Origin of the sequence: Vibrio sp. Isolate32 (genome assembly GCF_022397955.1) — a bacterium.
In the GTDB taxonomy this organism is placed as follows: domain Bacteria; phylum Pseudomonadota; class Gammaproteobacteria; order Enterobacterales; family Vibrionaceae; genus Vibrio.
In genome coordinates this window covers 1-57671 of the sequence record NZ_JAKEUQ010000024.1, presented here as the reverse complement: position 1 = coordinate 57671, position 57671 = coordinate 1, and the positions used below count along the sequence as shown (strand labels likewise).

General features: G+C 43.7%; 49 protein-coding genes and 9 pseudogenes (1 of these 58 running past the window's edge). 24 read left to right on the top strand and 34 right to left on the bottom strand.

The window, feature by feature from the left end; translation table 11 throughout:
- Window positions 1–197, bottom strand: the 5' portion of a protein-coding gene (locus L1D11_RS17100) for an NUDIX hydrolase (protein WP_239833646.1). 190 nt of this gene lie to the left of the window's left edge; the window shows 197 of its 387 coding nt (coding positions 1–197); its start codon is at window positions 195–197; its stop codon lies off the left edge, out of view.
- A 386-nt stretch (window positions 198–583) separates the two neighbouring features.
- Window positions 584–799, bottom strand: coding sequence for a hypothetical protein (locus L1D11_RS17095; RefSeq protein WP_239833647.1), 216 nt, complete (start codon window positions 797–799; stop codon window positions 584–586).
- A 985-nt stretch (window positions 800–1784) separates the two neighbouring features.
- Between L1D11_RS17095 and L1D11_RS17090 the strand changes: the two genes are divergently transcribed.
- The gene (locus tag L1D11_RS17090) at window positions 1785–3608 is read left to right on the top strand and encodes a M4 family metallopeptidase (RefSeq protein ID WP_239832318.1); all 1824 of its coding nucleotides are present in this window, start codon (window positions 1785–1787) and stop codon (window positions 3606–3608) included.
- Between the two features lie 181 nt (window positions 3609–3789).
- A pseudogene (locus L1D11_RS17085) lies at window positions 3790–4390 on the top strand (IS30 family transposase); the annotation flags it as partial.
- 19 nt (window positions 4391–4409) lie between these two features.
- On the opposite strand, the gene L1D11_RS17080 reads toward L1D11_RS17085, so the two are convergent.
- From L1D11_RS17080 to L1D11_RS17035, 10 genes and pseudogenes are all read right to left on the bottom strand, one after another.
- Window positions 4410–4808 carry a MaoC family dehydratase gene (locus L1D11_RS17080; protein ID WP_239832317.1) on the bottom strand — a complete coding sequence of 133 codons (399 nt, stop codon included), beginning with the start codon at window positions 4806–4808 and terminating at the stop codon, window positions 4410–4412.
- Window positions 4808–6565, bottom strand: coding sequence for a class I poly(R)-hydroxyalkanoic acid synthase (phaC, locus tag L1D11_RS17075; RefSeq protein ID WP_239832316.1), 1758 nt, complete (start codon window positions 6563–6565; stop codon window positions 4808–4810). Before phaC ends, L1D11_RS17080 begins: the two co-directional genes overlap by 1 nt.
- Window positions 6566–6645: 80 nt before the next feature.
- Window positions 6646–6996 carry a phasin family protein gene (locus tag L1D11_RS17070; protein ID WP_004738385.1) on the bottom strand — a complete coding sequence of 117 codons (351 nt, stop codon included), beginning with the start codon at window positions 6994–6996 and terminating at the stop codon, window positions 6646–6648.
- Window positions 6997–7458: 462 nt separating this feature from the next.
- Complete coding sequence (folM, locus tag L1D11_RS17065; protein ID WP_239832315.1) at window positions 7459–8175, bottom strand: dihydromonapterin reductase; 717 nt, start codon at window positions 8173–8175, stop codon at window positions 7459–7461.
- Window positions 8172–8810 carry a GTP cyclohydrolase I FolE gene (gene folE / locus L1D11_RS17060; protein WP_239832314.1) on the bottom strand — a complete coding sequence of 213 codons (639 nt, stop codon included), beginning with the start codon at window positions 8808–8810 and terminating at the stop codon, window positions 8172–8174. Before folE ends, folM begins: the two co-directional genes overlap by 4 nt.
- Before the next feature lie 11 nt (window positions 8811–8821).
- On the bottom strand, window positions 8822–9199 hold the full coding sequence (gene folX, locus L1D11_RS17055) for a dihydroneopterin triphosphate 2'-epimerase (protein ID WP_063522227.1): 378 nt from the start codon (window positions 9197–9199) through the stop codon (window positions 8822–8824).
- A 109-nt stretch (window positions 9200–9308) separates the two neighbouring features.
- On the bottom strand, window positions 9309–9806 hold the full coding sequence (gene folK, locus L1D11_RS17050) for a 2-amino-4-hydroxy-6-hydroxymethyldihydropteridine diphosphokinase (RefSeq protein ID WP_239832313.1): 498 nt from the start codon (window positions 9804–9806) through the stop codon (window positions 9309–9311).
- Between the two features lie 180 nt (window positions 9807–9986).
- Window positions 9987–10234 (bottom strand): annotated as a pseudogene (locus L1D11_RS17045) (hypothetical protein).
- A gap of 145 nt (window positions 10235–10379) precedes the next feature.
- Entirely contained in the window at window positions 10380–10916 is a 537-nt protein-coding gene (locus tag L1D11_RS17040) for a LysR substrate-binding domain-containing protein (protein ID WP_239832312.1), read from the bottom strand.
- Between the two features lie 61 nt (window positions 10917–10977).
- Window positions 10978–11241 (bottom strand): LysR family transcriptional regulator, encoded by a 264-nt coding sequence (locus L1D11_RS17035; protein WP_239832321.1) that lies wholly within the window; start codon window positions 11239–11241, stop codon window positions 10978–10980.
- A gap of 175 nt (window positions 11242–11416) precedes the next feature.
- Between L1D11_RS17035 and L1D11_RS17030 the strand changes: the two are divergent.
- Window positions 11417–12366: pseudogene (locus tag L1D11_RS17030) on the top strand (IS630 family transposase).
- A gap of 20 nt (window positions 12367–12386) precedes the next feature.
- Here L1D11_RS17030 and speB read toward each other — a convergent pair.
- A complete protein-coding gene (gene speB, locus L1D11_RS17025) occupies window positions 12387–13316 on the bottom strand; it encodes an agmatinase (RefSeq protein WP_239832311.1) in 930 nt (309 codons plus the stop codon).
- On the bottom strand, window positions 13316–15223 hold the full coding sequence (gene speA / locus L1D11_RS17020; protein ID WP_275665893.1) for an arginine decarboxylase: 1908 nt from the start codon (window positions 15221–15223) through the stop codon (window positions 13316–13318). The genes speB and speA overlap by 1 nt, the downstream gene beginning before the upstream one ends.
- A gap of 561 nt (window positions 15224–15784) precedes the next feature.
- Between speA and L1D11_RS17015 the strand changes: the two genes are divergently transcribed.
- The 4 genes from L1D11_RS17015 (at window position 15785) to L1D11_RS17000 (ending at window position 21227) form a co-directional block, all read left to right on the top strand.
- Entirely contained in the window at window positions 15785–17221 is a 1437-nt protein-coding gene (locus L1D11_RS17015; RefSeq protein WP_239832310.1) for a coniferyl aldehyde dehydrogenase, read from the top strand.
- On the top strand, window positions 17218–17805 hold the full coding sequence (locus L1D11_RS17010; protein WP_239832309.1) for a TetR/AcrR family transcriptional regulator: 588 nt from the start codon (window positions 17218–17220) through the stop codon (window positions 17803–17805). Before L1D11_RS17015 ends, L1D11_RS17010 begins: the two co-directional genes overlap by 4 nt.
- A gap of 493 nt (window positions 17806–18298) precedes the next feature.
- Window positions 18299–19873 carry an ATP-binding cassette domain-containing protein gene (locus L1D11_RS17005; RefSeq protein ID WP_239832308.1) on the top strand — a complete coding sequence of 525 codons (1575 nt, stop codon included), beginning with the start codon at window positions 18299–18301 and terminating at the stop codon, window positions 19871–19873.
- 115 nt (window positions 19874–19988) lie between these two features.
- Window positions 19989–21227, top strand: a complete 1239-nt coding sequence (locus tag L1D11_RS17000; RefSeq protein ID WP_239832307.1) for a leucine-rich repeat-containing protein kinase family protein — start codon at window positions 19989–19991, stop codon at window positions 21225–21227.
- A gap of 131 nt (window positions 21228–21358) precedes the next feature.
- Here L1D11_RS17000 and L1D11_RS16995 read toward each other — a convergent pair.
- From L1D11_RS16995 to thrS, 6 genes and pseudogenes are all read right to left on the bottom strand, one after another.
- Window positions 21359–21807 (bottom strand): annotated as a pseudogene (locus L1D11_RS16995) (hypothetical protein).
- A gap of 50 nt (window positions 21808–21857) precedes the next feature.
- Complete coding sequence (gene yqfB / locus L1D11_RS16990) at window positions 21858–22172, bottom strand: N(4)-acetylcytidine aminohydrolase (RefSeq protein WP_239832306.1); 315 nt, start codon at window positions 22170–22172, stop codon at window positions 21858–21860.
- 208 nt (window positions 22173–22380) lie between these two features.
- A complete protein-coding gene (gene rplT, locus L1D11_RS16985; RefSeq protein ID WP_004733517.1) occupies window positions 22381–22734 on the bottom strand; it encodes a 50S ribosomal protein L20 in 354 nt (117 codons plus the stop codon).
- Window positions 22735–22776: 42 nt separating this feature from the next.
- The gene (gene rpmI / locus L1D11_RS16980) at window positions 22777–22971 is read right to left on the bottom strand and encodes a 50S ribosomal protein L35 (RefSeq protein ID WP_004738430.1); all 195 of its coding nucleotides are present in this window, start codon (window positions 22969–22971) and stop codon (window positions 22777–22779) included.
- 104 nt (window positions 22972–23075) lie between these two features.
- Entirely contained in the window at window positions 23076–23627 is a 552-nt protein-coding gene (infC, locus tag L1D11_RS16975) for a translation initiation factor IF-3 (protein ID WP_132763308.1), read from the bottom strand.
- Window positions 23628–23629: 2 nt separating this feature from the next.
- Window positions 23630–25558, bottom strand: coding sequence for a threonine--tRNA ligase (gene thrS, locus L1D11_RS16970; RefSeq protein ID WP_239832305.1), 1929 nt, complete (start codon window positions 25556–25558; stop codon window positions 23630–23632).
- Window positions 25559–25977: 419 nt separating this feature from the next.
- Between thrS and L1D11_RS16965 the strand changes: the two are divergent.
- Both L1D11_RS16965 and L1D11_RS16960 read left to right on the top strand, forming a co-directional pair.
- Window positions 25978–26127 (top strand): annotated as a pseudogene (locus tag L1D11_RS16965) (DUF3187 family protein); the annotation flags it as partial.
- Window positions 26128–26401: 274 nt separating this feature from the next.
- Window positions 26402–26896, top strand: coding sequence for a peptide-methionine (S)-S-oxide reductase (locus tag L1D11_RS16960; protein ID WP_239832304.1), 495 nt, complete (start codon window positions 26402–26404; stop codon window positions 26894–26896).
- 115 nt (window positions 26897–27011) lie between these two features.
- Here L1D11_RS16960 and L1D11_RS16955 read toward each other — a convergent pair.
- Window positions 27012–27785: pseudogene (locus L1D11_RS16955) on the bottom strand (chondroitinase-B domain-containing protein); the annotation flags it as partial.
- 363 nt (window positions 27786–28148) lie between these two features.
- On the opposite strand from L1D11_RS16955, the gene L1D11_RS16950 reads away from it, so the two are divergent.
- On the top strand, window positions 28149–28760 hold the full coding sequence (locus L1D11_RS16950; protein WP_239832303.1) for a toxin-antitoxin system YwqK family antitoxin: 612 nt from the start codon (window positions 28149–28151) through the stop codon (window positions 28758–28760).
- Window positions 28761–29088: 328 nt separating this feature from the next.
- On the opposite strand, the pseudogene L1D11_RS16945 reads toward L1D11_RS16950, so the two are convergent.
- Window positions 29089–29661: pseudogene (locus tag L1D11_RS16945) on the bottom strand (IS5 family transposase).
- A gap of 222 nt (window positions 29662–29883) precedes the next feature.
- Between L1D11_RS16945 and L1D11_RS22770 the strand changes: the two are divergent.
- Entirely contained in the window at window positions 29884–30114 is a 231-nt protein-coding gene (locus L1D11_RS22770; RefSeq protein WP_239832302.1) for an oligogalacturonate-specific porin KdgM family protein, read from the top strand.
- A gap of 292 nt (window positions 30115–30406) precedes the next feature.
- Here L1D11_RS22770 and L1D11_RS16935 read toward each other — a convergent pair whose 3' ends face one another.
- From L1D11_RS16935 to L1D11_RS16905, 7 genes are all read right to left on the bottom strand, one after another.
- Window positions 30407–30880 (bottom strand): DUF2947 domain-containing protein, encoded by a 474-nt coding sequence (locus L1D11_RS16935; RefSeq protein WP_239832301.1) that lies wholly within the window; start codon window positions 30878–30880, stop codon window positions 30407–30409.
- Window positions 30881–31021: 141 nt separating this feature from the next.
- On the bottom strand, window positions 31022–31609 hold the full coding sequence (gene rimJ / locus L1D11_RS16930; protein ID WP_239832300.1) for a ribosomal protein S5-alanine N-acetyltransferase: 588 nt from the start codon (window positions 31607–31609) through the stop codon (window positions 31022–31024).
- Window positions 31610–31628: 19 nt separating this feature from the next.
- Entirely contained in the window at window positions 31629–33173 is a 1545-nt protein-coding gene (gene tyrR, locus L1D11_RS16925; RefSeq protein ID WP_239832299.1) for a transcriptional regulator TyrR, read from the bottom strand.
- A 144-nt stretch (window positions 33174–33317) separates the two neighbouring features.
- Window positions 33318–34391, bottom strand: coding sequence for a TIGR01620 family protein (locus L1D11_RS16920; RefSeq protein WP_239832298.1), 1074 nt, complete (start codon window positions 34389–34391; stop codon window positions 33318–33320).
- Between the two features lie 15 nt (window positions 34392–34406).
- A complete protein-coding gene (locus tag L1D11_RS16915; RefSeq protein ID WP_239832297.1) occupies window positions 34407–35780 on the bottom strand; it encodes a YcjX family protein in 1374 nt (457 codons plus the stop codon).
- A gap of 208 nt (window positions 35781–35988) precedes the next feature.
- A complete protein-coding gene (locus L1D11_RS16910; RefSeq protein WP_239832296.1) occupies window positions 35989–36174 on the bottom strand; it encodes a hypothetical protein in 186 nt (61 codons plus the stop codon).
- Window positions 36175–36338: 164 nt separating this feature from the next.
- Window positions 36339–37856, bottom strand: a complete 1518-nt coding sequence (locus L1D11_RS16905; RefSeq protein ID WP_004741550.1) for a fumarate hydratase — start codon at window positions 37854–37856, stop codon at window positions 36339–36341.
- Window positions 37857–38376: 520 nt separating this feature from the next.
- On the opposite strand from L1D11_RS16905, the gene pabB reads away from it, so the two are divergent.
- Window positions 38377–39756, top strand: coding sequence for an aminodeoxychorismate synthase component I (gene pabB / locus L1D11_RS16900; protein ID WP_239832295.1), 1380 nt, complete (start codon window positions 38377–38379; stop codon window positions 39754–39756).
- 135 nt (window positions 39757–39891) lie between these two features.
- On the opposite strand, the gene L1D11_RS16895 is transcribed toward pabB, so the two are convergent.
- Both L1D11_RS16895 and L1D11_RS16890 read right to left on the bottom strand, forming a co-directional pair.
- Entirely contained in the window at window positions 39892–41610 is a 1719-nt protein-coding gene (locus L1D11_RS16895) for an ATP-binding protein (protein WP_239862640.1), read from the bottom strand.
- A gap of 1 nt (window position 41611) precedes the next feature.
- Entirely contained in the window at window positions 41612–42154 is a 543-nt protein-coding gene (locus L1D11_RS16890) for a heme NO-binding domain-containing protein (RefSeq protein ID WP_239862639.1), read from the bottom strand.
- A gap of 267 nt (window positions 42155–42421) precedes the next feature.
- On the opposite strand from L1D11_RS16890, the gene L1D11_RS16885 reads away from it, so the two are divergent.
- From L1D11_RS16885 to L1D11_RS16875, 3 genes are all read left to right on the top strand, one after another.
- Complete coding sequence (locus L1D11_RS16885; protein WP_239862636.1) at window positions 42422–43012, top strand: CoA pyrophosphatase; 591 nt, start codon at window positions 42422–42424, stop codon at window positions 43010–43012.
- 318 nt (window positions 43013–43330) lie between these two features.
- The gene (locus tag L1D11_RS16880; RefSeq protein WP_239862634.1) at window positions 43331–44584 is read left to right on the top strand and encodes an aromatic amino acid transport family protein; all 1254 of its coding nucleotides are present in this window, start codon (window positions 43331–43333) and stop codon (window positions 44582–44584) included.
- 121 nt (window positions 44585–44705) lie between these two features.
- Window positions 44706–46067, top strand: a complete 1362-nt coding sequence (locus L1D11_RS16875) for an L-serine ammonia-lyase (protein ID WP_239832290.1) — start codon at window positions 44706–44708, stop codon at window positions 46065–46067.
- A 102-nt stretch (window positions 46068–46169) separates the two neighbouring features.
- Here L1D11_RS16875 and L1D11_RS16870 read toward each other — a convergent pair whose 3' ends face one another.
- Complete coding sequence (locus L1D11_RS16870; RefSeq protein ID WP_239832319.1) at window positions 46170–47312, bottom strand: aromatic amino acid transport family protein; 1143 nt, start codon at window positions 47310–47312, stop codon at window positions 46170–46172.
- Between the two features lie 746 nt (window positions 47313–48058).
- Between L1D11_RS16870 and L1D11_RS16865 the strand changes: the two genes are divergently transcribed.
- Window positions 48059–49681 (top strand): methyl-accepting chemotaxis protein, encoded by a 1623-nt coding sequence (locus L1D11_RS16865; protein WP_239834332.1) that lies wholly within the window; start codon window positions 48059–48061, stop codon window positions 49679–49681.
- A gap of 444 nt (window positions 49682–50125) precedes the next feature.
- Window positions 50126–51526: an asparagine--tRNA ligase gene (asnS, locus tag L1D11_RS16860; RefSeq protein ID WP_086713119.1), complete on the top strand. Its 1401-nt coding sequence runs from the start codon at window positions 50126–50128 to the stop codon at window positions 51524–51526.
- A 134-nt stretch (window positions 51527–51660) separates the two neighbouring features.
- On the opposite strand, the gene L1D11_RS16855 is transcribed toward asnS, so the two are convergent.
- On the bottom strand, window positions 51661–51867 hold the full coding sequence (locus L1D11_RS16855; RefSeq protein WP_004734707.1) for a hypothetical protein: 207 nt from the start codon (window positions 51865–51867) through the stop codon (window positions 51661–51663).
- Between the two features lie 138 nt (window positions 51868–52005).
- Complete coding sequence (locus L1D11_RS16850) at window positions 52006–53406, bottom strand: PLP-dependent aminotransferase family protein (RefSeq protein ID WP_239834333.1); 1401 nt, start codon at window positions 53404–53406, stop codon at window positions 52006–52008.
- 219 nt (window positions 53407–53625) lie between these two features.
- Between L1D11_RS16850 and L1D11_RS16845 the strand changes: the two genes are divergently transcribed.
- The 7 genes and pseudogenes from L1D11_RS16845 to L1D11_RS16815 form a co-directional block, all read left to right on the top strand.
- The gene (locus L1D11_RS16845) at window positions 53626–53925 is read left to right on the top strand and encodes a hypothetical protein (RefSeq protein WP_004741582.1); all 300 of its coding nucleotides are present in this window, start codon (window positions 53626–53628) and stop codon (window positions 53923–53925) included.
- A 628-nt stretch (window positions 53926–54553) separates the two neighbouring features.
- Window positions 54554–54976 (top strand): VOC family protein, encoded by a 423-nt coding sequence (locus tag L1D11_RS16840; protein ID WP_239834334.1) that lies wholly within the window; start codon window positions 54554–54556, stop codon window positions 54974–54976.
- Between the two features lie 261 nt (window positions 54977–55237).
- A complete protein-coding gene (locus L1D11_RS16835; RefSeq protein ID WP_239834335.1) occupies window positions 55238–55486 on the top strand; it encodes a hypothetical protein in 249 nt (82 codons plus the stop codon).
- Between the two features lie 104 nt (window positions 55487–55590).
- Window positions 55591–55902 carry an IS66 family insertion sequence element accessory protein TnpB gene (locus L1D11_RS16830; protein WP_239834336.1) on the top strand — a complete coding sequence of 104 codons (312 nt, stop codon included), beginning with the start codon at window positions 55591–55593 and terminating at the stop codon, window positions 55900–55902.
- Between the two features lie 103 nt (window positions 55903–56005).
- Window positions 56006–56152: pseudogene (locus L1D11_RS16825) on the top strand (IS66 family insertion sequence element accessory protein TnpB); the annotation flags it as partial.
- Window positions 56149–56502: an IS66 family insertion sequence element accessory protein TnpB gene (gene tnpB, locus L1D11_RS16820; protein ID WP_239834681.1), complete on the top strand. Its 354-nt coding sequence runs from the start codon at window positions 56149–56151 to the stop codon at window positions 56500–56502. The pseudogene L1D11_RS16825 and the gene tnpB, both read left to right, overlap by 4 nt.
- 115 nt (window positions 56503–56617) lie before the next feature.
- Window positions 56618–57671: pseudogene (locus L1D11_RS16815) on the top strand (IS66 family transposase); the annotation flags it as partial.

Below are 57671 nucleotides of genomic sequence, written 5' to 3'. Positions count from 1 at the left end.
TGATGAATTCCGAGCAGTTGTAAATCTTTAAGACCTGTTTCTTCCCACAACTCTCTAATTGCGGCTTGGCTCCCCGACTCACCGGGATCAACTGAACCTCCAGGGAACTCAAAGACCATACCTTGACCATGTCTAAAGCGCTTTTGGACGAGGACTTTCCCATCTCTTACAACCACCGCCATAGCTATGTTTTTCATGTGAGTTTCCCTTGTTACTCCGTAAGCAAAAAATACTTAGTGTTGCGAATCTTTCTTACACGCATTCTTAAATAAATTTATGCGTCTATCTCAATTTGAGTTGCTCTTGGTATGTGAAGTTGTACTGCTTTGACTTCGTATTTAGAGTTTATGTAGATACCAGTATCCTCATGTCGAACTTGTGAGATTGTTAATATTGCATCTAGTGAGTCACCCGCCCCGCGCCACAGTTATCTTATGTGCAAAAAAATCATCGTAGTACTGTTGGTCGGATACTGGTGCCGATATTTTTATACCTCGCCAGATGAACTCCCATTTTCTTTTTGAACGTACAAGTATCGCCCTTTTATTTGAAGTTCCGCCACCTCATTAATTTCTCGCTGAGGTTATTCTATTTCTAAAGGCGTTGTTAATAATGAAAACTGCTTTCGAGAGATCTCAATATCAGGTGATTTGTCGTCAATATTTCGCGTAAAACCAAAGCTTGTTATGTGCTTGTCTTTATCAACCGACTGTATAGTTTTAGAGATACTTTGTCTAAATTTTTCAGATATTTCTACTTCCTTTTGAGCATCATAGATTGTTTTAGGCACAACGCTCATTTTATCGCCTTGTTCAATTATTACTTGGGTGTCATCTACTATTACCTTTACATCAGAACCTGTTGCTAATGTATGTTAATATAAAGGATGTAACGATACCAATAGCTACAGCTTCAACGCGGTTCACAGTGAAAATATTTTTCAAACCACCGTAAACTGTTTTAACTTTCGCTCTAAAGCTACCCTCACCAAAAGCTTCCACAAGTATCTCTACTTCATAGCCAAGGTTAATGATTGCATTAGCTTCTTTGATTGCGTCACTAATAAATACCAAAGAAGTAGCATGCGTGTAGGCATTAATCTTTTTGCGTTCCCCACCAAAGTGCAGGACGATCTCTTCGCTATATTCTGCAATATTTACAACTTCTACAGTTGCTCCTCATTTATTTGAAAGCTATCAGACAAATATTCTTTATTTAAATGCAGAGTTTTTCTGTCTAGTTTCTTATGACGACTATCTTAAACGACTGGCTCCTTTTATAACAACCACTTATCGTTTTCAACTTGTCACTGAGCAATAAAATGTAGATTTTTCCTTTCTGATTGGATCAAATGAAGAAAACTTGACAACTACTCTTTCTGATATTGTTAAAACAAGTCTACTATTGATCACAAAGACAATGTTTCCACTTCAAAAAAAACGTTTATTTACTCTTTTGTAATTGAGATGAAAACAGAAAAATATCGAAGTTAGCTTAGATAAACGTATTCTATCAATTCAAACAAAGCGGATTTAAATAACTCCAATCCCTTCATACCCTTACGACAAATAATAAAACTGAATTGTATAAAAACAATTTCATTAATAATAGCTCTTGTAAACTTTGAATTACATACTCTAAAATTTAATCTCTAATATAAACTTGTCATAAGCCGAAATACTCTTCCAATCTTGATTCACAACACATGGCATTAGTGTGTTACATATAGACTTCCTATAAAGTAGTTGGGAAGCAGGAGTTTATATTAAAATCAGGAACGAAAAATGAACCAACAACGTCAATTAAGCTGGAAAATAGCAGCCATTCTAGGTACATCTTTCGGCTTTACTGCACACGCTGCAGAAATGGTCAGAGTCGATAATGATACACTGCTACAACAAAGCCTCGTCGCTCAGTCGAAGAGTGTTGCACCACTAGAATTAGGTTTTTCTGAAATTAAACGGGTAGTACTTCCTAATGGAAAAACAAAAGTCCGCTACCAACAAACTCACCGAGGTTTACCCGTCTTTGATACTTCGGTTGTGGCCACCCTTTCCAAGAACCAACCCACTCAGGTGTTCGGCTCAATGGCACAAGGGATCAGTGGTGACCTATCTAGCATCGCGCCAAAACTAAATCAGCAACAAGCGATAGAAGCCGCACTGTCCGCTCATCGCACGTTTACCGTCGGCAAAAAGTCGATTGAAAATAAAAACGCGAAACTGATGGTGAGATTGGATGAGAATCAAGTCGCCCAAGTGGTGTATCTGGTTGATTTCTTTATCGCGTCCTCAATGCCAGAGCGCCCTTTCTACTTTATTGATGCCACGACTGGCGATGTGCTCCAAAAATGGAATGGGCTAAACCACGCTAAAGCATTAGGTACTGGCCCAGGTGGCAACCTCAAAACCACTCGATATGAATATGGCAGTGACTTCCCTAGCTTTCCCATCGACAAAACAGGGACGACTTGTACGTTAGAAAATGAATCTGTTAAGACAGTCGATTTGCGGAACGGAACGTCTGGCAGCGCGCCCTACAGCTACAACTGTGCCGACGGAACTAACTACACCGATCATAAATACATTAACGGGGCTTACTCGCCTCTTAACGATGCACACTACTTTGGTAATGTCGTATTCGATATGTACAAAGAGTGGATGAACACATCGCCTTTAACTTTCCAGCTGACGATGCGAGTTCATTACAGCACCGATTATGAAAATGCTTTCTGGAATGGTACATCAATGACTTTTGGTGATGGCAAAAATACCTTTTACCCATTGGTTGATATCAACGTGAGTGCTCACGAAGTCAGCCATGGATTCACAGAGCAGAACTCGGGACTTGTTTACAGAAACATGTCGGGCGGCATAAATGAGGCCTTCTCTGACATTGCAGGCGAAGCGGCTGAATACTATCTGCGCGGAAATGTGGATTGGATTGTAGGTAGTGATATCTTCAAATCAGAAGGTGGATTGCGCTACTTTGACCAACCTTCAAAAGATGGCCGTTCAATCGATCACGCCTCTGATTACTACGATGGTTTAAATGTTCACTTGTCGAGCGGTGTTTATAACCGAGCATTTTACCTTTTAGCCAACAAATCAGGATGGGATGTACGCAAAGGTTTTGAAATATTTACCGTAGCCAACCAACTGTATTGGACAGCCAACAGTACCTTTGATGCCGGTGCATGTGGCGTAGCTAAAGCGGCTGCAGATATGGGTTATACCGTTGCCGACGTAGAAGATGCGTTTAATAGTGTTGGCGTCAACGCAAGCTGCGGCACTACCATTCCGGGTGACAATGTACTCACTAAAGGGACGCCTATTGCGAACCTAAGTGGCAACAAATATTCTGAAAGCTTCTACACATTCTCCGTAGATTCTGCATCAAGCGTAACGGTGGCAATATCTGGCGGAACTGGCGATGCAGATCTGTATGTCAAAGCAGGCAGTAAACCAAGCACTTCAAGTTATGATTGCCGCCCTTATCGTACAGGTAATAGCGAGCAATGCAGTGTGAGCGCTCAGCCGGGCGTCACCTATCACGTATTGCTTCGTGGGTACACAAATTACTCCGGAGTGACTCTGCACTTAGATTAAACCTAGATATCGCTGCGAGCACATCTCGGTTGCTTATAGGCTAATACAAGAACCTCCGATTACGCTTAACGTGAACGGAGGTTTTTATTTAGGGTCTTGGATTCAACTGCGACACCTCTGAACATAAAAACAGTGGGATGCGATAATCATGAAGTTTGCTCCCGCCAAGAAGTAAAAAAACATGAACTACACGCACCTCAATAAGAATGAAAAGTACAGAATCTCTGCACTCAGAAAGCAAGGAATTAATATCGTTAAAGTATCTAAACAACTGGGACGCCACAAAGCCACTCTCTATCGAGAAATTGAACGCAATTACCGATACAACAGACACTTTAAAAGATACTCCTATCAGTTATGGAGATCCCAACAAATGGCTCGCAACCAGCTGAGCCGGCCGATTAGAAATAAGAGCTACAACTAAATCGACTTTAGCCTACCTGAAAACTTGCTACAACTGGATTGGAGTCCTGACCAAATCGTCGGATATCTATGATATCAGAGGTTACTCAACATTGAGCCACAAACTCATTTATCACCATATTTGGAACGACAAAGTTCTTGGTGAAACACTATAGAAACACCTACGCCAATCCAATAAAAAAATACGTAACAATTATAACTCAAAAGGCACGCGAGGACGGCTGGCAGCAAAGCGCCATATTACCGAAAGATGAGCAAATGCCGAGCATAGAAACGAGCCTGGCCACTGGGAAAGTGATACCGTCTTTGGCAACGGAATCAAGCACTGCATCGTGCCCATAAACGACTAATGTTGGCTGTAATTTTATAGCTTTGTGGCTAAACGGAGTACATCACTGTCGCTTCACCATCGACGGCGACTTCACCGTTCGCGTTCAATACTTGAGTAGATATCACAGCGATAGGTTTGTCTTCACGCACACTGGTCACTTCCACTTTGCCTGTGACAGTTTCGCCAACAAAAATAGGGCGAACAAACTTCAAGGATTGCCCCAAGTAAATGCTGCCTGAGCCCGGCACTTTAGAAGCCAGCAGGCCAGAGATAAGGCTCGATGCCAACATGCCATGTACAATTGGGCGCTCAAATTTCGTGGTTTTAGCGAAATCCTCATCTAAATGGATTGGGTTGTAGTCTTCCGAGACGCTAGCAAACGCTTCTACGGTTTGCTTATCTAACGTCTTTTCTATGGTGGCAGTCTGGCCGATTTCTGGCTTCATTATACGTACTCCTTTTCCATTTCGTTGTCTTGCACAATTACATCTTGAATACGCTGCTTCACGTATTCACCTGGTGCATCCAGTTCCCCTTCTAGCTCACGAGCTTCAATCATTTCGGAGAAATTGCGCTCATCAACCCAATTTTGCCAATGCGACCACCACGAACCATGGTGCTTGTCGGCACTGGCAAGCCACTGAGATGATGCTTGGTCGTTATTATCATTGGTCCAAAAACCATATTTATTGGAATCGGCGTGGTTCATCGGCCCTGCAATATGACCGCTCTCGGTAAGTACAAATTTGTTGTCTCCACCTAGCAGTTTTGTGCCTTCAAAGTTGCCGTCCCATAGCGCGATATGGTCATCAATAGCAGAGAGGAAATAAGCCGGCGATTTTACTTTACCCAAATCAATCACCACACCATCGATCACCAATTCACCTTTGGCTAGTCGATTCTCAAGATAGCACTGACGTAGTAACTGGTTATGGGTCGCAGCAGTCACGTTGGTGTTGTCACAGTTCCAATAAAGGAGGTCGAATGCCATTGGGCTCTCCCCTTTCAAATAATTGGAAATGTAATAATTCCAATACAGGCTGTTTTCACGAAGTAAGCTGAATGACACGGCCATTTGGCGGCCATCCATATAACCACGTTGGTTGTTTTGCGCTTCAATGCTGCTAATGATCGGATCATTGATGAATACACCTAACTCCCCTGGCTTTTGGAAGTCGAGGATTGTGGTCAGCAGAGTGACCGATTTAATTCTCTGTTTACGACGTTTGCCAGAAAGGTAAGCCATGGCTACGACTAAGGTGGTGCCACCGATGCAGTAACCAATACCGTTAACTTCTCGCTCGCCTGTGACACTTTCAATGGCATCAAGTGCAGGTAGAACGCCTTGAGTCACGTAGTTGCCAAAGTCGACGTCTCGCATTTGAGCGTTAGGGTTCACCCAAGAGATCATAAACACAGTGTGACCTTGGCTGACCAACCACTTCACATAGGAGGTCTCTGGATTGACGTCCATAATGTAATATTTGTTCACGAATGGCGGTACGATCAGCGTCGGACGTTTATAGACTTGCTCTGTGGTCGGCTTGTATTGAATCAGCTCGAACATCTCGTTTTGAAAGACAATTTTTCCGGGCGTTGAAGCAATATTCTCACCCAAGGTGAACTGGTTTTTGTCCGTCATTCGAATATTGAGTATGTCAGCACTTTGCTCTAAGTCCTGACGGAATTGCTTCATCCCTTGGATCAGGTTTTCACCCTTGCTCTCCATGGTCAGCTTGAGTATCTCTGGGTTGGTCGACACGAAGTTGCTTGGCGACATCGCATTCAGGTACTGTCGAGTGAAAAATGAAAGGCGAGCTTTGGTCTCGTCATCCAGTCCATCTGCGTTCTCAACTGATTGTTGAATATTGTCACAAGCAAGTTTGTAGCTCTCTTTGATGTAACGATACAGTGGTGTGTCATTCCACGAGGGGTCACGGAAGCGGCGATCCGTCTCTTTGGTTTGCTCTTGAGTGCCAAGGATACAACCGTTAAGTAGGTTAACTTGCTGCGCCCACCAATTCATCTGTTGCTCAACCATATTGGTTGGGTTCTGAGTCATTGAGCCCACCCACTTCGTAAAATCTTCCGATTGGGTTTTCATCAATGTCGATTGTGTTGGCTGCCCTAGATTGTCCATCCAGGCTTGTCCGTATTGGGACATGAGGTTCATCATGCCTTCAAAGGGCGATTTATTTTCCATTCTGACATCCTTGTTAGAAGTGATTCTGAGAGATGGCGATGCTAGACGTTACGCTCCGCCATCAACCGACAAGCAATAAACTAAGCACTTTTCGCAGTCTTTACCGCAGAAGCTGTAAGCTCGTCAGCGGCAGATTTAAAATCTTGGCCAAGTTGAGTCAGCTTTTGGCTATCTTCCATGAGTTGTTGTGAGATCTTACTCGCCACTTCCATCTGTTTTGAACCATAAGCCGGAATATCTTGTGGCTGCTTTAACGAAGCTAAGCTCTGCAAAGACTCATTACCTAGCGCGCTGTAAGCCTGTAAGCTATCAAGCTGTATCTTGGTCAGTGTCTCTATATTCTTAGTCACTAGCTGATTGAAGTTGTAGAACGGGTTAGTTACAGACTCTAGCTGAGATGTGAAAGCCTTAAATGTTTCCTGAGTAGACATAATTTCATTCCTTGTACTGAGCAGATCGAAGAAGTAAATGTGCGCTTCCAATACGAATTTGGTTTAGTATTGTTGCGCAACAGTTAACATATTGATCAAGTTCAAAGTGAAAGTCATCCCGTAAAATGCCCGAAAAGTCGTTCCAAAAACCGACTAATTTAAACATTTGTTTGAATTTTCAGCTCGGATGACCATCCCCCTAAATAGGTAAGTGGTTTCAAAGCGGTATCAATATGAGCTGCGTTTAATACAGCTAACTCGATTCAGGAGATGAATTAACAGAAATGTGAACTTGGTCACTTTAGTATGTAAGGATACTTACGGTTGTTTAGGACAAAACAAACCAAATAGGCTGCTAAACATGAACACTCAAGCTGGACCTTTGTAACTAGAGCGAGAGAGTTCATATTCAGATAAAATGGGGGCATTTGAGAAGGGGCTCACTGTTATCAGCACACGAATTCACTTTAGATGTCTGCCGCCATCAAGGTGCAGTGTTCTTCCCGTCATGTAATGACTGGCCAACACATACTTGATACCGTCGATTACTTCTTCATAACCAGCCTCTGCGGGAATTAAAGCTTTTTGCAGAGCTTTAGCTTTGTAAGCCTCGTCGTCACGATCATTAAACTTGATCATAGCTGGAGATAAAGTATTTACTTTCACTTTAGGAGCCAACATCGCCGAAAACGAAAGCGTTAGGTTGTTAAGTGCAGCTTTGCTGGCCGCGTAAGCGATGTGTTTTTTGCTGCCTTTCTCCGCAACATAGTCACTGATGTGAATGATATCGGACGTTTGATCGCCAGACATCAGCAGGTCTTTGAGCGACAAGTTGATGAGGTATGGTACACCGACGTGGACTGCCATCATCTGGTTCATAATTTCTGAAGCGTTCTCACTTGGGTCTTTCTTATTTTCCGGTTTCCAGTCAGAGGCATTATGCACGATGGCTCTAAGTGCTCTGTATTCTTTACCAACATAATGCAGAAAGCCCTCTACGCTACTTTGCTGATAAAAGTCGACTTGCTGTAAATCCGCTCCCTTATCACGTAACTGTTGCAACTGAGGGTATTCGCTGCGAAAGGTACCAATCATTTGGTACCCATCAGCCAGAAGTTGCTTAGCCAGTGCGAACCCTAATCGCTTCCCTACTCCCGTTATCAGAATCGTCTCACTCATCGTAAAAACTCAGCTCTAGTTTGAGGGTTGGTTTTGAAAATGCCACCGAGTGCAGTTGTTGTCGTTTCCGAGTTGGCATCCATAACGCCTCGAGACTTCACGCAGTAATGCGTTGCTTTAATGGTCACTGCTACATTTTCTGTTTCAACGAGAGTCTGTATGGCAATCAGGATCTGTTGGGTTAAGCGCTCTTGAACTTGAGGGCGTTGCGCGAAGAATCGGACGATTCTGTTTATTTTCGACAGGCCAAGTATTTTCGCCTCTGGAATGTATGCCACTTGCGCTAAACCGTCGATAGTGATGAAGTGATGCTCACACGTGGACGTCAAGTCAATGTCCGACACCTTTACCATTTCATCGACCGCCATTTTATTCTCTATTACGCTGATTTTTGGAAAATTGTTGTAATCAAGCCCCGAAAATATCTCATGTACATACATCTTTGCGATGCGGTGCGGCGTTTCTGCAAGACTGTCATCCGTCAGGTCCAACCCCAGCGTACTGACCACTTCCGTTAGCAGTCCCTTAATACGATTGTATTTCTGGTCGCTGTTCATTTCACTCGCGTTCATCGGGGTTTCAAGCCCTCTCGCCAGTAGAACCGCTCTTACTTGTTCTGCTTCTGTACTCAACATTGGCTCGCTCCTTAGAAGTTATTATCTTGATCCGCTTCATAGCTCAGCGTGAGTGAAACGGAGTCGGCAAAACGCAACGCATGTGGTTTATCAATTCTTACTTGAGCGTACCGAACCCATGAATGATCAATGCAAATGCCGAGTACGTCGCTGGTTAGCTTTTCTAGAAGCAGAAATCTTCCAGATTCGACATGATGGATAATCTTCTTGCAGATATTTTTATAATTAAGGGCATTGTCAACGTCATCAGAGAGGCAAAGGTTGTTAGCTGGATAGTGAATCTCTGCGTTTATAACAATGTCTTGCTGCTTGGTTTTCTCTTCTTCGTTGAATCCTATGAAGGTTCGTAGTCTGAGATTTGTGATAGTAATAATGGCGTTGTGGTTCATAACAGTTTCCATTCTGTACAAAGTAATATCAGGTACGTGCTTGTTTTAATAAAAGATCAAATAAAGATCTGATAATAAGAGTCTGTGGTTTTTGGCAGCTTTAACGGCATTAGGTGAAACTAAACTCAAAAGGGATTGGATCGGTTTTCTGACTCGACTGGTCAAAGTTATTCCAAAGCTGTTGGAACGAGGTATTTAGAATGGGGTGATGAGCAGTCGCGGCAAGGTCGACTAACGGACGAAGCACAAAAGCGTACTCGGTGATTTCACCTCTGGGTAACTCTACCCCGTCGATAATGCCCACTTGATCTCCGTAAAGAAGGATATCGATATCCATGGTTCTTGCAGCACACTCTTTAGTCTCACGTTGGCGACCGTTATCGAATTCAATTTGATGGAGAGTTTTAGATAACTCTGCGATAGGAAGCTCGCATTCAAACCCCACAACGAGATTGAGGAAGTTGTCTCCTTCAAAACCGACTGGCTCGCAATCGTAAAACTGAGAGATTTGCAGTGGAGCGAAGCGATGGTCCAACGCTTTGAGAGATTCTGTGATGTGATGTTCGCGATTAATGTTGCTTCCGATGCTGACGTAGACGATAGCCATAGTATTTCTTCCTTTTTAAGCAGCCTATACGTCCTATTCGCTATGAAGATCAGCTATATGTCCTTTTAATGTCAGCTCGATACTTAAAAAGGTTTTATCGAAAGTTGGCCTACATCCTTAACTGCAGTGCATCGTCGCCCGTTTAAAGCGACGGCACGCTAAACGACAAGTATTACCCACTTAATTGCTCGACTGATGCCCAGTCTTCTTGGCTAGCTTTTTCATCGCCTCTGCGAACGTTGTTGTCCCACCTTTAGCCTTAACTTGCACAACCTTGTAACCCATGTTTTTTTTAGCGCTTGGGGCTCTGCCAATGCTGCTTGGTTGTCTTATTGGCTACCTTGAGCTGGCTGATGAATGTAACACCCTTCTAGTTGACCATCTTCGACCAATTGGTGGTGTTTCAGTGCTTGGATATCAAAATTCATAAGTCAGTCTTTTCATTTAAATTCGAAGTCTATGTAGCAAAAGCCACCAGCATTTTTCATGCTGTCTTTTATACCATAAGGTACTTTGTACATGAAGATCGAGTCGAATGACCAAGACGCCTACTCACACAACTAAGCGTTTATCTTATATTTCGGAACTCAAGGTTAAAACTTCGCTGGTAAACAACTCTCTTAACCGTTGATTGACGATGTCATCATTCCGATTGCTGTGCCAATAAATACTGAGTAAAGGCTTGATGTACTTGAAAGGAAGCTTTAGAAGTTTAATTTTATCTTTATCAAAATAGGCTTTCGCGACACCTTTGGGGAAAGTGGCTACCCAATCACTGTTGTAGATGGTGTCTGAGAAGTCTGCGATTGAATTAAGCTTTCTTGCCACTTTACGATCCGCAAAGATCGGACTGTGAAATTCAGTTAACTGATTCACTCGATAGTTATCGTGTGTGAGCATGACATGCTTTGCTGAAAGGTACTGTTCAAGAGTCACTTGCTCGCTGATCTGAGAATGGTTTTGGCTGCAGACCATACACAGCTCGTCGCCCCAAATTTCCTGGCTCAACAAGGTTGGATGCGCGTTGGTTAAATCGACCACAAGATCGATCTTCTTTTCTTGAATGTCGGTGCCATATCTTCTTTGATATTCGCGACTTCGATAACGCACTCCAGAGCTTCTTCCTGAATCCTGTCTAGTATTTCAGGAAAGATCACACTACTTGAGATGCTCATCGCCGCAATTCTAAACGTGTAACTGCACTTTTTAGGTTCAAAATCATGCGTTTCAGGTAATGAGTGAGAGACAAGCTTTGCGCTTGCTTAAAGATAGGATACAAGTCATTAGCGACTAGCGTCGGCTCAAGTGTATACGACTTTCTTACGAACAACAGATCACGATATTCATCTCGAAGCTGCTTTAAATGAGCGCTGAGACTAGGCTGAGATATATTGAGCCTTTCTGCTGCGTACGTTAAATTTCCCTCTTCATATATCGCTATAAAGTAATAGATGAGGTTTAGGTTATAACAGAGCTTTGTTAAAACGTTCTAACGAATATGACTTAGCCCATCACCAATATGAACGGTAAATTACACAAATAACGGCGCTATACCCGTGATCATTGAAGGTGCTTGATTTTCCATAAAAACAGGATCATGCTACGCAACCATGAAAGTAACGCTATTTCCACAGAAGAAACAAGAACTCGAACAGATGCACGATTCCGCTCGTGACAGTCGAGTGTGCGACCGTATCAAAGCGGTTTTGCTTGCTTCCGAAGGTTGGAGCAATGCAATCATTTCTCAGGCGCTTCGTATTCATGAAACTACAGTTGCACGTCATATCAATGATTACCTCCAGTCTGAAAAGCTAAAGCCTGATAACGGTGGCAGCCAGAGCAGAATGTCAGCTATTCAAATCATGCAACTCATTGAGCATTTGGCTGAAAACACTTACTTTCACACTCACCAAATTGTTGCCTATGTAGAAGCAGAGTTTGGTATTCGCTACAGCGTAGCGGGTATGAATAAGCGGTTACATCACATTGGTTTCTCATACAAGAAGCCCAAAGGTGTGCCTCATAAGTTCAGCCCAGAGATGCAGCAAGCCTTTGTTGAGTATTACAATAACGTCCTCAAGCTGAGCAAAGCCCCTGTATTGTTTATGGATGCTGTCCACCCAACTCAATCGACAAAACTGAGCTATGGCTGGAAAACATTGGTGCAACGGTCACTGAGACGTATGAAACCATCAACAGTGAGAGCATTGTTCGCTTTCTTTGGAAACTGAAGAAAGAGCACTATCCACTAGAGCAGAAAGTACACCTTATCTTAGATGGCGCAGCCTATCATCGAACTGAATTGGTGAAAGATGCAGCGAAAGTGCTCAATATTGAGCTTCATTACTTACCGCCCTACAGTCCGAACTTAAATCCGATAGAGCAGCTCTGGAAAGTGATGAATGACCATGTTCGGAACAATGTTTACTTTTCATCCAAGAGAGAGTTTATCTCCGCTATAAAACAATTTTTCGATTTGACATTACCAGAAGTTGCAGGTTCGCTGGTATCCAGAATTACTGATAATTTTCAGTTACTAAAACCTGCACCTTCAAGTTGAACGGGTATAACAACGACATTTTATGATTTAGCTAGGCGATTCGCCGTCCAAACATAAAGCAACTCAAGCGCAATCGTAGCACCAGCTAATGCTGTGATGTCACTTTGGTCATACGCTGGAGACACTTCTACAACGTCCATACCAACCATATTGATACCCTGCAAACCACGGATGATTTTCAAAACTTTGTCTGAATTCAAACCACCACACACTGGCGTGCCAGTACCCGGTGCAAAAGCAGGATCGAGACAGTCGATATCAAACGTCAGATACACTGGCTTATCACCAACAATACCTTTCACTTGAGCAATGATCTCATCCACGCCCATGTCATTGGCTTGCATCGCATTAATAACGTTGAAGCCATGACCTTCTTGTTTGTACTCAGTACGAATGCCGATCTGCACCGAATGTTCTGGCGAGATAAGGCCTTCCTTTGGGGCATGATAGAACATGGTGCCGTGGTCGTAACGGCTGCCTTGGTTGTAGGTGTCGGTGTGCGCGTCGAAGTGAATCAACGCCATCTCCCCATACTTCTTACCATACGCTCGTAGTAGAGGCAGTGTAATGAAGTGATCACCACCTAAACCTAACAGAGTTTTACCACTATTTAGAATCGCATCAGCTGCTGCTTCCAAACGCTGAGTTAGGTCTTCTGCATCACCACAATCAAACACAAGGTCGCCAGCATCAATTACCGAGGTATGCTCAAATACATTGAAGTCCCACGGGAATTTCTTACCTTCCCACGCCAAGTTTACCGATGCACGACGAATCGCATCAGGTCCCATGCGAGCACCCGAGCGGCCCGATGTCGCCATATCTAGTGGCGCACCTAATACAACCACATCAGCATCGTTGTCGATTGGGTTTTGCACCAATGGACGACGCATAAACGTCATCGCATTGGAGTACAGCGAGTAATCTGGTTTTGTAAATAGATCGTTCATTAAAAATCCTCTAGATAGGTGTAACCCATCAAGCCTTGCTCTAACTCTTCAAGTACGCTCTGTTGCTCTTGCGCTGGTACTTTCGCCGTGACCAATTCTTTGTAGTTCTGACGAATTAGGTCCACATCAATGTGAACGTAACGCATCATATCTTCTACAGTGTCGCCTTCGTTGATGTAATCGATATTTGCTTCGCCGCTCTCATCAACATTCACCACGACACTGTGCGTGTCACCAAATAGGTTATGCATATCACCCAAGATCTCTTGGTACGCCCCTACTAAGAAGAAGCCCATTAGGTATGGTTCGTCTGGGTTCCATGCCGGCACTGGCAACGTAGTTTCAATGCCTTGACCGTCAACATACTGGTCAATCGTACCGTCGGAGTCACAAGTAATGTCCAATACAACAGCACGACGCTCATCCGCATTGTCTAAACCGCTCAATGGCAATACAGGGAATACCTGATCAATACCCCATGCGTCTGGCAATGACTGGAACAGTGAGAAGTTCACAAAGAACTTGTCCGCTAAACGCTCACTCAACTCATCCAAAATTGGACGGTGGTAACGGTTCTTTGTGCTCATACGAGTGCTTAGCTCGTAGTTGATGCGCAAAGACATCTGCTCAGCCCAAGCACGGTGCTGGAGGTTCAGCATACCGGTCGCAAATTGGTTGTGCGCTTCTGCAATATCACTCTGCGTATCGTTGTAGATCTCAATCAACGCACGGTCATCGTTACCAGCATCGAGTTCTAAGAAGTTCTTCCACATGTTGTTAAGCAACAATGGTGCGTCTGCCTCTGGCGCTACCATGTCTTCCGGCGAGTAGCTTTCAGTACCAATCACGTTGGTGACCAACACAGCATGGTGCGCTGTCAGTGAGCGACCAGACTCCGAAATGATCACAGGTTGTGGCTGGTTGTAGAGCTTACAAATATCCCCTACTGTCATCACGATGTTACGAGCATACTCGAGCAAGCAGTAGTTCATAGAGTTCGAAGATTGGCTGCGTGTGCCGTCGTAATCGACCGCCAAGCCGCCACCAACATCTAAGAAATTCAGTTGAGCACCAATATCACGCAGCTCACAGTAGAAACGAGCCGCTTCACTTACACCATTGCGCACATCACGAATGTTCGCCATTTGCGAACCTAGGTGGAAGTGCACGAGTTCAATAACATCAAGCTGGTCTTCTGCTTTCAAGCGTTCGATAACAGTAAGCACTTGTGATGCAGATAGGCCGAACTTGGACTTCTCACCACCACTTGCTTGCCATTTACCCGCACCTTGAGAAGCAAGACGGATACGTAAACCCAAACGAGGTTTCACGCCCAAAGCTTTCGCTTCAGAAAGAACAAGATCAAGCTCAGACAACTTCTCTAGAACAATAAAGACTTTGTGCCCTAGCTTCTCGCCAATCAGTGCAAGGCGGATATATTCTCTGTCTTTGTAACCGTTACACACGATCACAGAACTCGCTTTTTGAGCCAAAGCCAACACCGCTAATAGCTCAGGCTTGCTGCCCGCCTCTAGGCCTAGCTGCTTTTGCTCTAATTGAGCTTGGCTCGCTAAGATCTCATCAACCACTTCTTTTTGTTGGTTAACTTTAATCGGATAAACAAGTAGGTAACGGTTGTCGTACTGATATTCTTCGATCGCTTGGTTAAATGCGTTACAGATATTGTGCACGCGCTGATGCACGATTTGAGGAAAACGCACAAGAGCAGGTAAACCAATATTTCTTTGCTCTAACTGTTTTACGATCTTACTTAGTGGGACTTGATGATCCGTTTCGCTCGGTGATACATACACTTCACCGTTGTCATCAATGCCATAAAAACCTTGGCTCCAGTGCTTTACGTTATACTCAGCACGGATGCGTTCCAAATTAACCGAATTTTCCAATTCTAGAGACCTCACACTATAGGGCCATCGACAGAAGATACCTCTTTGGAATAGCGAGGTATAACCCAACAAAAAACGTTCGAATACGATTTGTTGGCTGCATTAACCGATATTATTAAGAGCGAGTCCAACCATTGATATTTGTGGTTACGATTACGTTTTTTTATCGACAGATCGACTTAAAGTGACAACTAAGAAATTACAAGGTTTTAGGGCAAAAAACAGGCTGCAGTGCATTAAAAATAAAGCACTTTCTAACAAAAAATTAGGGGAATAAAATAACAACGACGCTTAAAATTCTTAGCTAATTTGGTGATATTAGGTCAGGCTTGTGACAAATATCGGCACTTCCCTATCACAACCCTTGCTATCAACAGCACAGCTTGTATCCCTAGATTCGACGCCTACTAATACTTCATTCTTCCTACTGAAAATCGCCCAGTTTAATGTTGTAGGCGCTCAATTATTGAACTTTTCTTGTCCATATCTTGTATTCGCTCCGATCTTCTTGTAACTTTAACTGACCAATCAATCGGTCAGCCTTCGAATTTAGGGGATACTATGAGCCATAATCTAGACCTTGAACCAAACACGTCGAGCACCAACGACATGGATCAAATATTCAACCGACAACAAAATCACTACCGTAACAACGTTAATCCAACACTTGAGCAGAGACGAAATGATTTCTCAGTCTTGAAAAAACTATTAATGCGTTACCAAGAGCAGTTAATTGAAGCGGTATCAGAAGATTATGGCCATCGAGCAAAGCACGACAGCTTAATTGCTGACATCACCCCTTCCCTACACCAGATCAATTACAGCGATAAAAATCTTAAGAAGTGGTTGAAGCCTTCACGTCGTAAAGCCGGCTTAATGCTAACACCAGCCAAGATTACTGTGCATTATCAACCGGTAGGTGTGGTTGGCATCATCGTGCCTTGGAACTTCCCAGTTATGCTCTCTTTGGGCCCTCTCATCACAGCATTGGCAGCAGGTAACACAGCCATGCTCAAAATGTCTGAGTTTACTCCTGCAACCAACCGTGTTTTGAAAGCGATGTTGGCCGAAGGTTTCAGTGAAGAACAAGTGGCGATCATCGAAGGTGAAGCCGACGTTTCTGCTAAGTTTAGCCAGCTGCCGTTTAACCATATCCTATTCACAGGTTCAACCTCTGTTGGTAAGCTCGTAATGAAAGCCGCAGCCGCGAACCTAACGCCAGTGACACTTGAACTTGGCGGTAAGTCTCCAACCATCATCGCACCAGATTTCGATGTCGCCGACGCGGTTGAACGTATCCTGTTTGCCAAGAGCTTAAACGCAGGTCAAATCTGTGTCGCACCGGATTACATCTTGCTGCCACGAGAGAAAGTCGATGCATTTATCACAGCTTACAAGCGCTACTTCAAGAAGCTTTATAAAGCAGGAATTGAGAGCAAATACTTAACCTCAGTGGTTAACATGCGCCAGTACAATCGATTAAAAGGTGTGGTTGAAGATGCGAAGTCAAAAGGTGCTGTAATACATACCGTTACCGAGCAGGCACAAGACGACGTGAACCATAGAATGACACCGCACCTTCTCACTGAAGTGAATGATGACATGGTGGCAATGCAAGAAGAGTTGTTTGGCCCTGTGCTACCAATCGTGCCTTATGATTCAATTGAAGAAGCGATAAGCTACATCACCACCAGAGAGCGTCCACTTGCGTTGTACCTAATGAGTCACGACAAGAAAACCCATGATCGATTCCTATCGGATACACACTCAGGCGGCGTTTGTATCAATGACTCTTTGGTACATGTGGCAGCGGAAGACGCGCCATTTGGTGGTATTGGCCCTTCAGGCATGGGACACTACCACGGCATTGAAGGCTTCAAGACCTTTAGCCATGCAAAAACCGTGTTGACTCGAGGCAAGATCAACTTCACTAAGTTGATGCACCCTCCATACAACAACCCAATCAAAAAAATGATGTTCAAAGTACTGAATCGATGATTACAAAAAGGCAAAAAATCCTAGATGCTGCACTCCTACTCTTTTCCCAACAAGGGTTAGAGGGCACATCTACTGGGCAAATAGCGAAGACCGCCGGTGTAGCAAAAGCGACACTGTTTCATCACTTTGAGAACAAATCTCTACTGATTGATGAACTGTTTCGTGAATTGAAAGTAGAGCTATTTTCTACTCTGGATCAACACACAGAAATCGCTGAACAAAATCGCTATCAAGCCTTTAAATTCATGTGGATGACCGGAATTGAGTGGGCATTGGAAAACCCAGTCGCCATGAAGTTCTTCACCAATGTGCACTTTGACCCAACAACTCAAACTCGTGAAGTCATTGTCTCGCAGATGTTTGCGTCACTCGATGACATCATTTTGAAAGGACAACAAGCTGAAGAGTTGATGGTGTTAGACATTAATCTCGTTAGACACTTCATCCATAGCCACTTTTTGATTTGTGCGAACTGGCTCGTTGATCAACCAGAATCGCAACCAGGGCAGTCAGAAAAGTACATCAATGACAGTTTTGATATGTGCTGGCGTGCCATTGGTGGTCAAGCGCAGCCGTCCTGTTAGCTAGATTGTCTCTTGCTACAAGCTAAGTATCCTACCATTAAGCAACGTTAAGTTTCAGCAAATCAATAAAAGCGTCTCATCGGCGCTTTTATTATTTGGACAACTTTTAATCACTTCACCCTGTTGACTTTCTAAGCCCGCATTCAGTACCATTCCACCATCATTTCAAAAGAGAATAACGCCATAATGAAGTACTAACATCCTGACATCCGATTTATTTTTTAAAAATCATTTGGACACTCGGGGTTAGTGGGCGTTACTTCGTCATCTATTTTCGCGACAAATCAAGTTCTTAAAGATCTGTCTTTTGACAACATGAATCTTGCAGAACTGCACCTAAAAGACAGAAACCATCTCAATACCGCTTTCTCTCTTTTATTGGTCATCTACCTAAGTAACGCCTATGGCGATCTGTTGTTAGCATCCAGCTGGATCTTGCACAGAAAAGCGCCTCGCCCCTTTTACTCGTTTATACGTAAAGGGAGGTATTTTTATGCCTACTATTTTAGCCAATAATCTCTCATTCCAACTCGATACTGGTGAATGGCTATTTAAAGACATCACCTTCAATTTGAACTCGCGACTGACTGGCTTAGTTGGAAGAAACGGAGCCGGAAAATCGTTGCTACTTTCATTACTCACTGGGCAAACGCAGCCGACATCTGGGAGTGTGTCTAGACAAGGCTCGATTGGTTTCTACTCGCAGTTGCCTTCAGAACTTTTGGATAGCACGATCAGCATTGCTGATTTCTTAGGTATCACTGAGAAACTCAATGCCTTGCGAGCTATCGAACAAGGCAGCTGCGAGCTTCAACACTTTGACATCGTTGGTGATGATTGGGATTTGCAAAAAAACACTCAGAGGCTGTTGGCCAATCTGAAAATAACCAGCGAGTTGGCCACGCCATGCAACACATTAAGCGGTGGGCAGCTTGCCCTTTTACAGCTTCATCAACTGTTTACTTCAGACCACAACATACTGATTCTCGATGAGCCGTCGAATCATTTAGACAGTGACGGGCGCAGCTGGTTAATAGAACAGTGCCAACAATTTGAAGGCAAAATACTGATGGTTAGCCATGACCGAAGCCTGTTGAGGCACATGGAAGGGATCTACCACCTCAACAGTTTGGGGTTACGTTTCTACAAAGGAAACTACGATGACTACTTCAAACAAATGTCGAATCAGTCCGATGCACTAGATAAACAGATCGCTCATCATCAATCCGAAAAGAGACGACTTGAACGCCAAGCCCAAGCCAATAAAGAAAAAGCGCAACAGCGAGAGGCGCAAGGAAATCGACTGCGTAAATCAGGCAGTCAGCCGAAGATCTTACTAGATGCGATGAAAGACAAAGCAGGACGAACACAAGCAGCATCAGCCACTAGCCAAAATAACTTAAAGGAGCAAAATCAAGATAAGCTTCGATCTCTTAAAGAACAAAAAGAGCAACTCAAACCGCAGGCCTTGTATCTACAACAGAGTAATGGCAAGAAAAAGAACGCGCTGTTAACTGTTGAAGATTGCCGACTTGAGTATGGGTCTGGTACTGCTATCAATTTTTCTCTGTCACAAGGTGAACGCTGTTATCTAAGCGGCGCAAACGGCTGTGGTAAGTCGACACTGTTGAAAGCGATTCACAACGAACACTCGAACTACATTCGAACTATCAAGCGCTTAGGATCTACGGTGTACCTTGATCAACACTTTGGTTTATTGGATACCCAGAACACCATGTTCGATAGCCTTATGACACATAGTGATGGGCTCACAGAAAGTGATGCTCGGACATTGTTAGCAGGCATCGGCTTTAGGCGTGACTCCGTGTACCGCAAAGTCGCTCACCTAAGTGGTGGAGAGAAAATGAAGCTAGCGATGTTGATTGTCAGCCATAGGCAAGACTCCCCATTACTGCTGCTTGATGAGCCAGACAATCATTTAGATATCGACTCAAAGCAGATATTGGCGTCAGCTTTGCGTGAATACCAAGGGGCTTTTATCTTAGTCAGTCATGACGTGGATTTTGTTGAGGAGGTCGGCGTTAGCCAAAATCGTATTCTGCTTTAGCCTTGATATCAACGACCGGTGAGCTTAGATAGGCGAGTATTGTTGCGGATACTCGCCTTTCTCGATTGAGACAAGTACACTACGCGCCTCGAACATCTAATCATAAGGCTAAGGTTTGCATACTCTAGAACAATTAAAATCAGGGCAACTTAAAGGTATTAAGCGCTTAAAGCTATCAGAAGGTCTCACTGAGTTTCCATTAGAAATCTTGGATCTCGCCGGTTCACTAGAGATTCTCGATCTTTCGGGGAATCAGCTATCAGACTTACCTGAAGAGTTATCACAGCTTACTCACCTGCGCATTATCTTTGCGTCGAATAACCTGTTCACGCACCTTCCTGACGTTCTTGGGTCACTACCGAAGCTTGAAATGATCGGTTTCAAGACCAACCAAATCAAAACCGTGAGCGAAGCGTCTCTGCCACCTCAATTGCACTGGTTGATCCTGACCGACAACGCCATCGAAGTTCTACCAAACTCACTGGGTGAAAGACCACGACTGCAAAAGCTAGCACTCGCAGGTAACCAGCTTCGCGCTTTACCTGAGAGCATGGAAAACCTATTCAACCTCGAACTGGTTCGCTTGTCTGCAAACCAACTAACTGAATTCCCAGAGTTCCTTATCAAGCTACCAAAACTGGCTTGGCTAGCGTTTGCGGGCAACCCGTTTTGCAAACACCCTAGCAGCTTAGATAGCGTACCTGCGGTTAGCTCTCAAAGCTACTCGCTAAATCAAATTCTTGGTCAAGGCGCGTCTGGCGTGATCTCTCATGCAAGCTGGCTAAACAGCGACTTTGATTTCCCACAGGAAGTGGCGGTTAAAGTGTTTAAAGGCGAAGTCACCAGTGACGGCTACCCACATGATGAACTGGAAGCCTGCCTTCAAGCTGGTCACCATAACAACTTGGTAAAATCTATCGCCCAAGTAGAGGAACAAGATTACCTAGCTTTGGTGATGGAACTCATTCCAAACAGCTACTACAACCTAGGGCTACCACCAACGCTTGAGACTTGCACGCGTGATACTTTCCCAGAAGGTTTTGAACTTCCGCTCTCGCAAATCGACAACATCGTGACTCAGATGATCGATGTATTTAATCACCTCCATGACAACAAGGTTTGTCACGGTGATTTGTACGCGCATAACACCCTAGTCAATGAACAAGGACAAATGATCTTTGGTGATTTTGGAGCAGCGACCATCTATGGTTACCTAACTGAAGAGCAGCAACAAGGCATTCGACGCATCGAGGCTCGCGCTCTCAAGTACTTTATTGATGACCTACTAACGGTTTGTGCCAAGCAAGATGTTGAAAGTGAACTGCACTCACGCCTAACAAACTTTGAAGCATAAACGCAGGTGATAAACCGAATTGATAGAATGCTAACGCTCGGTTAGCTTGCCAAGAAACAACAAAGCCAACATCACTGTTGGCTTTTTGCTTTTTAGAGGCTCACCCGCTTAATCAAGCTCGGCGAAAAGAGTTAACGCTCAGCTTCCACCAACTTCAGATACGAATGCAGCTCGCCGTTCTTATATTCCACCGCAGAATGGATATTTAAGTCAGCCCTAGCCACGACCGCAAATTTATATCGGTTATCGCCTTTAGTAATCTCAGCGTGCAGTAAGCCGTCTTTTAACTGCCACCGCCCTACCGTCTTGAAGCGGTCAAACAAACGGTACTCGGTTAGAGTGCCATCCGCTTTAAAATGTACTTCAGTAATGTAGCCAGCCGGACAGCTTTTACCCAAACACGACTTTCAATATCACGGATAACAAAATTGCGCTTAGTTTCTTGCCAAGTTAAAAACGCTTCACTGTCGTAAAGTTCAATGTCGAGATCGGTACGAGGAATTAACGACTGATCCATTTGCTCGCGACAATAAAGCTGAAGCAAGATTTGCTGTTTAGTGTCGCTCGATAACTCAGTCATTAATCCATCCTATTTTTCCAAGAAAAGCACTACAGGTAATCTGTTAGCGATTAAACCAGCTCGTAAGAAACAACGTAAAGCTGAGAAATACCTGGGTAGATATCTTGAATTACATCTTTCAACACTTGCAGCGTCATGTTCTCTTGTTGTGCATGGAACTCGCCCAGATCATCGAACAGGATCGGTTCTACGCTGATGATCTTAAGATTACAGAATACGCGCCCTTCTTCTAACGTTGATACTTCAACAACGCTACCAGGTTGGTAATCACGCTCTGATTCATCGCGAATGGTAATGGTCTTTTTTCCAGAAAGGATGTCAGCTTCAAAACGTTCGAAGAACGTCATATTGGTTGGTGCGGTCATTTATTCAGTCGCTTAGCATTAAAGGTTAGGTAGATGTTTATATACCAGAATGCCTGCTCAAGCGAATAAAAATTAGATGCGGGAGTTTATCTCGTCATTCCCAAGACTGACGGAGGTAGGAGTTGGGAACCTCTAAAGGAGAAATTACAGGCAATAAAAAAGGAGAACCGAAGTTCTCCTTTTCTTAAACCTTAAAGCTAACTCTAAATTATAGAGATGCTTTCGCTTTTTCAACTAGAACAGCGAATGCTGCTTTGTCGAATACTGCGATGTCAGCAAGAATCTTACGATCGATCTCGATAGATGCTTTCTTAAGACCGTTAATGAAACGGCTGTAAGATAGACCATTTTGACGAGATGCCGCGTTGATACGTGCAATCCAAAGTTGACGGAATTGACGTTTCTTGTTACGACGGTCACGGTAAGCGTATTGACCAGCTTTGGTAACTGCTTGGAAAGCTACGCGGTAAACACGTGAACGTGCTCCGTAGTAACCTTTAGCTTGTTTTAGAACTTTCTTATGACGTGCACGAGCTTGTACACCACGTTTTACGCGAGGCATTATGCTTCTCCTAAACTAAACGAATTTATAAACTAAAAAGAATTAAGCGTATGGCATCATACGTAGAACTTGAGCAACTTCACATTTAGGAAGGATCGAGTTCGGACGTAGCTGACGCTTGTTCTTAGTAGTACGCTTAGTCAGGATGTGACGTTTACCAGCGTGCTTAAACTTAATACCACCAGCAGTTTTCTGGAAACGCTTAGCAGCACCTTTGTTGGTTTTCATCTTAGGCATGATGAATAACTCCGCATTGTTGAGTTGTTAATAACATAGTAATTAGGGCGAATAAAACCCCGCAACCATAGGCTGCAGGGTTCAATTACTTGCAAAGCCGTTAATTACTTCTTTTTAGGGGCCAATACCATGATCATCTGGCGACCTTCAATTCTCGTTGGGAAAGATTCGACTACTGCAAATTCTTCAGTATCCGCTTTCAAACGATTAAGAACGTCAACACCGATGTCTTGGTGAGCCATTTCGCGGCCACGGAAGCGAATTGTTACCTTCACTTTGTTGCCGTCTTCTAGGAAACCAGTCAGGTTGCGTAGTTTTACCTGATAGTCTCCAATATCAGTTCCAGGTCGGAATTTAATTTCCTTGATCTGAACCTGCTTTTGCTTCTTCTTCTGCTCTTTCGCAGCTTTGCTCTTCTCGAAGAGGAACTTACCGTAGTCCATCACACGACAAACTGGCGGCTCGGCGTTAGGGCTGATCTCTACAAGATCCATACCAGCTTCATTTGCAGCTTCCATCGCTTCAGCGATTGATACTACACCAACAGCTTCGCCGTCTGCGCCAGTTAGACGCACTTCACGAACGCCACGAATGTCACCGTTTAAACGGTGCTGGTTTTGTTTGGCCGGTTGTTGGCCACGTCTTCCGCCTTTAATAGCTATTCCTCCAGATTGAGCTTACGGCTTGAAACCTCGGCTTGGATGTATGAAATAAAGTCATCCACTTTAAATTTGCCAAGGTCCTTACCTTTACGTGTACGTACTGCAATTTCGCCGGCTTCCATTTCTTGGTCACCACACACAAGCATGAACGGTACACGTTTCAAAGTATGTTCGCGGATTTTAAAGCCAATCTTCTCATTTCTCAAGTCTGCTTTGACTCTAAATCCACTTTTTTGCAGTTTTTTCGTAATTTCTTGTACATATTCAGACTGTTTGTCTGTAATACCCATTACAACTGCTTGTTCTGGCGCCAACCACGTTGGGAAGAAGCCTGCGTATTCTTCAATAAGAATACCGATGAAGCGTTCAAGTGAACCTAAAATCGCGCGGTGGATCATAACTGGCGTGTGACGCTCGTTATCTTCCCCTACGTAAGTAGCACCTAAACGTTCTGGTAATGCAAAATCGAGCTGCACTGTACCACATTGCCAAGCGCGGTCCAAACAATCATGCAAAGTAAATTCAATCTTAGGTCCGTAGAACGCACCCTCGCCTTCTTGAATCTCGTATGCAATCTCTAATGCTTCTAGCGCTTGCTTAAGGTCAGCCTCTGCACGGTCCCACATTTCGTCTGAACCTACACGCTGTTCTGGACGAGTAGATAGCTTAACAACAATGTTTTCGAAACCGAAAGTTGTGTAAGTATCGTAAACCATATCAATACAAGCTTTAACTTCTTGTTGAACTTGGTCTTCAGTACAGAATACGTGAGCATCATCTTGAGTGAAGCCACGAACACGCATAATGCCGTGAAGTGCGCCAGACGGCTCGTTACGGTGACATGAGCCAAACTCAGCCATACGTAGCGGTAGATCACGGTAAGATTTCAAACCTTGGTTGAAGATTTGAACGTGGCCAGGACAGTTCATTGGCTTGATAGCGTATTCACGGTTCTCTGAAGAGGTAGTGAACATTGCTTCAGCGTACTTATCCCAGTGACCAGAGCGTTCCCAAAGAACACGGTCCATCATTAATGGGCCTTTAACTTCTTGGTAATCGTACTCTGTCAGCTTCTGACGAATAAATACTTCTAGCTCACGGAAGATAGTCCAACCGTTGTGGTGCCAGAACACCATACCTGGTGCTTCTTGCTGCATGTGGAATAGATCCAATGCTTTACCAATCTTACGGTGGTCACGCTTAGCCGCTTCTTCTAGACGAACTAGGTGAGCTTTAAGCGCTTTTTTATCATGGAATGCAGTGCCGTAGATACGTTGAAGCATCTTGTTGTCACTGTTACCACGCCAGTAAGCACCCGCTACGTTAAGTAGAGTGAAGTGCTGGCAGAAGCTCATGTTAGGTACGTGTGGACCACGACACATATCGATGTATTCTTCGTGATGGTACAGGCCTGGACGATCGTCTTTAGAAACGTTCTCGTCCAAGATTTCAATCTTGTAAGTCTCGCCCCGAGCTTCGAATGCGTCACGCGCTTCCTGCCAGTTAACTTTCTTCTTAACAACCTGGTACTTGGTCTTCGCTAGCTCTTTCATACGCTTTTCAATCTTTTCTAGATCTTCTTGCGTTAGAGAGTGCTCAAGGTCGATATCGTAGTAGAAGCCGTTATCGATAGTAGGACCGATCGCCATTTTCGCTTCTGGAAAAAGCTGCTTAACCGCGTGGCCTAAAAGGTGAGCACAAGAGTGACGAACGATCTCAAGGCCATCAACTTCATCTTTAGCTGTGATGATTTCTAGGCTTGCATCGTTTTCGATAAGTTCACAAGCATCAACACGCTCGCCATCTACACGACCAGCAATGGTTGCTTTCGCAAGACCAGGACCGATTGATAGGGCAACATCTAGAGTTGATACAGGGTTGTCAAATTGACGCTGACTACCGTCAGGAAGAGTAATAATTGGCATTATTTGTCCTTTACAGTGGTGTTGCACACCAAGCAACACATGAAAATGTTTAATATATGTCTTTCAATCAACTAGTACGCTGATTGGGGATATATGCATAATAAATATACCCACGGAGAAGCAAATACAGATGCCTCGCTCGTGGGTATCAAAGCATTGTAACGAAATAATATGAAATAACAATGACGGTGGGGATCTCCCGACACTTCTGTCGCCCTTTATCACCCATCTTAAACAGACTCGAATCGCTTCTTTTAAGCCTCCCCAACTTGAAGCAACTTTCACAACGAGCCAAAGCAACTTAGCTATTTCGGTTTAGTCATTTCGAACTAAGCTATATAGGTGTGCCGAAATAAGGGTGAGGTATGTATGGGAAAACGAGGGATTTTCTATCGCTCACATCGCCCCTACCCTTAATAATGCTCACAGCGGCTTACGCACCGAGCGCATGGTCCAATAAGGATTACGGGCCCTTAATCAGTTATACCCAAGCGCCGCTGCAATCCGTTCGCGTCAAACCAATGCTTCGCTCTGGTTTCCATCTCGAAGAGAATAAGCTCGAACTGTTTACCTTTTATTTGATCAAACATGTTTAGACTAGCTCTCACTTAATGTTGAAATTCGGATTGGTGACAGGTTGCGATGACTTATATAATCTCGTTATCGCATTCAACTTAAATTTGGTCAGCAACGCTGATTTACAATGCTTAGGCGATTGTTTTTATGAGCTTATTTTAGTACATACACTTCCATCGCGTATTGATGTAGGCTCCAATCTACTGCTATGGTTTAAGCTACAAGTCAAAACCAATCGACACAAACTCAGAGAGCTTGAAAAGAAGTATGGAACAAATTTATTTAGCGGGCGGTTGCTTGTGGGGCGTGCAAGAGTTCATTAAGTATGTACCCGGTGTGATCAGCACAGAAGCAGGCCGTGCCAATGGAAGCTCTCAGCCAAAAGATAACCTGAGCAAACAAAGCGATTACGATGGCTACGTAGAGTGTGTACAGATTGAGTTTGACCCAAACATCACCTCGGTAACAGCGCTAATGGACCACCTTTTTGAGATAATTGAACCATACAGCGTCAATAAACAGGGCGTTGATGTGGGCGAAAAATATCGCACTGGTGTTTACAGCACCGAAGCCAAACACTTAGCTGAAGCGGAGCGCTATATCGCATCACGTGAAGACGCCGAGCGCATCGCTGTTGAGGTATTGCCATTGACCAATTATGTTGCCAGCGACAACATCCACCAGCATCATTTAAGTCACTTCCCTGAAGATCATCACTTATGTCACATCCCTTGGGATCTTCTGCATAAATATAAATCATAGCGAATACCCAAGACCGATAAAGCCTCAACAAGCTTTATCCGTTGGGGCTTTTAGTTTTGATAGGCAAGGCAGCGATCGTGAGTCGATTCAATAGCTCATACCATTAAGCGAGAGTTTACTTAGTTGTGTTCTCAAGTAGGTAGTCTGGGGCTGCTGTTTCAGCTGTCACAACCGCAAGCTTAGACACACCTGTGCCCTCACCTTGACATGAATTGATACCACTCTCCACCGCTACTTTTGGTAGCCCAACCAAGTAGATTTAAATCAGCTCAGAGTCCTTTAATTGACCAACGTAAGTTTCATCGGTGTAAGTTGCGCCAACTAGCGCAAAGTCATGAGTCGCGCGAACACTTGCAAACACAGTTAATTGCGAGTTATCAACCACGTTGTGTTTAAATGCAATATCAATAAATACTCCCTACTTGTGCGTTGTTGCATAGGCTCACACGGTGGTTTTGGTTACCATAAGCAATGCCCCACTCCGTATCGACAAGAGAGTTGTTTTCGACAGTGATGTTTTTCGGAGTCTATTGCTTGTTAAGCTCTTTACCTTTCACCGATTGATCAAGCTGTTCACCATTTACTACGTCGATAATAACCGTGTTAATAACGATGCTGCCACGTAGGTCAGCGTTGCCTTCAATCACACCATCATGGACACAAGTGTTCGCAATGTAGTTGTTGCGAATCAAATGATCTTCATTGTAATACAAATGCCGCCCGTTAGGCGTTTCTCGTTACCCAGAATCATGTTTTTCTTAACCGTGTTGCCTTTACCGTGGCGCAGCGAAGTCAGTGCCACACCTCGGAAAATCGTATTGTCGCCCGACTTAATAGAGATAAGCTCACGCTCACCATCTATATTGATCATCTGGTTGTTGACGAACTTAAAGTTGCACTACCTAGATGCATCATTCCTAAAGTCAGTGTAGTCATCCGCATTAAATGTCGACAAAAAACCGAAAAACATCCCCCCAAGAATCGAAGAACTATCGTTAAAGACTGTTATTCGTCACGATCAAAAATCAAAGGCTAACAACAAAAACATCGTTAGATATAATTTATATAAATGAACCGAACCAACGAATTTGTAATACAAGCAACTTTGGTGGGGAGTGGAAAAGTTCCCTTAATTAGGAAGCCAATAATGAAAACTTGAAAACCACTATTAAGTACTGACAGGGCAGCACGGAAGTGAAATGCTTTTAAGACACCGGGTACACTTTCTCTCGTCCATTAAAAAGGTGTCATTATGAAGAAATACGTTCCAATCTTAATTGCTCTTAGTACGGTATCTTCTATGAGCTATGCATCAACAACACGTGAAGATGCTGTTGACTACTTACAGATGCGTAAAGGCGTGGCTTACCAAGTAAACCATTCAAAACCCTTTACTGGTCAATTTGAAGAAAAGTTCGATAACGGGCAAGTCGCGACCCAAGCTCAGTTTGCCGATGGCCTAGAACTTGGGTTAGAAACTAACTGGTATCCGAATGGCCAAATAGCTTCTAAAGTCAATTACGTTAAAGGTAAACTGCAAGGCAAAGCTGAAACCTGGTATCCAAACGGACAGAAAAAAGCAGAGCTCAATTATAAAGACAATGAACTATCAGGCACCGCTTCTCGCTGGTATCCCAATGGTGAGCAAAGCCTAACGGCTGAATACCGTGACGGACAAAAAAATGGATTGGTAACTGACTATTACCCAAACGGTAATAAGGCTAGCCAAGCGAAGTTTGATGAAGGTGAAGTCGGTAACGGAAAACTTACTCGCTGGAATACTAACGGTGACAAGGTTGAAGAGGTGACTTTTAAAGATCACAAAATCACCACTAAACAAGTTTGGATGCCTAGTCATAGTTAAGCGACTCTAAACTAATCATGGGCAGGCCTTCTAGCTTGTAATCGCAAATACGCTCATGTTGCTTGTATTAACATGAGCGTAAAGGCAGACCTTCATCACCATCTCCTACCTTTCTAAACAAAAACAGAAGTTATCATTAGAATAGTTGGGGGCAATAATCCAAATGTTATTTCAAGCACTTTACCGGTTTCTACTCAACATCAAAGCCTACGTCAGTTCAAGCCACTAACGAGATAGCTCGTCATCAGAACATATTTCCTATAAACCAATAGTCTTAATTCCATAGTAAGTCATTAGGGCGTGTTCATCTTTACTGTACATTTCATGTTCAACAATACATCGGTAGCCACATCAACATGAATGCCAGGGATAACATGCTGGCATAATTCCTTTCTAACTTGTCATATCCTTTATCACAAACGATGGTATTAACTTCATCGAGTTGTTCAACTAAGCTTTCGGCATGCACTATATCGTGGCGTTGGCCTTCTGATAAATCAAAGTAAATCGGCGGGCCACCACTATCCACAGCTAAGTGAGCTTTGGTTGAATTGCCCCCGCGACTTTTTCCTATTTGCTCTGAGCTTTCAGTAGCTGCACCTGTGCTATGCTGATGCGCTCGAACTATAGAGCCATCAACAAAGAGCCATTCAAATTCAGCCATGCTAGATAAGCCTCTGAAAAGCTTATCTAAACCCCTTTCTTTGACCAAATATTAAATCGTTTGTAAACGGTACTCCGAACTCAGAGGGTAGATCTCGCCAAGAAATACCAGCTCCATTCTATAAATTATTTATTCAAATGTCATTCGATGTTCAGCTTTATCGTAAATACGACCTGTACTTTTCATAACTTGGAGTAGCAGTTCCCAGCGAATATCAGTTAGCATTGTTCTTGGCATGGTTTTGGTTATGGTTTTGCTTTTGGCGAAGCAAATTATAACCCTTTACGATGCTGCTCAAAAAGCACTCACGAAAGTTCAACACGCCCTAGAAATTAGATTATTTTTGTTTCGTCATTGCGCCTAAGTGACGTCAAATAAAACCACAAAAATTGATAATATACGACAAATAAGAGTTATCAAAAGATTCTATTTTCTGCTGTAGTGCACATTTATTGATAGGTGTATATTTTTAAAGCCTACCTCATAAAAATAAAAACTACGTTACGATGGAAAAACGAATTCGAGTATGGCTACAAATTCAACATTAACGAGCACTGGTTAATTCAACCAAGTATGACAGTAACGTTTCGTTCTGATAGCGGAACTTACAAACCACAAGTACGTGTTCAATACTCTTTTGATTCAGGATTGAAAGCGAAGCTACGCTACCGTCATGAATTCCGTGACTAAACATGTGACTCGTCTAACGACAACAAAACCGCTGTAAAATCTCAGGTAACATTTATTACACCTCGAAAGTCTGGCAGTTCGGATTTAAAGCGAGCTACGTAGAAGACTTCATTGACAATGAGTGGACTGGTGCCAATACGTTGAGTTCGGTAACATTCATGGATATGTCGGAAAGCATTGTCTTACCAGAGAGGCGAGAACGAAGTTATCCAAGAACACGCTAAATGATGCTTAACTTACAAGCATTAAGCACTAGACTCGCTTTTCTACAGCTTTACATTCGTTCTAAAACTTATGCTCGGTTACCGATTTTCACAGTACCATTTGTCGCAAACCAAAGCGCTTCAGAGCGACGACGGCCTAACAGAATCGGGCCATCATCGTAGAACAAAAAGTTCTTCCAATGCTTCTTAAAAACAGCCCACTTGGTCTCAAGAACATTATATTTTTCATAACAAAAATAAACAGTTACGTCATCTTGCCAATCAATAAAGTTAAGGATCTCTTCTGGCATTTCCGGCTCATCGGCTTCCCAATTTGCCATCCAGCTGACCTCTTCTTTCCAGTTCGATGCTTTGCTAGGCCAGTCTTGCGAGCTTAGTCGCTCTGCGTCTGGGCTTTGAGGGCTCACGTTCTCTTTCCAAAACTGAGATGCTCTTGCCTGTGTCATTGGCTTAATCTTGTCCAAATCCTCAGCCGGAAGTGGCATCGATTGGTGAGTAAAAATCCATTTTCTTTGGTATTCGTCCAAAGTTGTGTATGACATCAAAATTCCTCAAATATCTTCTCAGGCCGATGGTTCAACCATGGCTCAATGTTCTTTTAATAAAGGAAGCAACGCTATATCGCTTAATATTCGCTGCCTATTTAAATCACTGCTCGTTGGTGAGCTTATAGACTGCGTTGTCTAAATGTTGCGTCTATCTTCCCAATTAGGATTGACGAGCGCAGTCAGTATGTGGTCTTCCCATTTACCGTTAATTTGTAGGTAATCTTTAGCAAAACCTTCACGTACAAAACCGAGATGTTTAAGTACACCCGCACTTCGCTCATTGTGAGGCATATAGCCCGCCATCAAGCGGTGCATGTTCTGCACGTCAAACATGTAGTCTTTCGCCATGCTGAGGCCTCTGCGCATATAACCATGACCCTGAGCTTGCTCTGCGAGTGAATAACCTACGTTACACGCGTAGAACGGGAAACGAGACAGATTACTGAACGAGATAGTCCCTAACATTTCGTTAGAGTCGGCATTAATCAATAAACAGTAGTAGCCGAGCCCCATTTTATGAAGCTCGTTTAGCTTAATTAGGCGCTGTGCCCAGCCTGTTCTCTCAAAAAATGCATCTTCACGAATCGGTTCCCAAGGTTTGAGATACTCTCGATTCACCTGAAAGTACTCACTGATCATAGTCGCATCGTCTATCTCAGCGGTACGTAGAATTAGATTTCCATCTCGCTTGTAAATGCGTTCTGGTGTGCTCAAATCTTCCATAATTTATGGTCTTATTCGATCAGTTCTTCCTAATACCGTAATCACGAAGTTTATTCGCAATAGAGGTATGGGACACGTTCAAACGCTTGGCTAACTTACGACTTGATGGGAATGATTGGTAAAGCTTCTCCAAAATCTGAGACTCATAGTCTTTCATGATCTCATCCAGAGAACCATCTAAGCTCAAGTTCGCCATTCCTGCCGTCATAGTCTCTAATTGAGGCAAGTGGAATTGCTCAACCGTTAAGGTATCTGAATCCAACTCTGTTAGTGCGCGTAAAACCATGTTGTCTAGTTGTCGAATGTTACCCGGCCATTGGTAGTTACCAAGTTGGTCGATCAACTCTTGAGTCAGCTTAGGCTTTAACATACCAAGCTGTTGTGCGTATTTAGCTACGAACAGTTCCAGTAGCGGTGCAACGTCGTTAGAACGTTCACGCAATGCAGGAATAGAGAGAGTCAGTACATTCAAGCGGTAAAACAAGTCTTCACGGAACGATCCTGAATCAGCAAGTTCAGAAAGGCGGTGGCGCGTTGACGCAATAATACGAACATCAGCGTGCATCTCTTCCTCTTCACCCACACGACGGAATGAACCATCTTGTAGGAAGCGAAGCAGTTTAATTTGTAGATGTGGGCTCATTTCGCCAATCTCATCTAAAAATACCGTACCGCCATTGGCTTGTTCGAAAATGCCTTTATGACCTTGTTCATGGTTGAATGAACCCGGCGCGTGACCAAACAGCTCGGTTTCTGCTACGTCATCAGGCATCGATGCACAGCTCAGAATCAAGAATGGGAAAGACGAGCGGTTTGAGCGGTTATGACACGCTTTCGCTAACATCTCTTTACCTGTACCTGTATCACCTTCAATCAGCAGAGGTTGATCCAGCATCGCCAGTTTTTTAGCTTGGCTGATTAACGCTTTATGACGATTAGAAACACCAACAAAATGCTCAAAGCCTAAGTTGTTCTGTTCAGGAATCGTATCAGGGGTATTCATCTCTTGGTTGCAAGAACGAATCGTCATTACCGCGCTCGCAAGCACAGGTTCGTTGACGTCACCACCCAGATAGATAGGTAGGATTTCAATCGAGAAGTCTAAACCGTCCAACACAACAACTTCACGATGGCGTGTTAATTCACCTTCGTTCCAACGACCAAAGTTAAAGCTAGGTACGAAGGACGCGAGTGGTTCGCCAATGACTTCTTCTTCTTTCTTGCCAAATAGGTTGAGTGCAGCGTGGTTTGCCATATCGACTGAGCCTTTAAGGTCAATCGCAATCACAGGATCAGGTAGGTTAGCCAGCAAAGCGATCAGCTCAGTATTGTGCCTTTCGCTTGGCATGAATTGTATTTTTCGAACATCCTTTACACCTGAAATTCGGCGAATTTCAGCCATAAGTTCACTAAAAGCATCAAAATCAATATCAGGGCAGTTCAGGTAAATAATGCCTTTAACATCGATTTCGATTCCTCGTAAATCAATGCTTTTTGAGGCCAAGATATCGAGCAACTCACGCGTTAAGCCGAGTCGGTCTTCACACAATACTTCAAGACGCACAAATAGTCCTATTATAGGTGTCAGGATAAGTTGACAGTAGTGTGAATTAAGGTCTGAGTTCAGTCAAGAAGAAGAGTAAACATATGTTTACTCTTCGCTCGCAAACCAGTCAATGTCATACATTCTGTTTCAAAGACGAACGTTTTATTTAAGGGTAATACGCTTTATTTCAGAGAGGACTGCTTTGCGCATGTCTGCCAGTGTTACTTTGCGTTCATTGTGCCAAGGCATAGGGCGAAGTAGTGTCATGGCTTTTAGACCCAATCGAGCGGTCAGGATACCAACACCCAAGCCCTGCCCCGCTCTCGCAGAAACTTTACCTGCTAGATCCATGGAGACTAAATCCATACTTGCATCAATCGCGAGTTCACTTGCGCCCGCTGCTGCCATGTTGATTAACACTAGCTTGAACAGCTTGATGCGTGACCAGTATCCAAGTTCAATCCCATACACATCAGCTAGCTTGTCGATCATGATGAAATTACGCCAAGCCACCAGCAACATGTCTGCCACTGCCAATGGGCTCACTGCAACCAACGCTGCTGATTCAGTCGAAAACTTAATGACAATTTGAGTAGCCACTTTATCTTGCTGAGCAACAACCAACGCATCGTACATATCCAACACTTCGGCGTCACTGTGTGCCGGGTTGATGCTGTTTCTCCACTTATCAAACGCCGGAGACTCCGCGATAATGCCGCCCTGCTTAGCGATATTTTCACAAAACGCTTTGCCTTTGCCGACACTTTGGCTTTGCAGTAGATCTTCACTCTGTTCTTGTACGCTGAAGTGGTCTTTCAATGAGCGTAGCTTCCACAGCTCTTTTCCTATTGCACCTAAGCCCAATGAAGCGATTGCCGCAATAAAACCAGCCCAACCTAGCGCGAGCCAATCTGCTGATTGAATCGCCGTGGTGACAGAATCAATCGCCTGCCAGCCCACTAAGCCCGAGAAAGCAACCAGTAAACCTGAACCCAGCCACTCTCTCTTTTTGTTTGGACGAATGATCTGCTCTAGTTGTTGCTCGGCTTCGCCATTTAGCTCGCTCTCAACTTGTGGTGCAACGGGTACAAATTTCTCTTGTTCCGTGAACAATTGCTGGGCGCCTAATTCTGGGGTCGCTTCGCCATTGCCTTGTTTACCAATAGCCTTATCATTGTCATCAAAAGAGGTCTTCAGCGGCTCATTAAAGACCTGCTTTATTTTTAATTCACTCATCTTTTATTGCCTCAATTACTTCAACTTATCGCCAATGAGATATTCTAAAACCTTATCAATTCTTAGGTGTTGGCAAGGTTCATCAGAATGTTGCTCCATTGGCCTAAAGCTCGTGAAATCAAACTGGTTGGTTTCCCAATACTGCTTATTCGGCAGCTTACGTGGTACCTCTCCCGGATACATGGTTTGAGGGACATTATCCAAAGTCACACCTTGCAACGCCGGAACATTGCCTGAACCCGACGATATGTATCCTGCGCTGGTCGCTTGAATTGATGCGATGCTCATGCAACTCATATCGATATGCTCAAACGCTGCCTGTTGCCACGCTGGGTGTACCATCTGTTGAAGCAGTGACACCAAGTTTGGATGCTGCTCTGGTGTTACATGGTCTGCCTTGGTCGCAGTAAACAGGATCTTGTCGATCTTAGGTGCAAACAAGCGTCTTAAAATATTGCTTCGACCGTACTTAAAGCTCTTCAATAGCTGCTCAAGAGCACCACGCATGTCCATGAACGAGTCATAACCTGCATTGAGTGGCTGTAAGCAATCCACAAGCACGATTTGTCTGTCGAACGTCGCGAAGTGATTGTTATAGAACGCTTTCACAACCTTCTGTTGATACTCTTCGTACCGCGCTTTCAGCACAGCATAGTTGCTTGTTTTTGAGCACTTACCATCTGGTGCTACACACGGGAAAAACTGCAACACAGGCGCACCTTGAAGCTCACCCGGTAATACGAATCGCCCTGGTTGAACCCAATGCAGCCCGTTACTTTTACAAGTATGAAGGTACTGAGTGTAGCTATCGGCAATCGCGACCAGTTTCTTTTCGTCCGCTTCTGCTAGTAAGTCAATGTCGCCACGCAACGCATTCCACTCTTGCGAGTATGTTTCTCGGTCGCCTTTTAGTGCCGCGAATTGAGACTGACTCCAAGTTTCGAAGTCCATATCTAGTAGTGGCAAATCAAGTAACCATTCCCCAGGGTAGTCAACGATATCGAGATAAAGCGTACTGTTTTTGCTCAATAACTTCTTCGCGCCTTTCGCAGGTTTATATTTAATCGCCAAGCGAATCTCACTGACATCACGCGTCGGCACTGGCCATTCTGGTGGCTGACTATTTAAAGACTCCATCGCTTCGTCATAAGAGAAACGTGGAATCATCATGTTGTGTTGCGGGATGCGCTTTGCGCCAATAATCCTTCCGTCTCGCGCCGATGCAAGAAGCGGTAAATTCTTATGAGTAGAAGTATGAAGAAGTTGGTTAACCAACGAGGTAATGAAAGCTGTTTTACCCGCACGAGAAAGCCCCGTGACCGCTACTCGAATGTGAGAATCCGTTCCTCTGCTTATAAAGTCACTCATTTCTTGAGCTAGGTGTTTCATTTGAACGACTCCGTGATATTTAGGCAAGCTGCTTATGATTATAGAGAGGCAAGCCTATTTTCTTTCCCTAATAGGGTAGTTTGTATGCTGTTGCTTGTTATTTTGCTAATAGTGATGAGTATGCAATACCCATTCTTAATGCTAGATGAATAAAAGCCCCTGACTACATTCATAATCAGGGGCTTTGAAATTTTTAGTTAATAATAGACTAATCGTCTTCTATTAGCTTGTAGATCACAAACAGTGCTATCTCAGAAATCAACCACAATACACATGTAATGGTTACGTATTTTTCGTCAAAGATGCTGATTCCGTGCAAGATCAAATCGTAACCAATGAAACTACCAATCACCACTGCCAAGATAATTTGTAGGATCTGAATAAAACGAGGCATTCTTCTCTCCTATGTTCTTATATCAAACGATGTGTTTATCACTATATCATTGATAATAAGACAAAAGTGCAGATAATGCTGCACTTTTGTCTTTAACTTTCTGTCAAAACTTGCAATTCAAACGCTGGGCTAAGCATCAATTGTGACTTTTTGACTTCGGTTGATTAAGCTTTTTCAGCTTCGGCAATTTTCACTTTCCACGTGTCAGGGCCGATCTGGTGTGCGTTTGCACCCGTTGAATCAACCGCAACTGTAACTGGCATGTCTTCAACTTCAAACTCGTAAATCGCTTCCATACCAAGATCTTCAAACGCAACAACACGTGCTTTCTTGATTGCTTTTGCTACTAGGTAAGCAGCGCCACCTACTGCCATCAAGTAAACCGCTTTATGCTCTTTGATTGATTCAACTGTAGCAGGACCACGTTCCGCTTTACCGATCATACCCATGATGCCTGTTTCATTTAGCATCATGTCAGTGAATTTATCCATACGTGTTGAGGTTGTTGGACCCGCAGGACCTACCGCTTCGTCACCAACTGCATCCACAGGGCCTACGTAGTAGATAAATTTACCTTTGAAATCGACGCCTTCAGGTAAACCTTCACCGCTTTCAAGCATACCTTGAATACGCTTATGCGCTGCATCACGGCCCGTTAAGATTTTGCCTGATAGAAGAACCGTTTCACCCGTCTTCCACTCTTGAACGTCTTCTTTGGTTACTTCATCAAGGTTCACGCGACGTGTATTTGCACCCGCCTCCCAAGTGATGTCTGGCCACTCTTCTAGTTTAGGTGGCGTTAGCTCTGCTGGGCCGCTGCCGTCTAGTGTGAAGTGAACGTGACGTGTTGCTGCACAGTTCGGGATTAGGCAAACTGGTTTAGACGCGGCGTGTGTTGGCGCAGTCTTGATCTTCACATCAACAACGGTAGTTAAACCACCAAGGCCTTGTGCACCAATACCCAGTTTGTTTACGCGGTTGAAGATGTCTAGACGAAGCTCTTCCTCTGCGTTCTCAGGACCTTTTTCGATAAGCTCTTGGATATCGATGTGTTCCATCAGAGACTCTTTCGCCAGTACCGCTGCTTTCTCAGCAGTACCGCCGATGCCTATACCTAGCATACCCGGTGGACACCAGCCTGCGCCCATGGTTGGTAGCGTCTTCTCTACCCACTCTGCAATATCGTCAGAAGGGTTTAGCATAACCATCTTAGTTTTGTTCTCAGAACCGCCGCCTTTCGCCGCGATTTGAATTTCAACCTTGTTGCCAGGAACCATATTAATGTGAACAACCGCAGGTGTGTTGTCTTTAGTATTAATACGCTTACCTGCAGGGTCCATTAGGACAGATGCACGCAGTGGGTTATCTGGGTTGTTGTAAGCTTGACGAACGCCTTCATCAACCATTTGTTGTACTGTTAGATCCGTTTCCCATTTCACATCCATACCGATGTTCACGAAACAAGTAACAATACCTGTATCCTGACAGATAGGACGGTGACCTTCCGCAGACATACGTGAGTTAATCAGAATCTGAGCGATGGCATCTTTAGCTGCTTGGCTCTCTTCTTTCTCGTACGCTTTTTCTAGGGCTTGGACAAAGTCTAAAGGGTGATAATAAGAAATGTACTGAAGTGCGTCAGCGACACTGCTGATCACATCTTGCTTACGAATAACCGTCATTGCATGCCTCTTTATTGTTCTAGTTCCATGTGGGTTCACTATTTAACGAATAACGCTAAATGAGATCAGTAGGTTTAGCTTTTTATAATGTTGAGCTGTATTTAGTTGCTTTAGCAATCGCTTGCATAGCTTTAAACTAAACCACTTGGATTACAATGTTCTAGGGCGTGTAGACCTTTCGTGGTTCAATTTTGTTCGAGATAAAAGCGTTTTAATCGCGGCGAGGGGGAAGTAGCCTAGTCACTCTAAGCAAATCTCCCTCAACAAAGAGTAAAACGCTTTTAGCCGAACCCTTCGGGCAGCGTTTGCTGGTCATTTCTACTACGTTATCGGCCTCTCATGTAGGCTAGCTACACGTCGACGCCTCTGCCTTGTATAAATACCCAGCAACTCGCTGCAAAAATCAGCTCGAAAGATCAACACGCCCTAATCAAGAACCCATTTTATTTTCAATTTATGATACTCTTGCTTCCTCTCACAAGCCATGCAGTGATCGAACTCTTTGTCACAAATTAAACAAATGAATAACAACGAATTTCGCGCTATCCAAATCAAGCCGCTTGAATATCAATCAACTTTAGCTAAACAGCTGTTTTCTCATATCGAAAACCTGCCGTGGGCAATGCTATTACGCTCTGCTTCAGAAAGCCACGTTGATAGTCGATACGACATTTTAGTTGCTCAACCCATCGCCACCTTCGAAACAATCGGTGCAAAAACCACCATTAATGTTAAAGAGACGTGCGAGGTTTCAGGCTCTGATCCTTTCGAGCTACTCGACCAATATCAGCAACAGTTATTGCCTGTGACTAAAAAACACGCTGAGTTGCCATTCATTGGCGGTGCTTTAGGCTATTTTAGTTATGATTTGGGGCGCAGAGTCGAGACACTTCCTTCACTCGCAAAGCGCGATATTGAAGCACCAGACATGGCGGTTGGCTTGTATGAATGGGCTGTGTTGGTTGACCATCAATTAAAAACAGCTTGTATTGTCGGCAACAATATAGATGAACATCATGATTGGCTGATTCAGAAAATGGCTCAGTCACACCTAACACATACTCCTTTTGGATTAACCACACCGTGGCAATCCAACATGACTGAACAGAGCTACGCCACCAAGTTCGATAGTGTTCAAGAGTACCTGTTATCAGGTGACTGCTATCAGATTAATTTAGCTCAGCGCTTCAATGCAAAATACCAAGGCAGCGAATGGTTGGCCTACGAAAAACTAGAGCAGTATAACTCTGCTCCGTTTTCTGGTTTCATCCGTCTGGCCAACAGTGCCATTCTTAGTGTCTCACCTGAACGCTTCTTAGAACTCAAAGACAACGTGATTGAAACCAAGCCAATCAAAGGCACACGCCCTCGTTCTGATGACCATCTGATTGATGATGCTAACGCGCAAGATTTAGCAAGCGCCGATAAAGATCAGGCGGAAAACTTGATGATTGTAGACCTACTTCGTAATGACATTGGCAGAGTAGCAAAACCGGGCACAGTTCATGTACCTAAGCTGTTCGATATTGAGACCTTCCCTGCCGTACACCACTTGGTAAGCACGATACGAGCAGACCTTGATTACCAATATTCCGCATTTGATCTACTGCGAGCTTGCTTCCCTGGGGGATCGATTACGGGCGCACCAAAAGTCCGCGCGATGCAAATCATTGAAGAATTAGAACCACATCGACGTTCAGCTTACTGCGGTAGTATTGGTTACATCAGCCGAAATGGCAGAATGGACACCAGTATTACCATTCGTACATTAGTCGCCGAAAACAACACACTTTATGCGTGGGCTGGCGGTGGCGTGGTATTTGATAGTGATTGTGCTGCTGAATACCAAGAAACACTGGATAAGCTAAGCCGAATCCTCCCCGTACTGGAAGAGTGCTAAGCTAACGTTATTGCAGGCAGTTTAGCTATCTAGCCCCAGGAAAAGATCAAAAAAGAAACCGAAGGATCGTTAGATCACTTCGGTTTGTAGTCTCTGAGTCAGAGTTCATTATTAACTACTCTTTATTAGCGCTGCTCAAGCGCCCATCTCTGAAGAAACACCCCACTTCTTGAGCATTTCTTTAAGGTCGTTGGCTGTATAAGGCTTACTAAGAATGTCGTCCATTCCACACTGAGTACAACGTTCGCGCTCTTCTAGCGTCGTTCCGGCGGTGAGTGCCACAATAGATTTAACGTACCCCTTCTCTCTAAGCTTCTCTGTCGCTTCAAAACCGTCCATAATTGGCATTCTGCAATCCATAAACACAATGTCATATTCATTGTCTGAAGCGAGCTCTAGCCCTTCAACTCCATTACTGGCGACCGCAGGCTCTATCTTATACTTCCGCAACATCTGTTGGATGATGATCTGGTTCATCTTAATATCATCAACCACCAACACTTTTAATAGAGATAACTCGACATCAGATCCAGTCTCTCTGGATACTCGATTGCTTTCATCAGAAACATCGATTACCTGCAAAGGAATTGCAATAGTAAAGGTCGTTCCGCTTCCGACAATACTGCTCACGCTGATATCACCATGCATCAATCCTACTAGCTTGCGACAAATAGCGAGACCTAACCCTGTGCCTTCATAATTTCGGCTGCTTGAATTATCCGCCTGAGTAAAAGGTTCAAACAGTGTCTCATGAGCAGATCGAGCGATCCCAACTCCAGTGTCCTCTACAGAAAAAATAAATCGGCCTTTCAACCATTTAATCTCAACACTCACATGTCCTTGTTCCGTGAACTTAATAGCGTTACCAATCAAGTTTACGAACAGTTGAGTAATACGCTCTAGATCACCATAGAAGTGGCTCGGTACACCTTTGTCTACATCGACATCAAACTTAAGCTGCTTTTCAAGTGCTCGATTGATAAAGATACTATTAATAATATTTATCAAATCGTGAAGTGCGAACTTCTTCGGTATTAGCTCCAACATTCCCGCATTGATTTTACTGTAATCAAGTAGGTCATTAATGATGGTTCTGAGAAACTCTCCAGATTGACTTAAGTTGTTCACTATTTCACGTTGAGAGCAGTTCAATTCAGTATCGCTGATCAATTCAGCACTGCCTAGTAAGCCATTAAGCGGGGTTCTTAACTCATGATTAATCATCGCCACAAAGTCGCGGGTTGCCCTTTCGGACTCTTCCGCTCGTTTACGCGATTCAACGTTGCGATTGATTGCAAGCTGATGAGTTATTGCGCTGCAGATAAGATCAGTAACTAACACCAGTTGGCTCTGGATAAACTCATAGTCTTGATCTGACAACCTGACCTTCATTATTAACGCACCGACTATCACACTTTCGACTTCTAAAGGCACGGTAAGTAGGCAGCCTTGCCAATGAGGCTCTTGAATATATTGACTTAACACTTCGACAGTTTCATCGCCATAGTCGTAGGCTTTTAACTGAGGCAGTAATTTGGGGCGTAAAATCAAACGACTGGCTTCAATCAGATAACTGTTGGTTACACAAGTCGTCAACTGTGACAACATGATATCGTCTAGATCATTCATAAGAAACGTACGACCGAAATCGATCAACAGGTTATCAATTTGTTCTTGGAATTCAATCCGACGTAAATTTGCGTCGGAGCGCTTTTCCAAATGACGCAGCGCAAGTTCAAGTTGTTGGTTAGTTTCAAACAGCTCAAGACTTTTTTGCTCCAAAAGAGCTTCAGCCGCTTTGCGAGCGGCTATTTGGCGCTTTAGTTTCTTCTCTAAGGCAGAGGCCGGATCCATATTACTTTACTACTTTGAGATTAAATCGAACCACACTTTGGTCATCATTCTGAGGCGTCAATTCCACCGCGATCGATTCTCCGTGGTATTCGGCACAGCCTTCAATTAGCCCTAAGCAGACATTTGACATGCATCTCGCGCTTTTATAATCGAAAACAAGCTGGGCTTCTGTCGTAGTGATAAAACTAAACTCAGGTGGCTCAGCATCTGGATAGAGCTTTTTCACTTCAACATGAATGTATCGCTCAACGTGCTGAATAAATTGAAATGTCGTGTTGCTATGTTTAAGACTCGCTTTATTAGGAATTGAAGCCAAAAGGTTTTTAAATACCGATTGGCCAAACACTCGTTGCAAGCTGGCAGCGTCGATGTCTGTTTTCTTACTTAGGTTAATGATGAGCTTCACCAGATCTTTATGGTCATAACTACCAACCGATGTGTAGATCCCCTCATCTTCCGACATTTCTAGCACTTCTTCCAAAAGCTCTAAACCGAACTTATCTTCAACAAGCTCTAAAAATTCGGTGAATATGATTCCTTTCATCTCATACCTTATCTTTTGTTTCTTTTTAGAATGGTCTACTAAGTCTTTGTTATCAAATTCTTAATCAAAAAAGTTGGGATTCGCAGCTTATTTTATGACATTAATAACGGATACTCATCTAGATGCTCACTTCAAATATAGCAAAAACCAACAATACTGGGCGCTCTAGCTAACCGATAGCCTCGATGGTGCTTACCTCTTAGGTTGGCATTATGAGAAAGGTTGTGCCTATACTTAAAGGCATAATAATCAATATATTGGAATGGTATGAACCGAGATAACTTCCTTCAACAGTTTCAACTTAACCCAGCAGTTGGCTACCACCCTGAGTCTGTAGAGCGTGTTTCTCACATCAGCGGAGAAGAGCTTCGTAAGGCGGCAGTCGTTGTCGGTTTAGTTGAAAGAGAGGACGGTTTACATGTCATTTTTACTAAAAGAGCAGCACATTTAAAACATCACCCGGGCCAAGTTAGCTTTCCAGGGGGTAAACATGAGCTCTCTGACCCATCTATGCAATTCACTGCACTTAGAGAGCTTCAAGAAGAGGTAGGAATTCGATCGGATCAAGTTAAAATTGTTGGGCAATTACCTGTCTTGAGTACTATTAGTAAATTTTCTGTTACGCCGATTGTCGCATTAGTTGACCCAGACTATAAACCCATCATTGATCAGAACGAAGTCGCTTCCATTTTTGAGGTTCCGGCTACCTATGTTTTGGACCAAGCTAAATTGTACAGCCACACTGTTAACTTCATGAAAATCAAACATCGTGTTTTCGCGATGCCCTTCGAAGAGCACCTAATATGGGGCGTCACAGCACAAATCATCCAATCACTGCAGCAGCACGTAGTGCAATAAATTGCATAGAAACTACATTTTGTTTAATCTCTGTTAACAAACAACAAGCTTTGTATGGAACAGATTTATTAATGCCATTTTACGCAATCGTTTACTTGATATAATTCTGTACAAGCACCCCTTTCAGATAAAAAAAACTAATGCCAGGCATGAACATAAATCACATGTAGTACGCCATTTTCGTGATCAAAAATCCGTTTTTCGCATATCATGTGACACGCCGTTTCATTACATGATTTAGATCTATTTTTTGCCGACGAAAATTCTGCAAAATTAGCCCCGACTTATTTCCTGTTCCCAAAAAATGAGTAATTTAACATGAACACAACAACTTCTTCGGCAAATGCCGTAAAAGACTCGAGCAAGTTTAACTATAAAGATTTTACCTGGTGTTTATCACTATTCGGTACAGCAGTTGGTGCTGGTGTACTATTCCTTCCGATTAAAGCTGGTGCAGGTGGTTTTTGGCCATTAGTTATCCTAGCTCTTATTGCTGCACCAATGACTTGGTTCGCACACAAATCTCTAGCACGTTTCGTACTGTCTGCAAAAAACCCTGAAGCTGACATTACAGATACAGTAGAAGAACACTTCGGTAAGACTGGCGCAAACCTTATTACTTTCGCTTACTTTTTCGCTATCTACCCAATCGTTCTAATTTACGGTGTTGGTATCACAAACACTGTTGATTCTTTCCTAGTAAACCAAATGGGTATGGAATCTATTCCACGTCCTCTTCTTTCTGGTGCACTTATCCTTACAATGACAGCAGGTGTTGTATTCGGTAAAGATCTAATGTTGAAAGCAACTTCAGCAATGGTTTACCCACTAGTATTCATCCTACTAGCACTGTCTTTCTACCTAGTTCCTGATTGGAACACTTCAATGATGGAAGTAACGCCTGAATGGTCAACAATGCCTTCTGTTATCTGGCTTGCAATTCCAATCATCGTGTTCTCTTTCAACCACAGCCCAATCATCTCTCAGTTCTCTAAAGAGCAACGTCGTGTGTACGGTGAAAACGCAGTTAAGAAAACTGATGCTATCACTGGCGGCGCAGCGATGATGCTAATGGGCTTTGTAATGTTCTTCGTATTCTCTGTTGTACTTTCTCTATCTCCAGAGCAACTAGCGAATGCACAAGCACAGAACATCTCTGTACTTTCTTACCTAGCTAACGTTCACGAGTCTCCACTTATCTCTTACATGGGTCCTCTTGTAGCGTTCGCAGCGATTACTTCTAGCTACTTCGGTCACTTCCTAGGTGCTCACGAAGGTCTTGTTGGTCTAATTAAGTCTCGCTCTGGTTCTTCAGTAAGCACTATCGAAAAAGTATCTCTAGCGTTCATCGTTGTGACTACTTGGATTGTTGCGGTAGTTAACCCAAGCATCCTAGGTATGATTGAAACAATGGGTGCTCCAATGATTGCAGCTATCCTGTTCCTAATGCCTGTATTCGCGATGAACAAAGTACCAGCAATGGCTAAGTACAAAACTTCAGCACCTGTACAAATCTTTACAGCTTTATGTGGTCTAGCGGCTATTAGTTCTGTAATCTACGGCGCTCTTTAATCTATAAGCAGCTTTTATAAGATGCCTTTCATCTTATATCGCGAGATTAGACACAAAATATAATGATAATAAATGAGCCTCCCGACTCCCCTTGGGAGGCTCTCTTTTTGAGGTAATCGCTATGATTAGTGTATTTGATATCTATAAAATCGGTGTTGGTCCATCGAGCTCGCACACAGTTGGACCAATGAAAGCGGGTAAAGAATTTATTGATGACCTACGTTCAATGGGAAAATTGCGCGACATCACTAAAATCACCGTGGACGTATATGGATCACTATCACTGACAGGGAAAGGTCACCACACAGATATCGCAATCATCATGGGTCTTGCTGGCAATACTCCTGAGCGTGTGGATATCGATTCTATTCCAGGCTTTATCGCTCGCGTAGAAGAAACTGAACGCCTTCCTGTTGGCATGCACTGTCACACAGTTTCGTTCCCTCGCGATGGTGGTATGAACTTCCATACTAGCAACCTTTCTCTGCACGAGAACGGCATGAGCATCCACGCGTGGATTGACGACAAAGTTGCATACTCAAAAACTTACTACTCAATCGGTGGGGGTTTCATCGTTGACGAAGAGAACTTCGGCAAAGAAGAAGAAAACCCAATCAAAGCACCTTACGAATTCACAACAGCAGAAGAGTTAGTTAATCAGTGTAAAGACAGCGGTCTTTCTATCAGCACTCTGGTTATGAAAAACCAAGCAGCTTTCCACTCTGACGAAGAGTCTCGTACTTACTTTGCAAACATTTGGAAAACAATGCGTGAGTGTATGGATCGCGGTATGAATACTGAAGGTATCCTGCCTGGTCCACTACGTGTACCTCGCCGTGCTGCTGCACTTCGCCAACAGTTAATGACTTCAGAAAAAACAACAAACGATCCAATGTCTGTTGTTGACTGGGTAAACATGTTCGCATTCGCAGTAAACGAAGAGAACGCAGCTGGCGGTCGTGTAGTTACTGCACCAACAAACGGCGCATGTGGCATCATCCCTGCTGTTTTAGCTTACTACGATAAGTTCATCCAAACTGTGACTGAGAAAGACTACATCCGTTACTTCGCGGCTTCTGGCGCTATCGGAGGTCTTTACAAGCGTAACGCTTCTATCTCTGGTGCAGAGGTTGGCTGTCAGGGTGAAGTTGGCGTGGCATGTTCTATGGCTGCGGCTGGTCTTGCTGAGCTTATGGGTGGTAGCCCTGAGCAAGTATGTATGGCTGCGGAAATTGCAATGGAGCACAACCTAGGACTAACATGTGACCCAGTTGCTGGCCAAGTACAAGTACCATGTATCGAGCGTAACGGTATTGCTGCTGTAAAAGCAATCAACTCAACTCGTATGGCACTTCGTCGTTCTTCTGCTCCTACTGTTTCTCTAGATAAAGTTATCGAAACAATGCTAGAAACAGGTAAAGACATGAACGCTAAATACCGTGAGACATCTCAAGGTGGTTTGGCTGTTAAGGTTGTTTGTTAATCGACTCTCGCTAACAAACAAACAAAAAAAAGGAACGCATACGCGTTCCTTTTTTATATCTCAATACCAGTAGCTAACAGTCACAGCAACTGAATCGATTGGTTAAATCACTTGAGAGATAATTAAGAAGCATCCAAACAACAACGAGAACAATAACATTGGTTTACCACCTTCCGCACTGTATCTGTCTTCTGCTAATTTCATAAAGCGTTGCTTGTGAACCATTACCAGAGGAACGAATACCGCCAAGAACACCAGGATGATGCCAGCATAGTTCAGCACTTGTAGAAACTTATCCGCAGCCAGCAGTGAACCCGCCAATGGCAGGATAAAGCTAATGCAGTAAGTCACCACCGTATTTTGGTTGAACATATCTCGGTTTTGGTTGAATAGCGACATAGCCACACCAAAGAACGAAGTCAGCAGAGCCAAACCTGTGAAGATAGATAGCACGGTACCAACCCATGGCGATTGAGCTTCAAATGCAGCCATCAAATCAGAGACATTGTGGAAGCTTCTAAACTGCTCTTCACTCAAGTTACCTACCACAGCAAACAACCAACATAGGTAGCACATTAGAGGAATAAGAGAGCCTACAATTACCATATTACGAAGCTGCTTATCAGTCGCTTCATGGTTATAAGAAACCAAAGTTGGAATCACGACCATAAAGCCAAAGCTGGTGAACAAGATTGCACTCGTTTTGATTAGGTCAACGTGATTGTGACTGGTTACCTGCATTAAGTTATCTTGAGTCATGCTTGGCGCTAAAAATGCCATCGTTGCAAACAAACTTGCCAACATCACGAAGAACAGCGCACGGTTGAGCTTATCAATCACGCCTGTGCCACTCGCCACAACAGCGCCTGCAATCAAGGTAAAAGTGATTTGACTCGTTGTTGAAGTAATATCGACATCGAAGTTCGACAACAGCTTACTCAACAAGTCACCTGCGCCTAAGATGTAAGCCATTAGCAAGCAAATCAGCAACGCGTAAAGCAGACCATTGGTGATTAGTTGCCCTTGTTTGCCTAGTGTCTTTCTAGCGATAGAGTTTAATCCTAAGCCACCACCCGCTTTGATGGTTGCTTCTAGAAGCAGTAATGCAGCGTAAGTAGTACCGAAGCAGATCAGAACCATTAGAATTGTGCCGTAAAGCAATCCGAATTGAGCTAATACCATTGGGATTGCAAGCATACCAGCACCGAGAGCGGTACCAGCGATAATTAGGGAGCTACCCATCATTTTAATATTCATTGTCTTAAACTTATTTATTTAGTTTTTAATAGGTGTAGTTCTCTGTCATCAACCAAGATGCAAATAAAATTCGAAAGAAGTTAAGCTTTAAAACGAATATCGATAGGAGCGATAAGCGGAGTTAAATCGCGAAAAGGCAGTAGAAAACGAGTAGTACAAGCGAGAGTATAGAGAGGTGTGATCAGATGAAGAAGCTGTGTTCTGATGTGGTGACCCTTCTGTGGGTTCGATGATCGGTGATGTAATCTTGAATTTCATGTATGTGTCCAATATCAATAAGTCACATTCCATATTATTTAAAGCAGCGTATCCGTTGCTGCCCTTCCTCTATCATTAGAGGTGACTTCATATTATCGAATGAACTCTGAAACACAACGCTATAACCACATTTTTTGCTATTAAATTGAACAAAACAAGCGTTTGGACATTAATTAACCACCAAACATCAAAAAACAATAATCATTATTAATAGAAGACTTGCTAACTAATACAACTAGACCATCCAAAATAGTACTTTTATGCGCGCTAGCTTCGACTCACTTGCTACGCGAAACTATCAAACCGGATCTTTACTCTTTAGATGTTCCAATCAGACCTCAGTTAGCACACAAACTCGCTACATCACAGAAACAAAACCATAACCGGAGTGTGGTCACACTATTCGATATACCCCATAGGTGGTAAAGACTCTTACCAGTACAGTAGTTGCGTCATCAGAATTAATAAAAACACCTATGCGCTCAACAATAACCTTCAAGATCCTAGTCGCTCTTACCATTGTATTTACCTTTTTACTGGCAATATCCACCTACTTTCAATATTCCCAACAAAAACAACTGGTTAATTCCGTTCTAAGTGAACAACTTCATGATAAGGCGAGCAACTATTTCGATAGCCTTAATATGATGATGCTGACCGGCACCATGGCACAGAAAGAAACGCTGCGTCAGAAAGCATTAGCGCAAGAAGGCATTGAAGACGTTCGAGTATTACGTGCCGAAGCAGTAAGTAAGTTGTATGGTCCAGGAAATGACAATCAAACACCCGTTGACGAAATTGATAAAAGAGCCTTGTCAGGCGAAACGGTTATCGAGCCATTTTTTGCTGAATGGGGTAAAGGGTTAGTGATCGCCCTGCCAATGAAATCGAGCGAAAACTATCGTGGTACCAATTGTGTAGCCTGTCATATGGCGTCAGAGGGCGAAGTATTGGGCGCAATACGACTGGAGTACAATCTGAGTCATGTTAATTCACTGATTAACACTCAGACCATGGCTGCGATAGGTATTATGGCGGTGATCTCTTTTGCCGGTTTTATGCTGACGATGGGACTGATTCGTAAAATCATTGTTCGTCCGCTTCAGCAAACCTCGCGCTTTATGACTCAAGTTAGCAGCGATAAAAACCTTTCAAACCGCTTGCCTGAACAGAGCCAAGATGAAATTGGCACTCTAGCCAAATCAATCAATTCATTCATGGGAACCGTCTCAAACAGTTTGGAACAAGTACAAGATACTTCTCATAAGCTGAACGAGTCCGCCAATCAACTGACGAGCGTTGCACAAATTACTGAACAAGCCGCCAGCGACCAGCAAAATGAAACGGCGGAAGTTCAAAATAATATTGAAGGAATACAAGCTCAACAAATTAATGTGGAGCAAGCAACGCTAACCGCATCTGACCTGATCAATCACACTTCAGATGTAGCCTGTAACAGTGCGAACCAAGCCCATGAAGCAAGCAGCGAGATAAAGAACCTTGTTAGTAGTATTGAAGAGGTCAAATACAAGATCACCACACTCAATGAGCAAACTGGCGAAGTGTCTTCAATATTGAGTGTAATTCGTGGCATTGCCGATCAAACCAACCTTTTGGCACTCAATGCGGCGATAGAAGCAGCAAGAGCGGGTGAACAAGGCCGAGGCTTTGCTGTCGTTGCTGACGAGGTTCGCCATCTCGCCTCTCGAACCTCAGAAGCTACTGGCAGTATTGAATCGATCATCCACCAATTCCAACAAGGCAGCGAAGAATCACTAACTTCCGCTGACCGTGTATGTGAACAAGCGCATCAGAGCTCAAGTGACATCGACGCACTCGCTGCTGAAATGAATGGTGTTGTCGAAGAGATGAAACAGGTGCTTGCTCATGCGCAGAATATTCAGCAACAGACACAATCCACGACCCATTCTACCAAAGATGTTCAGCAGAAAGTCGAGACCATCACTTCACATGCTAATGAAACATCACTATCAGCAGGTGAGACGCGTAATATCAGTAACGACTTAGAAGCGCTGTCTGATCACCTTGAATCACTGATTAATCAGTTTACTTTGTCAAGTACAAAGAAGAAGTCATAGATCGTCTACAACAAAAAAGCGCTCAACAATGAGCGCTTTATCTTCACAGTAATATCGTTTTCAGGCTTTCAAAGAACCTTAGGCAATGATTAGTGCGTAATGGAAATTGCGGTTAAGTCTGTATGCTTGTGATACATCGCATGTTTGAATATCAGATTCGCACTTGCGCAGTTCCCGCCTTGATCCGAAAAACCAAACCAATAAATAGTTAAATCGAACAAAAAGCACACCCTCAATCGTATTTGTGTTCAGTAGACACAATATTTCTTTCACCAAGTAAGAATAAAGGTTGAAGCTGTCGGTATGACAGGTAATATGTTCAATCGATTTAAAAAGTTTATACAACTTAATGTTTCGGTTAATTATTGTGCAAATATATATTTATTTGCAGTAAAGCCAGAGACTTTGAGTTGAATTTGTCCCTCAATGGAGAATGAAATCAACATGACTTACGCGCCTGTAACAGACGTACTTGGCGGCAAGCTAGCGGTAGACAGTGAAGTAACTGTTCGCGGCTGGATCCGTTCACGTCGTGATTCCAAAGCTGGAATCTCTTTCCTTGCCATTTATGACGGCTCTTGTTTCGACCCGATTCAGGCCGTGGTTCCTAATAATCTTAATAATTACGAAAACGAAGTATTAAAGCTAACAACTGGCTGCTCTGTTGAAGTAACGGGTAAGATTGTTGAGTCTCCTGCGAAAGGTCAAGACTTCGAACTAGCAGCAACTGACGTTAAAGTTGTTGGTTGGGTTGAAGATGCTGACACTTACCCAATGGCTAAGACACGTCACTCTATCGAATACCTTCGTGAAGTTGCTCACCTACGCCCACGTACAAACGTGATTGGCGCAGTCGCACGTGTACGTAACTGTCTATCTCAAGCGATTCATCGTTTCTACCACGAGCAAGGCTTCTTCTGGACTTCTGCTCCGCTTATCACTGCATCTGATGCAGAAGGCGCTGGTGAAATGTTCCGCGTTTCTACGCTAGACATGGAAAACCTACCACGCACTGAAAAAGGCGACGTAGACTTCAACGAAGATTTCTTCGGCAAAGAGACGTTCCTAACAGTATCTGGCCAACTTAATGCTGAAGCTTACGCTTGTGCACTAAGCAAGGTTTACACGTTCGGTCCTACGTTCCGTGCTGAAAACTCAAACACAAGCCGCCACCTTGCTGAATTCTGGATGGTTGAGCCTGAAGTTGCGTTTGCAGACCTTGAAGATGTAGCGAAACTGGCTGAAGACATGCTTAAGTACGTTTTCGCTGCTGTTCTTGAAGAGCGCCGCGACGACCTTGAGTTCTTCGCTTCTCGCATCGACAAGCAAGCAATTACTCGTCTAGAGCAATTCGTTGACGCTGACTTCGCACAAGTTGACTACACTGACGCAATCCAAATCCTACTAGACTCTGGTAAGAAATTTGAGTTTGACGTTGAGTGGGGCATCGACATGTCTTCTGAGCATGAGCGTTACCTAGCTGAAGAGCACTTTAAAGCGCCTGTTATCGTTAAGAACTACCCGAAAGACATCAAAGCTTTCTACATGCGCTTAAACGACGACGGCAAAACAGTTGCAGCAATGGACGTACTTGCACCAGGCATCGGTGAAATCATCGGTGGTGCACAACGTGAAGAGCGTCTAGACATTCTAGACGAGCGTATGATTGCTATGGGTATCGACCCTGAGCACATGAGCTGGTACCGCGACCTACGTAAATACGGCACAGTGCCACACGCTGGTTTCGGTCTTGGTTTCGAGCGTCTAGTATCTTACGTAACAGGTATGGGCAACGTTCGTGACGTGATTCCATTCCCACGTACACCGCGCTCTGCAAACTTCTAATTCGAACCTTAGTCGAGTTTAAAAGTTAAGAACAAATAAAAACCTCCGCAATTTGCGGAGGTTTTTTTATATTCGGAATAAAACAAGACACGGCTGCTTCTGCATACCACCATCAGAGACTCGTTATTCAAAGGCTAATCAACATCTTGGTCGATAGCGTATTTTATCGCGAGACCGCAGATTGCCATCATAACGAACGGGATCGCAGCGGTGGTGTATTCTGCCCACGCCATATCAGCGAATGCTTTTGCCAGCAGTACGTGGCCGAGAATAAGCAGAAGCGCACACACAATCGCGACGATAATCAGCTTAACTTCATTTCCCATAGTCATTTTCAACATAACGGTATCTCCAATATTTGGTCTACCGTTATTGAATCACAACTCTTTGGTCAATTAGGCGTACAGTTTCCCTACAATAAAACCGTACAGTTCGCATTATGTTGCTTTTTATGAGTGAGTTAGCGTTTATGTCTGCACTTAATGCGCCAACTGATGAGCGAGTTTGCCGAGCAACACGAGAGCATGTTCCCTCTCTTGAGTGAGTTCGTAGGAGAAGTTCAGACGAATTGCATTGTCAGCTCTCCCCTGCTCACTAAACAAATCACCCGGTGCGACACTAATCCCCTGTGCAATCGCAAGTTGATGAAGCTGCTGACTGTCGAAGCCAGAATTGAAGAGGATCCAGATGAAGTAACCACCAGCGGGCTCTTCAATTTCGATAGAGTGTGGAAAGTACTGCTTAATAATTTCAATAAACCGTGCTTTTCGCTCCAAAAGGCTCTTACGCAACTTACGTAGGTGATTATCGTAGCTTTCATGAGTTAAGAAGTGTGCAACACCAAGCTGAACTGGCGCGCTACTAGAGAGGGTGGAAAGCAGTTGTAGTTTCTGAATCGCATCATTGAAGCGAGCATTCACCACCCACCCCACTCGATAGCCTGGGCAGAGACTTTTCGAATAGGAACCACACAGTAAAACCGAATCCGTTTTATCAAAAGCCTTCAGAGGCTTAGGTTTGTGGCCTTCATGGTAAAGGTCACCATACACGTCATCTTCAATAATGTAGGTTTCGTGCTGTTCTGCAATCTCTACCACACGGCGCTTTGCCTGTTCCGACAAACTGGTTCCCGTCGGGTTTTGAAAAGTCGTCATCAGCCAACACGCTTTCACATCTTTATTCTGTAATGCGTTTTCAAACTGATCTATGTTCAATCCATTAATTGGGCAAACATCCACTTCGATAGGCTTAAGCCCCAGCCTCTCTACTGCTTGCAAAGCGCCATAAAACGCCGGCGATTCAATCACAACATGGTCGTCAGATTGAGTCACAGTTTGCAGGCTCAAGTTCAGAGCTTCCATCGCACCCGACGTAATCACAATATCTTGATGGTTAACGCTGATACCTTGTTGCAAGTAGCGTTGGGCGATCTGCCTTCTTAATGACTCGCTGCCTGGTGGCAAGTTATTAATCACGCTGGCACCCGTCATTTTTCGTCCGGCGCTGGCTAAGTTTCGAGTTAAGGTGGGTAAAGGAAAAAGATCTGGGTCAGGGAAGGCGGAACCAAAAGGAACAATACCTTCAGCAGAACTGGATTTTAGGAAGTCGAATAAGCGATCGTTAATCGCCTGCTTCTCGCGTGCTACTGGTGGCTCATAATCCACACCGTCGACCTTGGGAGCAACAAAGTATCCAGACTGAGGTTTGGCAATGATCCAACCTTCGCTTTCTAGCAACTGATAGGCTTGTAGCACAGTACTATTACTGACATTGTAGTTGCGACAGCTCATGCGCACAGAGGGGATCTTCTCTCCTGAACGCCATGTGTTGTTAGCGATCTGAGTTCGAATATCCTTTGCAAGCTCTTCATAACGCGCCATCTAATTGTACTACCTAGATAAATTCCTGTGGACGGGTGATCTTATCATTAACGTGATCAACTATTGCTTCTATCCATATGATTGCACCTAATTTCTATAATTGTGTGAATTGGTTCACAGATAACTTTGTAAGCTTTGCTAAGTTTGTATCCAAGGTAAGAGCTAAATTCGCTTTACGCCTCAATAATTTGATGTAACCCAAAAACATGCGAGATAACAATGAAAAAAATAGAAGCAGATCAGTTAAGTTATAAAGGAGAGTCAAACGGTGTTCATAGTTGGACAACACCGAGTGGCCAGCCATACTATTGGCACCCGGATTGGCTCCATATTGCTGAAGATGCGACAGGCTCACATCCAAAGCAGAAGCTAGATGTAGACCAAGATCAAGCACCTACTGAAAAGCACGCGGTATCTGCAATTCTTAAACACATCAACCAATGGGCAGCAGACAAACTAGCGTCACACCCGGAAATTGAAACTGGCTCTATTGAAGCTGAAATCAATCTTAAAAAGTAGTCAACTTTTTATAATCGTTAGGTCACGTTGCAGCTAGTCTTCTTAGTTCTCATCGCAACCTCATCGACGTAATGGCCTCGAGACTCAACCGAGGCTATTCAAACCTCTTCATAATAACGCTGTAATATTTCCCACCTAGCTAACAAATATCCAACACTAACCACTTTCTTGCATCAATCCGCGAAAGCTATCGATAGAATTACCGATCTCATTCGCGCCATCTATGTTAATCGTGCGTGTGTCTTTATCCGTCAATCAATCTAAGGTTCATGTAAGTCAACAAGAACAAAGGCTTATCGATGGATACTTCTAAATATAATAAATCACTAACGACCCAGTTATACGTATCGGAGGACAATAAAGATTATTCAGTTCCAATAAAGTTTGATCATTTACAATAAAGATTGATCGCTTTTGGGCGGGATCACACTTCACAGTTGGCACTTCGCAACACAGAAGTTCCCCTTTATGATTTAGAGTCGAAGCTCATACACTTCCTGTTAATGTGAATTTGCCCTACTAAATGTTATGCGATGGCGTAAATTTTTGCTTGACCTCAAGTTAAGTTGAGGTATTAGGCTACTTTGAGTTGATACTTTAGATCATTGATAAAAGGATATATTTGAATATGACAAGAATCGAGCACTTAAATATTACAGTTCCAGATATAGACGCTGCATTGGCATTTTTAGTTATTGTAGCTCCGGACTTTAATGTACGAAAAGATGTTAAATCTCCAGAAAGACATCGTTGGGTTCATGTGGGCAACAAACAAAGCTATTTTGCACTTCAAGAGCCTCATCTAGACTCACTTGTTCCCCAAAATTTTCAAACAACGTATAAAAACTATGGTCTAAACCATATTGGCTTGGTTGTGGATGATCTTGAAGCTACAGAGGAGCGGCTGATTGAACAAGGCTATAGTAGGGGTATTTTTGCTCCCGAAGAGACATATCGTAAAAGGGTATACTTTTTCGACAAAGCTGGCTTCGAGTGGGAACTAACAGAGTTTTTGTCTGACGTAGAAGATGAAATGTACTTGTATGAGTAAGTTGCGAAAATCGCATAAAAAGCATTTAAGGTTTCAAGATACTTCTAATCTCGTATAAACAATTTAGGGCTATTGATCTAAATCGTTATGTCCTAAAACTTCTCAGATTGAATTTTTACCCGTGGCATTTTCTAGATCGAGAATGCCCCAAAGTGAGCCAGAGAGGGATTGAACTCAGTTTCAAACCCTTAACCTCGCTCACAGATATATTTCAAAGGTAACGTATTCTGGTTAATCCATATGGTCTGTGAGAGTCCCAATATGCGCAAATTAAAAATCGATACCTATTCTTGTGATTCAGGTGAGTTGCAAGACAGTTTGTCTATTCCCCTTGGTTTGGCCAAAGTCGTAGCGAATATAATACCTCAGAATATATCGTCTAAATTCGACGAAAACGGTGAACAACTAGAAACCTTAGTAAATGCGTTAAAGGATGCTAAGACAGAAGGAACTCTATTGGAAGTGGAAGATAAAGCGGAGAACGTGCGTATTGTGATTTCAGTAGTCTAAATGAGTACGCATATAACAATGCTGTAAGCGCGTCATAAACCCCGCATTCTAATCACCTAGCACGAAGAATTAAGATCAAGTCTCCGACCATGAGGAGATTTGAAATGGCAAAACGACACACTAATCAAGAGTGGCAAACGCTCATCGAGCAGTCTGAATCGAGTTCATTGTCAACGCTTGCATGTTGTAAGCTTAATGAACTCAATCCCTCGACGTTTTATGCTAAGCGCCAGCAACTCAAAAAAGCAGATATCTCTCAAGGCTTTGTACGAGCAGAGGTCGTTGAAAAGACGATGAAGTATCAAGCTCAAATAGCCACGGCTAACATGACACTTCTCATCAATGATGTGGAGCTGAGCATTCCTCAAGGCACGCCAGCGGTCTATCTTGCTGCACTCATCGGTGCGTTATCATGAAACGCATGCTCAGTGCTCCAGAGATTTACCTCTATCGTGAGAGTGTCGATTTTAGAAAGTCCATCAATGGCCTCGCGGCGATTATCGAAAGTGACACCGACCNCGAGCAGAGGTCGTTGAAAAGACGATGAAGTATCAAGCTCAAATAGCCACGGCTAACATGACACTTCTCATCAATGATGTGGAGCTGAGCATTCCTCAAGGCACGCCAGCGGTCTATCTTGCTGCACTCATCGGTGCGTTATCATGAAACGCATGCTCAGTGCTCCAGAGATTTACCTCTATCGTGAGAGTGTCGATTTTAGAAAGTCCATCAATGGCCTCGCGGCGATTATCGAAAGTGACACCGACCTGCCTTTGGGAAGTGGCGCACTGTTCCTGTTAACCAAAAAACAGCGCGACAAAATCAAGGTGTTGTACTGGGATAAAACAGGCTTTGCGCTTTGGTACAAACGCCTCGAAAAAGCCAAGTATAAGTGGCCTACAAAAGAGAAAAATGAAGTGTTTACCCTGACTCAATTTGAGCTTGATAGACTGCTTTCAGGTTTCACGATTATCGGCCATAAACCCGTGCGAATAAACGATTTCATAATGACTTAATCGATAATAAAGCCTGTTATACCAAGCGTTAACGGCATACTTTTAGTATAATAAATGCCATGAAAAGACGCCAAATATCAACCCAGAAAGTCAAGATGTTGCCGAGCTACAAGCGATGGTAAGAACGCTGTTGGCGTCAGAAACCCAATTGAAACAAGAGCGCCAGTCGCTACTCGAACAGCTCAAGCTTGCCTTTGACCGTCAGTTCGCGAAACGCTCGGAGGCGCTAAAGCCTTACGATGAATCTCAAGGCGATCTCTTTAATGAAGTGGAATGTGAAGCCGCTAAGGAAGAAGAGGTTGAGGTCACGGTGACCACCACAACGAAGAAACGTGGTAAACGCAAGCCCCTTCCAAAGACCTTGCCTCGTGAAGTTATCGAACTCGATTTAGACGACCATGAAAAGCGGTGCGCTTGCTGCCAACATAGTCTGCATAAAATCGGTGAAGACCGCAGTGAAAAGCTAGAGTTTACACCCGCCGTACTCAAAGTATTGGAATATGTTCGTCCTAAATATGCTTGTCGTCAGTGCGAGCAAACGGAAGACAACAGCCGTATCGTTCAAAAGCCAGCGCCACAAAGCATCATCCCTAAAAGCTTTGCCTAGGATGATGTTGGCCAACATCATCCTAGGCAAATATCAATACGCGATGCCACTTTACCGCCAAGAGTCATTGTTTACCCAGTCGGGTATCGAACTGTCACGAACCACCATGGCGAGATGGATTATCCAAGTCAGTGAGAAGTTCGCCCCGCTGTATGCAGCCTTGAAAGAGCACCTGCTTCTACAAGTGGTGGTTCAGGCGGATGTAACGCTGCTCTATGTCCTCAAAGAAGATAAACAGTGTTATATGTGCCTCTACTGCTCGGGCGCAGACTCGCCCGACACTGCACAGCCGAATGTAAAGAATATCGCCTTTTACGACTATCAAAACAGTCGCGCGAGGGCATGCCCTGTTGCCTTCTTGGGGGATTACAGTGGTTATCTGCAAACCGATGGCTATGGTGCCTATGATGGTCTTCATCACTTAACCAATGTTGGTTGCTTGGCGCATGCACGGCGTAAGTTCATGGATGCTAAGAAGCTTCAAGGTAAAGGTAAGTCAGGCAAAGCAGATAAAGCGCTAGCCAAAATCCAGAAGCTCTATGGGATAGAGTCGCGCTTAAAA

What these genes read in the sequence shown, in the direction of transcription:
- L1D11_RS16875 (WP_239832290.1), top strand. Translation starts at nt 44,706, where the DNA reads ATGATTAGTGTATTTGATATCTATAAAATCGGTGTTGGTCCATCGAGC.
- folK (WP_239832313.1), bottom strand. Translation starts at nt 9,806, where the DNA reads ATGGCTATCGTCTACGTCAGCATCGGAAGCAACATTAATCGCGAACAT.
- L1D11_RS16835 (WP_239834335.1), top strand. Translation starts at nt 55,238, where the DNA reads ATGCGCAAATTAAAAATCGATACCTATTCTTGTGATTCAGGTGAGTTG.
- L1D11_RS16855 (WP_004734707.1), bottom strand. Translation starts at nt 51,867, where the DNA reads ATGTTGAAAATGACTATGGGAAATGAAGTTAAGCTGATTATCGTCGCG.
- thrS (WP_239832305.1), bottom strand. Translation starts at nt 25,558, where the DNA reads ATGCCAATTATTACTCTTCCTGACGGTAGTCAGCGTCAATTTGACAAC.
- L1D11_RS16910 (WP_239832296.1), bottom strand. Translation starts at nt 36,174, where the DNA reads ATGCCTCGTTTTATTCAGATCCTACAAATTATCTTGGCAGTGGTGATT.
- L1D11_RS17080 (WP_239832317.1), bottom strand. Translation starts at nt 4,808, where the DNA reads ATGAAGCCAGAAATCGGCCAGACTGCCACCATAGAAAAGACGTTAGAT.
- L1D11_RS16870 (WP_239832319.1), bottom strand. Translation starts at nt 47,312, where the DNA reads ATGATGGGTAGCTCCCTAATTATCGCTGGTACCGCTCTCGGTGCTGGT.
- L1D11_RS16935 (WP_239832301.1), bottom strand. Translation starts at nt 30,880, where the DNA reads ATGTCATACACAACTTTGGACGAATACCAAAGAAAATGGATTTTTACT.
- rpmI (WP_004738430.1), bottom strand. Translation starts at nt 22,971, where the DNA reads ATGCCTAAGATGAAAACCAACAAAGGTGCTGCTAAGCGTTTCCAGAAA.
- L1D11_RS16850 (WP_239834333.1), bottom strand. Translation starts at nt 53,406, where the DNA reads ATGGCGCGTTATGAAGAGCTTGCAAAGGATATTCGAACTCAGATCGCT.
- L1D11_RS16885 (WP_239862636.1), top strand. Translation starts at nt 42,422, where the DNA reads ATGAACCGAGATAACTTCCTTCAACAGTTTCAACTTAACCCAGCAGTT.
- L1D11_RS16950 (WP_239832303.1), top strand. Translation starts at nt 28,149, where the DNA reads ATGAAGAAATACGTTCCAATCTTAATTGCTCTTAGTACGGTATCTTCT.
- L1D11_RS17095 (WP_239833647.1), bottom strand. Translation starts at nt 799, where the DNA reads ATGAGCGTTGTGCCTAAAACAATCTATGATGCTCAAAAGGAAGTAGAA.
- L1D11_RS16920 (WP_239832298.1), bottom strand. Translation starts at nt 34,391, where the DNA reads ATGAGTGAATTAAAAATAAAGCAGGTCTTTAATGAGCCGCTGAAGACC.
- folX (WP_063522227.1), bottom strand. Translation starts at nt 9,199, where the DNA reads ATGAACCACAACGCCATTATTACTATCACAAATCTCAGACTACGAACC.
- yqfB (WP_239832306.1), bottom strand. Translation starts at nt 22,172, where the DNA reads ATGACCGCACCAACCAATATGACGTTCTTCGAACGTTTTGAAGCTGAC.
- L1D11_RS16840 (WP_239834334.1), top strand. Translation starts at nt 54,554, where the DNA reads ATGACAAGAATCGAGCACTTAAATATTACAGTTCCAGATATAGACGCT.
- folM (WP_239832315.1), bottom strand. Translation starts at nt 8,175, where the DNA reads ATGAGTGAGACGATTCTGATAACGGGAGTAGGGAAGCGATTAGGGTTC.
- rplT (WP_004733517.1), bottom strand. Translation starts at nt 22,734, where the DNA reads ATGCCTCGCGTAAAACGTGGTGTACAAGCTCGTGCACGTCATAAGAAA.
- tnpB (WP_239834681.1), top strand. Translation starts at nt 56,149, where the DNA reads ATGAAACGCATGCTCAGTGCTCCAGAGATTTACCTCTATCGTGAGAGT.
- L1D11_RS17070 (WP_004738385.1), bottom strand. Translation starts at nt 6,996, where the DNA reads ATGTCTACTCAGGAAACATTTAAGGCTTTCACATCTCAGCTAGAGTCT.
- L1D11_RS16890 (WP_239862639.1), bottom strand. Translation starts at nt 42,154, where the DNA reads ATGAAAGGAATCATATTCACCGAATTTTTAGAGCTTGTTGAAGATAAG.
- L1D11_RS16960 (WP_239832304.1), top strand. Translation starts at nt 26,402, where the DNA reads ATGGAACAAATTTATTTAGCGGGCGGTTGCTTGTGGGGCGTGCAAGAG.
- asnS (WP_086713119.1), top strand. Translation starts at nt 50,126, where the DNA reads ATGACTTACGCGCCTGTAACAGACGTACTTGGCGGCAAGCTAGCGGTA.
- folE (WP_239832314.1), bottom strand. Translation starts at nt 8,810, where the DNA reads ATGTTGAGTACAGAAGCAGAACAAGTAAGAGCGGTTCTACTGGCGAGA.
- L1D11_RS16830 (WP_239834336.1), top strand. Translation starts at nt 55,591, where the DNA reads ATGGCAAAACGACACACTAATCAAGAGTGGCAAACGCTCATCGAGCAG.
- L1D11_RS17015 (WP_239832310.1), top strand. Translation starts at nt 15,785, where the DNA reads ATGAGCCATAATCTAGACCTTGAACCAAACACGTCGAGCACCAACGAC.
- L1D11_RS17090 (WP_239832318.1), top strand. Translation starts at nt 1,785, where the DNA reads ATGAACCAACAACGTCAATTAAGCTGGAAAATAGCAGCCATTCTAGGT.
- pabB (WP_239832295.1), top strand. Translation starts at nt 38,377, where the DNA reads ATGAATAACAACGAATTTCGCGCTATCCAAATCAAGCCGCTTGAATAT.
- L1D11_RS17010 (WP_239832309.1), top strand. Translation starts at nt 17,218, where the DNA reads ATGATTACAAAAAGGCAAAAAATCCTAGATGCTGCACTCCTACTCTTT.
- L1D11_RS17005 (WP_239832308.1), top strand. Translation starts at nt 18,299, where the DNA reads ATGCCTACTATTTTAGCCAATAATCTCTCATTCCAACTCGATACTGGT.
- rimJ (WP_239832300.1), bottom strand. Translation starts at nt 31,609, where the DNA reads ATGGAAGATTTGAGCACACCAGAACGCATTTACAAGCGAGATGGAAAT.
- phaC (WP_239832316.1), bottom strand. Translation starts at nt 6,565, where the DNA reads ATGGAAAATAAATCGCCCTTTGAAGGCATGATGAACCTCATGTCCCAA.
- L1D11_RS16865 (WP_239834332.1), top strand. Translation starts at nt 48,059, where the DNA reads ATGCGCTCAACAATAACCTTCAAGATCCTAGTCGCTCTTACCATTGTA.
- speB (WP_239832311.1), bottom strand. Translation starts at nt 13,316, where the DNA reads ATGAACGATCTATTTACAAAACCAGATTACTCGCTGTACTCCAATGCG.
- L1D11_RS16905 (WP_004741550.1), bottom strand. Translation starts at nt 37,856, where the DNA reads ATGACGGTTATTCGTAAGCAAGATGTGATCAGCAGTGTCGCTGACGCA.
- L1D11_RS16845 (WP_004741582.1), top strand. Translation starts at nt 53,626, where the DNA reads ATGAAAAAAATAGAAGCAGATCAGTTAAGTTATAAAGGAGAGTCAAAC.
- L1D11_RS16880 (WP_239862634.1), top strand. Translation starts at nt 43,331, where the DNA reads ATGAACACAACAACTTCTTCGGCAAATGCCGTAAAAGACTCGAGCAAG.
- L1D11_RS16895 (WP_239862640.1), bottom strand. Translation starts at nt 41,610, where the DNA reads ATGGATCCGGCCTCTGCCTTAGAGAAGAAACTAAAGCGCCAAATAGCC.
- L1D11_RS16915 (WP_239832297.1), bottom strand. Translation starts at nt 35,780, where the DNA reads ATGAAACACCTAGCTCAAGAAATGAGTGACTTTATAAGCAGAGGAACG.